The organism is Pseudomonas sp. CGJS7 (assembly GCF_036961695.1).
Genome location: NZ_JBAMDI010000022.1, coordinates 57,181 through 103,996, shown reverse-complemented (window position 1 = coordinate 103,996; position 46,816 = coordinate 57,181). Strand labels below are relative to the sequence as shown.

The following is a 46,816-nucleotide window of genomic DNA, read 5'->3' as shown; positions in this document are numbered from 1 at the left end:
CGATGCGCCACCTGCGCGAATGAATACCTACTCGGTGTGAGTGCGCACATCCAAGAAGCAAGACGCAATCGAGCAACAGCAACAGCAGCGCCGGGTGGGCACAGACAAAACCCTACAATCCGAGTAAAGTGCCGCCCCCGCCGTCTACAGCAAAAGGATCCCTTCCATGACACACCCTTTGGATATCGCCGTCGTCGGCGCCACCGGCAGCGTCGGTGAAGCCTTGGTGCAGATCCTCGAGGAACTGGCATTCCCGGTTGCCACCCTGCACCTGCTGGCCAGCATGGAATCGGCGGGCAGCAGCGTGATGTTCGCTGGCAAGAAGCTGAAGGTGCGCGAAGTCGACAGCTTCGACTTCGCCCAGGTCAAGCTGGCCTTCTTCGCCACCGGCGCCGCCGTCAGCCGCAGCTTTGCCGGCAAGGCGCTGCAGGCGGGCTGCACGGTCATCGACCTGTCCGGCGGCCTGGACGACGCCCTGGCCCTGGTGCCGGAAGCCAACGCCGAACGCCTGGCCAGCCTGTCGTTGCCAGCGCGTATCGTCAGCCCATGCTCGGCCGCAGTAGCCCTGGCCGTCGCGCTGGCGCCGCTCAAAGGCCTGCTGGACATCGAGCGGGTGCAAGTGATGGCCGCATTGGCGGTGTCTGCGCAAGGCCGTGAAGCGGTCAGCGAGCTCGCCCGGCAAACCGCCGAACTGCTCAATGCCCGCCCGCTGGAGCCGCGTTTCTTCGACCGCCAGGTGGCATTCAACCTGCTGGCCCAGGTCGGTGCTGCCGACGAGCAGGGCCATACCGCGCTGGAGCGCCGCCTGGTCAGCGAACTGCGCGTGCTGCTGGGCCTGCCTGAACTGAAGATTTCCGTGAGCTGTGTTCAAGTCCCGGTGTTTTTCGGCGATAGCTTCAGTGTGGCCGTGCAAAGCCGTCGCCCGGTAGACCTGGCAGCGGTCAACCAGGCCCTGGAGGCAGCCGACAGCATCGAACGGGTGGAAAACGATGATTATCCGACCCCGGTAGGTGACGCAGTGGGCCAAGACGTGGTCTATGTTGGACGTGTACGTCACGGTGTTGATGAAGACCAGCAACTCAACCTCTGGCTAACCACCGACAACGTGCGCAAAGGCGCCGCGCTCAATGCCGTGCAAGTGGCGCAATTGTTGATTAAACACATGCCGTAAAAGATACTGGCGAGCACTTTTGTCCTGCTCCGCATGCAGGTTCCGGGACGATTCATACAAGGGAAGAGGTCATGCTTCGAATTCGCAAACTGGTTCTGGCCATGGCTGCAGCATCCGCGCTGTCGTCTGGCATGGCGAATGCGCTGGGCCTGGGGGAGCTGACCCTGAAGTCGGCACAGAATCAGCCGCTGGACGCCGAGATCGAATTGCTCGACGTGCGCGACCTCAAAGCCGCCGAAGTGGCGCCGAGCCTGGCGCCACCGGAAGAGTTCAGCAAGGCCGGGGTGGCGTTTCCGACCTACCTCGAAGACCTGACCTTCACACCGGTGATCAACCCCAACGGCAAAAGTGTGCTGCGCGTGACCTCCAGTCAGCCGCTGCCAGGTCCGGTGGTCAAGTTCCTGGTGCAGGTGATGTGGCCGCAGGGCCGCCTGCTGCGTGACTATAGCGTGCTGCTCGACCAGGCCAAGGCACAGGGCGACCAGCCGGCGGCAGGCAATGTCACACCGGCCATCACCGGTGCCAGCAGCTACACCACCCAGCGTCGCGACACCTTGTGGCAGATTGCCGCGCGTAACACCCAGGGTGGATCGATCCAGCAGACCATGATCGCGATCCAGGCTTTGAACCCGGACGCCTTCATCGGCAACAACATCAACCAGCTGAAGGTTGGCCAGGTACTGCGCCTGCCCGACCAGCAGCAGATCCAGAGCATCGCCCAGGGCGAGGCGAACCGCGAGGTGGCCGAGCAGTATGCGGCCTGGCGTGAAGGCCGTCGCCTGGGGCCGCGTGCCCGCCAGCTGGATGCCACCCGCCGTGGCGCCGCCGAGGCTGCACCGTCGCGTATCGCCCAGGGCGACAACCTGCGCCTGGTCAGCCCGGGCAAGCAGGCCGGTGCAGGCCAGGCCAAGGCGTTGAATGACGAGCTGGCCATGGCCCAGGAAAGCCTGGACACCAGCCGTCGCGACAACGAAGAACTGAAAAGCCGCATGGCCGACCTGCAGAGCCAGCTGGACAAGCTGCAGCGCCTGATCGAGCTGAAGAACAACCAGTTGGCACGCCTGGAAGGCCAGGGCGCAGCCGCGTCGGCAGCGGCTGCCGATACCCCGGAGCAGCCCGTGGTCAATCCGGCACCTGCTGCTGCCGATACCGCACCCCAGCCTGTGCCGGACACCCAGCCAGCACCCGCCAGCCAGCCAAAGGGTGCGCTCGACTCGGTCCTGGGCAACCCCTGGCTTCTGGGGGTGATCGCCGGTTCCAGCATCCTGGTGCTGGCACTGCTGCTGTGGCTGCTGGCGCGCAAACGCAAGGCCCAGCAAGAAGCCGAGAAGCACCTGCGCATGGCGCGGGCGCTGGAAGAAGAGCAGGGCGCAGGTTTCGACAGCGATACCGAGAGCTTCGACGGCGTCGAAGCCCGGGAGCCTGGCGTAACCCTGTCGCCGGCTGTGGTTGCCGCTTCGGCTGCAGCTGCCGTCGCTGCGGAAAAAGTGGCAGAGCCGGTCGCCGAGGCAGCACCCGAGCCTGAACCACAAGCAGACCCGCACGCCGCGCTGCTGGCGCAAGTCGACCAATGCCTGGCCGAAGGCCGCCTTAATCGTGCCACCGAGCTGCTGGAGCCCGCCGTGGCCGCCGCGCCGGAGCGTGACGACCTGCGCCTGAAACTGATGGACGTGTACGCCCGTCAGGGTGACCAGAGCGCGTTCGCCGAACAGGAGCGTCAGTTGCCGGCCAGCGAGCAGAACGTTGCTGAAGTCGCCGGCCTGAAAGAGCGTTACCCCGCCATGCTCGGCCTGGCCGCTGCCGGCCTGGGTGCGGCGGCGCTGGCTGCCGAAATGGATGAGCAGTACGTGCAAGAGCTGCTGCACGATGAGCCCGAAGCGCCAGTGGTTGCCGATGTGGTGCCTGACGAGTTGTCCGGGTTCGAGCCGCAAGAGCAGGCTGAGCCAGAGGTTGTCGCGCAGGCAGCGCCTGACGCTGAGCTGGCCGCCTTCGATGATGTGCCAACGCTCGATGCAACGGACCTGGCCGAGCAGGATCTGGACAGCGCCTTCGACCTGAGCCTGGGTGAAGACCTGGCCGATCAAGACCCTCTGGCCGCGTCCGTACTGGACGAGCCGATGGCACAGGGGGGCGTACCCGACGAACTGGTAATCGCTGAGCCTGTGCTGGATGAGCCCGTACAGGAAGAAGCTCAGCCGGAAGAACAGCCCTTTGCCGTGGATGCCGAGCTGCAAGCCGACGCCGACGCCGATTTCGAGGCCATGCTGGCTCAGGCCGAGCCTCAGCCTGCCGTGGACCTGTCTGATTTCGACCTCGACGTCAGCGAGCCGGTTGCCCCGGCTGCCCCTGAGGCGCTGGAGCAAGATCCGCTGGATGTCACCGCCGAACTGGCTGCCTTCGACAGCGAACCGGAGTTTGATCCGGTCTCCGAGTTCGACTTGCCATCGGACTTCGACCTGTCCCTGTCGCTGGAAGATGATTCGCCGGCAGCCAAGAGCTTTGCCTCGGAGCTCAATGACGTCAACGCCGAGCTGGACAAGCTGTCGCAGAGCCTCGAAACGCCATCGCTGGAGCCGCACTTCACCAGCGAAGACGCGGTGGCGCAACCAGAGCCCGAGCCTTTGGACGACCTGGACTTCGACTTCTTCTCCGGCAGTGACGAAGTTGCCACCAAGCTCGACCTGGCCCGTGCCTATATCGACATGGGTGACAGCCAGGGCGCGCGCGACATCCTGGATGAAGTGGTCAAGGATGGTGACGACAGCCAGCGTCAGGAAGCCGAGGACATGCTCTCCCGGCTGGTCTGATGCAAGCAGGGCAGGCCTCTTGCCGTGCTGGCCGCGCCCACAGGATCTCCACAAATGTTCGACCTTGTGAGTGACCTGTGGGGGCGGGCGTGCCCGCGAAGAGTCCCGCAAATACAGTGCGCATCCATCGGCAGCCCTACGAGGCTGCCGTTGTCGTTATAATCCCCGCCATTCCGTACACCCCACAGGTTTCATGCTCTTGGACATCATCGACACCGCTACCGCCGAATCCGCGGCCGAAGGCTACTCCCGCATCGCCCTGGGCGTGGAATACAAAGGCGCGCGCTACCGCGGCTGGCAACGTCAGGCCAGCGGCGTGCCGAGTGTCCAGCAAGCCCTGGAGCAAGCGCTGTCCAAGGTCGCCAACGAGCCGATTTCGGTGGTCTGCGCCGGGCGTACCGACGCCGGCGTTCACGGCTGCGGGCAGGTCGTGCACTTCGATACCCGTGCCGTGCGTGACGAGCGCGCCTGGACCATGGGTACCAACTTCAACCTGCCGCACGACATCAGTGTGGTCTGGTCGCGGCCCATGCCGGCCGATTTTCATGCCCGCTTCAAGGCCTGCGCCCGGCGTTACCGCTATGTCATCTACAACGACCCGATTCGCCCGGCGCACCTGGCCGAAGAAGTGACCTGGAACCACCGTCCGCTGGACGTCGATCGCATGGCCGAGGCGGCGCAGTACCTGCTCGGTACCCACGACTTCAGCGCCTTCCGTGCCAGCCAGTGTCAGGCCAAGTCACCGATCAAGCACATCTACCACCTGCGTGTTACCCGCCATGGCCAGATGATCGTGCTGGACGTGCGTGCCACCGCCTTCCTGCACCACATGGTGCGTAACATTGCCGGTGTGCTGATGGCCATCGGCGCCGGCGAGCGTCCGGTTGCCTGGGCACGCGAGGTGCTGGAAGGGCGCAACCGCCGTGAAGGTGGGGTAACGGCCCACCCATACGGGCTTTACCTGGTGCAGGTGGAGTACCCCGAAGCGTTTGCGTTGCCCAAGCGTTACATCGGCCCACACTTTTTGAGTGGTTACGAGGCGTTGGCAGACTGACGAGCGAAAAGCCATTTGCTAACATCCGCTCTTTCGCCGCAGCAATCAGGGTTCTTGTTCCATGAGCAATGTTCGCAGCAAGATCTGCGGGATTACCCGCATCGAAGACGCACTGGCCGCTGCCGAAGCGGGGGCCGATGCCATCGGCTTCGTCTTCTATGCCAAGAGCCCGCGGGCGGTGGACGTGCGCCAGGCGCGGGCGATCATTGCCGAGTTGCCACCCTTCGTGACCACGGTCGGGTTGTTCGTCAATGCCTCGCGCTGCGAGCTGAACGAGATCCTCGAAGTGGTCCCGCTGGACCTGCTACAGTTTCACGGCGATGAAACCCCGCAGGACTGTGAAGGCTACCACCGCCCCTGGATCAAGGCCCTGCGTGTGCGCCCTGGCGATGACCTGGAGGCGGCCTGTCGGCTTTACGCGGGTGCCCGCGGCATTTTGCTGGACACCTATGTGCCGGGCGTGCCAGGGGGAACCGGCGAGGCGTTCGACTGGTCATTGGTACCGGCGCGTCTTGGCAAGCCGATCATCCTTGCGGGCGGGCTGTCGGCCGATAACGTTGGCCAGGCCATTGCCCAGGTAAAGCCTTATGCGGTGGATGTCAGCGGTGGCGTCGAACAGGCCAAGGGCATCAAGGATGCGGCGAAGATCGAGGCCTTCATGCGTGCGGTGAAACAGGCTTGATGGCAGATGTGACGGCTGGCTGCGCGCCATCGTCCATAGCTTTCGCAGCCCTGCGGGCCGCATGCCAGCACCTGTGGCGGCAAAAAAACACATTAGCGGTGGAGTGGCGCGCTGGAAGCCCCGGCGGCCGGTCCACCATCGTTTCATAAAAGATTTTGAGCTCAAGGGCAGGGCAGGGCCGGTGACGCCGTCCCCCGCCTGCCAATACTGGAGAAAGAAAGCATGAGCAACTGGTTAGTCGACAAACTGATCCCTTCGATCATGCGTTCCGAGGTGAAAAAGAGCTCGGTGCCTGAGGGCCTGTGGCACAAGTGCCCGTCCTGCGAGGCCGTGCTGTATCGTCCGGAGCTGGAAAAGACCCTGGATGTCTGCCCCAAGTGCAACCACCACATGCGCATCGGCGCACGTGCGCGCATCGACATCTTCCTTGACGCCGAAGGCCGGGCCGAACTGGGCGCTGACCTGGAGCCGGTCGACCGCCTGAAGTTCCGTGATGGCAAGAAGTACAAGGACCGCCTGACCGCTGCGCAGAAGCAGACCGGCGAAAAGGACGCGCTGATCTCCATGAGCGGCACCCTGATGGGCATGCCGATCGTGGTTAGTGCCTTCGAGTTCTCGTTCATGGGCGGCTCCATGGGTGCCATCGTCGGCGAGCGCTTCGTGCGCGCGGCCAACTATGCCCTGGAAAACCGCTGCCCAATGGTTTGCTTCTCCGCTTCGGGCGGTGCGCGCATGCAGGAAGCGCTGATCTCGCTTATGCAGATGGCCAAGACCTCTGCCGTGCTGGCGCGCCTGCGCGAAGAAGGCATCCCGTTCATCTCGGTCCTGACCGACCCGGTGTATGGCGGTGTTTCCGCCAGCCTGGCGATGCTCGGCGACGTCATCGTCGGTGAGCCGAAGGCCCTGATCGGTTTCGCCGGCCCACGCGTGATCGAGCAGACCGTACGCGAGAAGCTGCCTGAAGGCTTCCAGCGCAGCGAGTTCCTGCTGGAGCACGGTGCCATCGACCTGATCATCTCCCGGGGCGAATTGCGCCCGCGTCTGGCCCGCCTGCTGGCGCAGATGACCGGTCAGCAAACGCCGGAAGAAGCGCGTGAGGCGGCTGCCGTCGCGTGATGAAACAACGATCCCTGGGCGAATGGCTCGCCTACCTCGAGCAGTTGCACCCCTCGGCCATCGACATGGGCCTGGAGCGGTCGCAGAAGGTGCTTGCCCGCTTGGCGCTGGGCAAGCTGGCGCCGCGCGTGGTGACGGTAACCGGCACCAACGGCAAGGGTTCGACCTGCGCCTTCGTGGCGTCGTTGCTGCGTGCCCAGGGGCTCAAGGTCGGTGTGTACAGTTCGCCGCACCTGCTACGTTACAACGAGCGGGTGGTGATCGATGGCCAAGAGGCCAGCGATGAGCGCCTGTGCGAAGCCTTCGCCGCCGTCGAGGCGGCGCGGGGCGATATTTCCCTGACCTACTTCGAGATGGGGACGTTGGCCGCGTTCTGGTTGTTCTACCAGTCGCAGCTGGATGCGGTGGTGCTGGAGGTGGGCCTGGGTGGCCGCCTGGATACCGTCAACGTAGTGGATGCCGACTTCGCCCTGGTGACCAGCATCGGTGTCGACCATGTTGATTACCTGGGTGATACCCGCGAGCTGGTGGCCTTCGAGAAGGCGGGCATCTTCCGCCCGGGCAAGCCGGCCCTGTGCGGTGATCTGGATCCGCCCGGGCCGTTGCTGGACAAGGCCGCCGAACTGGCCGCGCCACTGTTCCTGCGCGGTCGGGAATTCGACCTGGCCAGCGCCGATGGCTGCTGGAGCTGGCGTGGTACTGCCGCCGATGGTGCGCAGGTCGAGCTGCATGACCTGCCTTTGCTTGACCTGCCCATGGAAAACGCCACGCTGGCCTTGCAGGCTTACCTGCTGATGGGGCTGCAGTGGGACGCGGCGCAAGTTCGCCAGGCGCTGCTGGATACCCGTATCACTGGGCGTCTCGACCTCCGTAACTTGAACTGGCACGGCAAACCGGTAGCGTTGCTGCTGGATGTCGGGCACAACCCGCATGCGGCGCAGTACCTGGCCAGGCGCCTGGCGGCCCGGCCGCTGAAGGGGCGCCGCCTCGCGGTATTTGGCCTGCTCGCCGACAAGGATCTGGAGGGCGTTATCGCGCCGCTGCAGGGCCTCATCGACGACTGGGCGGTGGCGCCGCTGGATACCCCGCGCAGTCGCCCGGCCGCAGAGCTGGCCTCGTCCTTGGCGAACCTCGGTGCCACGGTGAAGTCTTATGCCAGCGTCGACGCCGCCCTTGAAGGGCAATGTGCGCAGGCGACGGCGGATGATCAGATCCTGCTGTTCGGTTCGTTTTTCTGTGTCGCCCAGGCGCTGGAATGGCTGGAGCGGCACGCCCTGGAGGGTGGAATAGATGGCTGTGCTGGATAAAGGGATGAAACAGCGCATGGTGGGTGCGCTGGTGCTGGTGGCGCTGGCGGTTATCTTCCTGCCGATGCTGTTTACCCGCCAGGACGAGATGCGCCAGGTGCACGTTGAAGCCCCGCAGGCACCGGCCATGCCCAGCCTGCCGGAAGTGAAGGTGGAGCCGGTTGCCGTGCCGGAGCCACAGGTTATTGCGCAGGAGGCGCAGCAGGCGCCGGTGGTGATCGACGAGGCCACTGCGCCGGCGAGTACACCCAGCCAGCCAATCACCCCGTCGCCACAGACCCAGGCGCAGGTTCAGCCACCCAAGCCCCAGGCGCCCGCGCCCAAGGTGGAGGCCAAAGCCGCTGCAACACCCGCGACTGCCGCGCCATCGAAGATCGACGCCAATGGCCTGCCCGTCAGTTGGTCGATCCAGCTGGCCAGTCTGTCCAACCGCGCTGGAGCCGAAAAGCTGCAGCAAACCCTGCGTAGCCAGGGTTACAACGCCTATATCCGTACGGCGGGTGGCATGAACCGCGTGTACGTGGGGCCGTTGATCGAGCGCGCCGAGGCCGAGCGCGTGCGTGACGCCATCAACCGTCAGAACAGCCTCAAGGGCTTTGTGGTGCGCTTCCAGCCTGAGCGCAGCTGATTCCCCGGGGCGGCTAGGCCGCCCATTCGCGGGTGAGCCCGCGCCTGCAGGTGCTGTGCCGCTGCAAGGCTTACCCAGAAGCTGTCGGGGCGGGTTTGCCTGCCAAGGCCCAACACCAATCCAGCTGACATTCCGCTTACTCCCGGCCCTCTGCTCTGGTAAAATGCGCCGCCTCAAACGTCTGCAGGCAACACCGTGGCATTTACCTTGGTTGATTGGGCGATCATCGCGATCATCGCCGTCTCCACACTGATCAGTCTCAAGCGCGGCTTCGTCAAGGAGGCCTTGTCCTTGCTCATCTGGATCATTGCCGGTGCGGTTGCCTGGATGTTCGGCGGTTCGCTCTCGGTGTATCTTGAGAGCTATATCCAGACGCCATCGATGCGCATCATCGCTGGCTGCGCCATTCTTTTCGTCGCCACCTTGCTGGTGGGGGCCATGGTCAACTTCCTTGTCGGTGAGCTGATCCGCGTGACCGGGCTGTCCGGCACCGATCGTTTCCTGGGCATGGCCTTTGGCGCTGCGCGCGGGGCCTTGCTGGTAGTGGTGGCCATAGGCCTGATCAGCCTGGGGCCGGTTCAACAAGACACTTGGTGGCAGGAATCACGCCTGATACCACAATTTCTCTTGGTCGCCGACTGGTCGAAAAACCTGATTCTGGGTTTCACCGACCAATGGACGCCCAGTGGGCTGATCAGCACTCCGGCTGATCTTCCGTTCAAGGAACAGTTGCTCGGGCCGTCCAAGCCCTGAGCGCTATTCACTCAAGTTTCATCAAAGTAGGGGTTGCGTCGCATGTGTGGCATCGTCGGTATCGTCGGTAAGTCGAACGTCAATCAGGCGCTGTATGACGCGCTTACGGTCCTCCAGCACCGCGGCCAGGACGCTGCCGGTATCGTGACCAGCCATGACGGCCGGTTGTTCCTGCGCAAGGATAATGGCCTGGTGCGCGACGTGTTCCAGCAGCGCCACATGCAGCGCCTGGTTGGCAACATCGGCATCGGCCACGTGCGCTACCCGACTGCGGGCAGCTCGACCTCGGCCGAGGCCCAGCCGTTCTACGTCAACTCGCCTTACGGCATCACCCTGGCTCACAACGGCAACCTGACCAACGTCGAGCAGTTGGCCAAGGAGATCTACGAGTCCGACCTGCGCCACGTCAACACCAACTCCGACTCGGAAGTGCTGCTGAACGTGTTCGCCCATGAGCTGGCAGTGCGCGGCAAGCTGCAGCCGACCGAAGAAGACGTGTTCGCTGCGGTCTCCCATGTGCACAGCCGCTGCGTTGGCGGTTACGCTGTGGTGGCGATGATCACCGGCTACGGCATCGTCGGTTTCCGCGACCCCCATGGCATTCGCCCGGTGGTGTTCGGTCAGCGTCACACCGACGAAGGTGTGGAATACATGATCGCCTCGGAAAGCGTCGCCCTGGACGTGCTCGGCTTCACCCTGATCCGCGACCTGGCGCCGGGCGAAGCGGTGTACATCACCGAAGAAGGCCAGTTGTTCACCAAGCAGTGCGCCGAATCGCCAAAGTTGCAGCCGTGCATCTTCGAGCACGTCTACCTGGCGCGCCCGGACTCGATCATCGATGGGGTCTCGGTGTACAAGGCGCGTCTGCGCATGGGTGAAAAGCTGGCCGACAAGATCATGCGCGAGCGCCCCGATCATGATATCGACGTGGTCATCCCGATCCCGGATACCAGTCGTACTGCCGCGCTGGAACTGGCCAACCGGTTGGGCGTCAAGTTCCGCGAAGGTTTCGTCAAGAACCGTTACATCGGCCGTACCTTCATCATGCCCGGCCAGGCCGCGCGCAAGAAGTCGGTGCGTCAGAAGCTCAACGCCATCGAGCTGGAGTTCCGCGGCAAGAATGTGATGCTGGTGGACGACTCGATCGTGCGCGGCACTACCTGCAAGCAGATCATCCAGATGGCCCGCGAAGCCGGCGCGAAGAATGTCTACTTCTGCTCCGCGGCCCCTGCAGTACGCTACCCCAACGTCTACGGCATCGACATGCCGAGTGTTCACGAACTGATCGCCCACAACCGCACCACCGAACAGGTGGGTGAGTTGATTGGCGCCGATTGGCTGGTCTATCAGGACCTGCCAGACCTGATCGACTCGGTCGGCGGCGGCAAGATCAAGATCGAGCAGTTCGATTGTGCGGTGTTCAACGGCGAGTACGTCACTGGCGATATCGACGAAGCCTACCTCGACCGCATCGAGCAGGCCCGTAACGACTTGGCCAAGGTCAAGAACCAGGCCGTCAGCGCGATCATCGACCTTTACAACAACTGATTTTGGGAGCGACGGCATGACGGATCAATGGGATGCCGGGCGACTGGACAGTGACCTCGAGGGTGTCGGTTTCGACACCCTGGCGGTACGCGCTGGCCAAAACCGTACCCCGGAAGGCGAGCACAGCGAAGCGCTGTTCCTGACCTCCAGCTATGTGTTCCGCACGGCAGCCGATGCTGCTGCGCGCTTTGCCGGCGAAACGCCGGGCAACGTCTACTCGCGCTACACCAACCCGTCGGTGCGTGCCTTCGAGGAGCGCCTGGCGGCCATGGAAGGTGCCGAACAGGCCGTGGGTACGTCCACCGGCATGGCGGCGATCCTGGCCGTGGTCATGTCGCTGTGCAGCGCCGGTGACCATGTGCTGGTGTCGCAGAGCGTATTCGGCTCAACCATCAGCCTGTTCGAGAAGTACTTCAAGCGCTTTGGTGTAGAAGTGGACTACGTGCCACTGGTCGACCTCACCGGTTGGGAAAAGGCCATCAAGGCCAACACCAAGCTGCTGATCGTCGAATCGCCCTCCAACCCGCTGGCCGAGTTGGTCGATATCACCGCGCTCAGCGAAATCGCCCATGCTCAGGGTGCCATGCTGGTGGTGGACAACTGTTTCAGTACCCCGGCGTTGCAGCAGCCGCTGAAGCTGGGTGCCGACATTGTGTTCCACTCGGCCACCAAGTTCATCGATGGCCAAGGCCGCTGCATGGGCGGTGTGGTTGCCGGCCGTACCGAGCAAATGAAAGAAGTGGTGGGCTTCCTGCGAACCGCAGGTCCAACCCTCAGCCCGTTCAACGCCTGGATCTTCACCAAGGGCCTGGAAACGCTGCGCCTGCGTATGCGTGCGCACTGCGAAAGCGCTCAGGCCCTGGCCGAATGGCTGGAGCAGCAGGACGGCGTGGAGAAGGTGCATTACGCCGGCCTGCCCAGCCACCCGCAGCACGAACTGGCCAAGCGCCAGATGAGCGGTTTTGGTGCAGTGGTCAGCTTCGAGGTCAAGGGTGGCAAAGAGGGCGCGTGGCGTTTCATCGACGCTACCCGTGTGATTTCCATCACTACCAACCTGGGTGACAGCAAAACCACCATCGCGCATCCGGCGACCACCTCACACGGTCGTCTGTCGCCGCAGGAGCGTGAAGCGGCGGGTATCCGCGACAGCCTGATCCGCGTTGCCGTGGGCCTGGAAGACGTGGCCGACCTGCAGGCTGACCTGGCGCGTGGGCTGGCAGCATTGTGATCGAAATCAGCGGCAGCACCCCGGGCCACAATGGCCGGGTAGCCTTGGTCACGGGCGCCGCCCGCGGCATCGGTCTGGGCATTGCCGCATGGCTGATCTGCGAAGGCTGGCAAGTGGTGCTGAGTGATCTGGACCGCCAGCGTGGTACCAAAGTGGCCAAGGCGTTGGGCGACAACGCCTGGTTCATCACCATGGACGTTGCCGACGAGGCCCAGGTCAGTGCCGGAGTGTCCGAAGTGCTCGGGCAGTTCGGCCGGCTGGACGCGCTGGTGTGCAATGCGGCCATTGCCAACCCGCACAACCAGACGCTGGAAAGCCTGAGCCTGGCACAATGGAACCGGGTGCTGGGGGTCAACCTCAGCGGCCCCATGCTGCTGGCCAAGCATTGTGCGCCGTACCTGCGTGCGCACAATGGGGCGATCGTCAACCTGACCTCTACCCGTGCTCGGCAGTCCGAACCCGACACCGAGGCTTACGCGGCAAGCAAGGGCGGCCTGGTGGCTTTGACCCATGCCCTGGCCATGAGCCTGGGCCCGGAGATTCGCGTCAATGCGGTGAGCCCGGGCTGGATCGATGCCCGTGATCCGTCGCAGCGCCGTGCCGAGCCGTTGAGCGAAGCTGACCATGCCCAGCACCCAACGGGCAGGGTAGGGACCGTGGAAGATGTCGCGGCCATGGTTGCCTGGTTGCTGTCACGCCAGGCGGCATTTGTCACCGGCCAGGAGTTTGTGGTCGATGGCGGCATGACCCGCAAGATGATTTATACCTGAGCACCTTGTTTAAACTGCGCCGGCCTCTTCGCGGGTAAACCCGCTCCTACAACGGTTAATGTCCGACTGTAGGAGCGGGTTTACCCGCGAAGAGGCCGGCACAGGCAATCACATCACGTTGCCTTTTTGAAAAAAATTCAATGGGGCTATTGACTTAGCTTCGCCACCTGCGTAAATTTCGCGGCCTCAGCGAAGCAAACGCAACAAGCAACATCGCGAGGGTGATTAGCTCAGCCGGGAGAGCATCTGCCTTACAAGCAGAGGGTCGGCGGTTCGATCCCGTCATCACCCACCACTTCCTGAGATGTTCCTGGAGCTTCGGGTTCGCAAGAAGCCGATAGCCAGAGAGGAGCGCACTGCGCAGCGGTAGTTCAGTCGGTTAGAATACCGGCCTGTCACGCCGGGGGTCGCGGGTTCGAGTCCCGTCCGCTGCGCCATTTTTCAGTAACAGATGGGTGCCTGGCACCGGTCTGAAGCCACAAGGCACATGCCTTGGGCTGATCCCAGTTTCAATCGGGCGCAAGCCTGAACGATACGCAGCGGTAGTTCAGTCGGTTAGAATACCGGCCTGTCACGCCGGGGGTCGCGGGTTCGAGTCCCGTCCGCTGCGCCATCTTCGCTTCAAGGTCCCTAGAACACCTTGAAGCAAACACAAGAGAAGCGATCGCGTTATCGCTTTTTTTGTGCCTGCCCTGAGGCCATCGCGCCGGAAGGGTAGACCCAGGTTTCAATCGGGCGCAAGCCTGAATGATACGCAGCGGTAGTTCAGTCGGTTAGAATACCGGCCTGTCACGCCGGGGGTCGCGGGTTCGAGTCCCGTCCGCTGCGCCATCTTCGCTTCAAGGCCCCATGAACGCCTTGAAGCAACGTTAAAGCGACCTTCGGGTCGCTTTTTTCGTTAGTGCGCCTGGTAAGTGCCTGCCTTTACCCAGATTTACACCAACCTGACAGATTCTTCACCGACCAGCGGTTCCTGTGCCTGCCTGCTGTGTTGCACAATAGGCACTTTCCCGACATACCCGGAATCCGCAATGACCAGATCTTCCGTCTTTGGTGCGCTCGGGCTGGCCCTGGTGCTGGCGGGCGTGACCGGTTGTTCCTCGAAAAAAGCGGCCGTCTACGAGCACGAGAACTTCGATGACTCGGGTACCTTCTCGCGAAGCTTTCCGGTGAGCGATGCTGGCTCTTGCGAGGCCGCCCGGCGTGCTTTGCTCAGCCAGGGTTACATCATCACCAGCAGCGGCGCCAACCAGGTGGTGGGTAACAAGAGCTTTCAGCAAAACAGCGAGAACCACCTGCAGATCAGCTTCAATGTCACCTGTGCGCCGGACGTGAGCGACGATCAGCGCTCGACCATGTTCGCCAACGCCCTCCAGGACCGCTATGCGCTGAAAAAGTCCAACACCTCCGCCAGCCTGGGCGTGGGGGTGCTGGGTTCGGTGTCGATGCCGATCGGTTCCAGTGACGACTCGATGGTCAAGGTGGCCAGTGAGACGGTGACCGCGGCGCAGTTCTATGACCGTTATTTCGCCTTGGTGGAGAGCTACCTGCCCAAGCCGAAAAAAGTGAGCAAGGCCAAGGTCGAAGAGCCAGCGCCGAAGGTTGAAAAACCGGCGGCTGACCTTGGGCTTCCGGAGCAGGCTGCGGCGAACCCGGTGGCGCCGGCCCCGGCAGCTGCGCCGTTGGTTGACGCGACGCCTGCACCTGCGGGGGTAGCCCCGGCCAGGGAGGCGGCAGCGGCGCCGGTGGTGGATGACAGCCAGGGTTCGCAGCCTGTGGCCCCGCCGGCCGAAGCTGCACCCATACAGGTGCAGCAGGATGCCCAGCCGGCCGAGGCCGCCGCCCCCTCCCTTTGATGGGTCGCCTGAACCGGCCCTTTCGCCGGCAGCCCGCGAAAGGGCAGTCGAGAGAGTGCAGATCCGATTGGAGCAAGATCCGGAGAAGATGAAGGTTCGCCGGCAGACGGTGGAACATCCCTTTGGAACGCACAAATTCTGGATGGGAAGCACCCACTTCCTGACCAAAACCCTGCCGAGGGTAAGCACCGAAATGAGCCTTCACGTGCTCGCCTACAACCTCAAACGCATGATGAGCATTTTCGGCATCGCAGGGCTACTTGAGGCGATCAGGACGTAAACCCGCCGCTTGCTGGCCCGCAGACAGCTACATGGGCCACTGACGCGGCCCATGTAGCACTACAAATGTCTATTTTGCTGGGTGAGGCTATTTCCGCTCTCGCCTGATGATTCCGCAGGTAATCCGCTCGGCTCTCAGTTTTTGATGCGATTACTGCGTTTTCACACAGCCTGGATCGATAGCAGTCAGTCGTTAAGGGCTGCCAGCTACCAGAAATGATCACTCTGTGTCCTCTACCGAGCTTCCCGCTACTCAATTAACCCTTGTAATCGCTCTTCTGTGAGTCCTCCCGCGGCAACCGCTTCGGCTTCAAGGGGCACTCCATCGGTATCTGTGGCTATGAAGCGAGAGGGGTTAACCACGGGAGTCAGCTGGAGACAAGCCCTGACCACCGGTCACCAAACAGGGCGATCGCCAAGCCTCCGAGCATCACGATCGCCCCGGCCAACTTGAAACCAGACACCGGCCTCTCGACTGCCCCGAGCAGTCCGAAGTGATCGATAACTAGGGACGAAATGATCTGCCCGGCGATGGCGAGGCCAAGCAGCGCTGAAAGGCCAATTTTTGGCGCGAGTACCACGTAGCTAAGCAACGCGCCGGCACCTAGCAGGCCACCCAGAAGGCTCCACAAAGGCTGGGCAGGGATAGTCGCGATTGAAGCCACTATCCCGCCACGCATCAACGAAAAGATGCCCAGGCATAGCGCACCGGCAGTAAAAGAAAACAGTGCCGCCGCTACGGAATCTCCACCCACACCTTTAGCGAGTTGGCCATTCAGCGTGGTCTGCAGGGTGATGCCAAGCCCCGCGCAGATAGCCAGTAGGTAGTAGGCTGCATTCATTTGACGCCTCCTTACTTGGCTGACTCAAGCGGCAAGAATGCCTCGGCAAACATATCCGGCTGATAGCCAGCAGCAGCAAACAGATGCTCACGGGACTCGTCGATCGCCGCACGCAGCCTTTCGCTATTCACACCCAGAACCTTGCCACCCTGCTTGACGATACGCCCGCCGATCATGACAGTGTCGACATTGCTGCGCTCTGCCGCATGTACCACGGTGCCGAAGGCATTGCCTGACGGATAAAGGTTGATATCCTGCGCGTTGATAAGGATCAGGTCCGCCTGTTTGCCGGGAACCAGGCTGCCGACTTTGTCCTGCAAGCCAGCGCAGGTGGCGCCGTCGACAGTCGCGGCTTTGAGCAGGCCATGGGCGGGCAGGGTCACCACCGGATGATGGTCTTCGCTGCAGCAGCGCTGCTGATGCATGCCCATGACGCGCTGCAGATAGAACGCTACCCGCATCTCCATGAACATGTCGCCGCTGTAGGACGTTTCGTTATCGACGCTCAGCCCAGGGCTGATGCCATGACGCTGAGCCGCCTGCATGGCGAACATTCCATCCTCAATGCCGTAGTGGGCATCTGAACGCGGGCATACGTTGACCCGCACGCCAGCCTCGCGAAGGATCTTCCACCCGGCGTCCGGCAGCGCGGTGCAGTGGTTGAAGATGTTGTCAGAGCGCAGCAGGCCCTCGCGATGCAAGCCTTCCAATTCAGCTGCCATGTCCCCACCAAAAAACTCGGTGATGATCGGTAATCCCAGGCGCCTGGCCTCAGCCCACAGCTCAGGTTCCAGTTGCGCCATCACTGCCAGTGAGAGCAGCGGGTTGTCACCGGTCTTGATGTATTTGTCCTGCAGGCGCTCCAGGTTGCCCGGCCAGTGGGCTTTGTCCCACTCACCTGCCACCGGCGCTCCCGAAGCATGTACGGCGCGTATGCCTGCATCGAGCAGCGCCTCTACAGCGGCATCGGAGTGCGCACCGGTGCGGCTGTTATGCGAGTTGTCGACAAGGGTCGTGATACCAGCATCGATGCAGCCCAATGCACTCAGCAGGTTGCCGATATACATGTCCGCCGGACGATAATGTTTGGCGAACGAAAAGTGGGTGGCGTTGCAGTAATCCTCCAGGGTTGCGGCGTTCGGATTAATTCGCCGTAGTTGCCCCTCCCAGGAGTGACGGTGGGTATCGACCATGCCCGGCATGGCGATCATGCCGGATGCCTCAATCACAACAGCGTCGCCGGCTTCGAGATTTTCAGCGATGGCCGAGATGGTGCTGCCTTCTATGAGGATATCGCCACTCGCCAGATTGCCGATGTCGCCGTCCATGCTCAGCACAGTTGCGCCGCGGATAAGTGTGCGTACGGCCGGAGCGGCTGGGGCCTGCACAATGCTGCGGTTGTATTCAGCCATTTCAGTACACCTCTTCAAATTTCGTTGGAAGCAATGTACGCAAGGCGATACTGCGGGAAAAAGATGGTAAAACTGTTTTTATTATTCAATTTATGCGAATAATCATGCCGTCCTTTCACCGCTTCAAGGTTGTTTACCGTCATGGACCGTATTCAAGCAATGCAGGTTTTCGTCCGTGTGGCTCAGGCAGGAAGCTTTAGCCAGGCGGCGCAGACGCTCTCTCTACCGGCCTCAACAGTGACCAGCAGCGTTAAAAATCTTGAGAAGTACCTGCAGGTGCGTCTGCTGAACAGAACAACGCGGCGGGTTAGCCTGACGCCTGAGGGCGCTCAATATCTGGCGCAATGCAGGGAAATATTGGGACTGATCGAACGCATGGAGACCAGCCTGACGGATTCCGTAAAACGGCCGCAGGGGCGTTTACGCGTCGATATGCCGGGCGGCATTGCCCACTTCATCGTCATACCAAACTTGCAAGACTTTTACCGGCGCTACCCGGATATTTACCTGATGATAGGCGTCAACGATCGGCAGGTTGACCTGGTTCAGGAGGGCGTCGACTGCGTCATTCGTACAGGCGAGCTGGATGACTCAACGCTCGTTGCGCGACCACTAGGCCGTTTTCGCTGGGTGACCTGTGCATCTGCTGCCTATCTCGAAGAGAACGGTACTCCGCAAACTCCGCGAGATTTGTCTCGTCACCGGGCCATCCATTACTTCTCGGGCCGCGCAAGGCAAGCAGGTGAGATGCGCTTCGCCCGTGGCGCCGAGAAAATCTCAGTCCCGGTCAAGGGCACAGCAGCCGTCAACGAGACTGGCCTCTACATCAAAATGTGCCTTGAAGGCTTTGGGCTCGTGCAACTCGCCGAGAATGTTGTTTCCGAACATCTACGAGAAGGGCGGCTGGTCGAAGTGCTTGCTGACTGGCAGCCTGACCGGGTTCCTGTGCACTTGTTATATCCACATCAGCGGTTTCTATCACCAGCTGTGCAGGCGTTCGCTGACTGGATCGCTGGGCTAGTTCACGACGGCGGTTCGCCTGCTGGCTGATCAGGAGATGAAAGCTTCCCGCCGACGTTTCGACGCTGGTAAATGGCCTATCGGGCGATTGTGCCCCGGTGCTGCTAGCCCCTTTATGACTTGGCCTCCGTGACTACCCGTGATCTGCAATCGCCTTATCTGCGCAAGGTTTCGAATAGAAATGCCCTGAACCATCGATTGCCGGCATCAGCGTCGTAGGCACCATGCCAATGAACAGTAGACTCGACCCCCGGCATCTCCACTGGCAGCGGGTAAATCACGAAATCATCCGAATGATTCAGCGTATGTGCGACGCCTTCAGGTAGGGTGACCATCCACCCTGTATGCCTGAGTATCTGCGGCACAACTGTAAAGTGGGGTACCCTCAAAGCGATGTGTCGGTTCAGCCCACGTGAGGCCAGGGTGTCCTCGATGGCTACGTGGCTGCTGTCAGTGGAGGTGACACTGACATGGGAGAGGGCAAGAAAATCCTCCACGCTGATTTTCCCGGCCGGAAGTCCATCACGCTTGCGAGTCATGCAGGCGTATTGCTCACGGAACAGGGATTGGTACCGGGTGGTGGTTTTCAGTGTGGGCAGGTTACCAATTGCGAAGTCCAGTTGCCCCATACGCATTCGTTCGACCACCATGGCGACGGGTACCAGCTCTGACGAGAGCTTAATGGCCGGCGCAAGCGTTTGAAGCCGTTCACAAAGCGACGGCAGGAACACCTGTTCGCCGATGTCTGACATACACAAACGGAACTCCCGGTCGCTAGTACCAGGATCGAACGGTTCGGTTTCATTCAGAGCATCGCGTATTGCCGTGAGTGCCCGTCCGATCGGTAAGGCAATCCGCTCGGCGGTCTGGGTCGGCATCATGCCTTCTGGCGTGCGTACGAATAGCGCATCATCAAAAAGCTTGCGAAGTCGACCCAAGGCGTAACTTACAGCAGGTTGTGTAATCGCCAAGCGTCCAGCCGCGAGTGTCAAGCTGCGTTCCTCCATTATGGCCTGAAAAACCCTAAGCAAATTTAGATCGACATCATTCAAGTTACGCATTCGTATAAATACCGTTTATCAATTATATAATTGTCATGAATTTGACTTATAGGGTACAGGTTCATAGACTTCGGAACAATAGCGAGGCGATACAACAATCTGAGGCTTTGAGTGATGGACACAGGTTTTTGCAAACAACAAGCAGTTGGCGGGGCATTAACACTTCCGGTGCTGCTGTCGAAACGTATTGAACGTAGCCCTGAAACGGCGCTTTTTTCCGACCGAAGCTGCACTTGGACTGCTGCGCAACTTGTCGACGTAATAGGACGGCGTGCCACAACACTCGCGGAATATGGGATACAGCGTGGAGATCGGGTTGGATTGATGTGCGCCAACCGCGCCGAGTTCCTTGAAGTGCTGTTGGCATGTGGTTGGCTGGGCGCGGTTGCGGTGCCTATTAATACCGCCTGTCGCGGCATGCAGTTGAATCATGTGCTGGCTAATAGTGGGGCGCGCTTGTTGGTCAGTGAAGAGGTCAATCTGGATGTGCTCGCGGCACTTGATTACTCTACGCTTGCTGTCGAAGCCCTGTGGGTCCTCTCGCCGCAAGGCGATGTCAACGCGGTTTGGCAGGAGCGGTTAAGGGTGCGGTCGATGCCCCCTCGCAGTGCGTCCATGGCCCCACCTGCAGTGCTCGAGGATGGCGACCCGCTGGTTATCCTTTACACCTCCGGGACTTCCGGGTTGTCCAAGGGCGTGATCTGCCCTCACGCCCAATTCTTTTGGTGGGGGCTGAATACCGGTGGCGACCTACAGGTGCGCCCCGGGGATGTGCTATACACATGCCTGCCGTTGTTCCATACCAATGCATTGAACGCCTTTTTCCAGGCCTTGCTGCACGACGCACAGCTGGTGGTAGACAAACGTTTTTCCGCTAGCGGCTTCTACCAGGCGCTGGCGGAAACCGGGGCCACAGTGACGTATCTGCTGGGAGCCATGGTGCCTATCCTTCTCAGCCGTCCGCACAATGAGCTCGAACGCGCGCATAACGTGCGTGTCGCACTAGCCCCAGGCGTCCCTGAACAGTTCCACGCCCCGTTTATTCAACGCACAGGTATCGGCCTCATCGATGGTTATGGGGCTACCGAAACCAATGCCGTGATTGGAGGAACTCTGGAGAACCAGCGGCCTGGTTTCATGGGCCGATTGGCCAAAGGCTTCAGTGCCCGGGTGGTAGACAGCCAGGATCAGCCGGTAGCGGATGGCGAACCAGGAGAGCTTGTATTGCGCGCTGAGCAGCCCTTCGCTTTCGCCTGCGGTTACTTTGGTATGCCGGAAAAGACTGTCGAAGCCTGGCGCAACTTGTGGTATCACACCGGCGACCGGGTTGTGCGCGATAGCGACGGCTATTTCCGCTTTGTTGACCGCTTGAAGGACACGATCCGTCGCCGAGGAGAGAACATCTCGTCTTTTGAGGTAGAGCAGGTTCTGTCGAGCCACCCCGCGGTGGAGCTCGTGGCGGTGTATGCGGTGAAATCGGAACTGGCCGAAGATGAAGTCATGGCATCTATCGTCATCAAGGAGGGGGCTAAGCTCGATCCATTGGAGCTGACGCAATATTGTGAGTCACGGTTGGCGTATTTCGCCGTGCCGCGTTACTTAGACTTTGTTATCGAGTTGCCGAAAACCGAAAACGGCAAAGTTCAGAAATATAAATTGAGAGCGCTCGGCGTTACCGCCACTACATGGGATCTCGAGTGCTCCGGCTACAGGCTTAAACGCGCCTAATTATTTAGCTTTGACTGCCGTGCAATAAAAAAACGATGCAACAACAATAAAAATAGCGTTCATAATTATTCAGTCATTGACGGAGACGGCCATGACGGGCACGCATTCGCTTGAACTATCAGATAACCAGTCGGAACACAGTCATGTTCCCGCTGCGGTTGATAACCGAGTACCGATCGACAGCAAGACCTTTCGCAAGATCGTCTTGGCTTCTGTCACTGGCACGGCGTTGGAGTGGTACGACTTCTTTCTCTACAGCACAGCGGCGGCGCTCATATTCGGGGAATTGTTTTTCCCCAAGGGCACCGATCCACTGGTGGGTACGATCGCGGCACTGGCCGGGTTCGCGTTGGGTTTTCTCGCGCGGCCTTTCGGTGGGGTGATATTTGGCCATATCGGGGACAAGTACGGTCGCAAAAAAGCCTTGGTATGGACGCTCTCTATCATGGGCGGGGCAACTTTCTTGATCGGATTGTTGCCCACCTACGCTCAAGCGGGCATGTGGGCGCCCGCGTTGCTACTGCTGTTACGTATTCTGCAGGGCATCGCGGCAGGAGGCGAGTGGGGCGGTGGCGTGCTGATGATCACCGAGTCGGCCCCACCTGAGCGCCGCGGCTTCTACGCTTCGATCAGTCAGATCGGAGTGGGCGGTGGGTTCGTCTTGTCCGCAGCGGTGTTTTATCTAGTCCAGTTGTTGCCGGAGCGGGATTTCCACAGCTGGGGTTGGCGCATTCCGTTCCTTATCTCGATCGTCATATTCCTCCTGGGGGTCTACATTCGCCGGACATTGCCAGAGAGTCAGGATTTCCAGCGAGCTGAGGCAACCGGCAAGACGGCGCACATGCCCGTGCTGGACGTGTTGCGCAGATATCCGCGGGAGGTGCTGATGGCCATGGGGCTGCGGGTGGCTGAAAACGGCGGCTCCTACATCATGCTGGCGTTCGCTCTGGTCTACGGCAAGTTTTTGGGTGTGCCCAGTAGTGTGATGCTGGCGGGAGTCACGTTCTCCACGTGCGTGGAGTTGGTGGCCATGCTGTTCTGGGGGCGTTTGTCGGACCGCATAGGTCGCAAGCCGGTATATATGGTGGGTGCCTTAGGGATGGTGCTAATGGCATTTCCATTCTTCTGGTTACTCGAAACCCGAGAGCCTGCCTGGATCTGGCTCGCCTTCCTCATTGGCAATGCCATCTGCCACGGGGCCATGATTGGTACGCAGCCTAGCCTTATGGGCGAACTGTTCAGCACTGAGGTCCGCTATTCCGGAATGGCTCTCGGGCACGAAGTCGCCTCGGTATTCTCCGGCGGCCTGACGCCGATGATCGCTACCGCCTTGCTGGCGCATTACCAGGCTAGTTGGCCAGTTTCCCTGATGATGATGGGTCTGGGTCTGGTCACGGTCATCTCGCTGTGTTTCACCAAGGAGACCCGCGTGCGGGCCAAGGGAGGACGGTCATGAGCCGGTCAGCAAGCAATGACGCCGTGGCGCTGATCGCTGGAGCACTCGAGGTGCCTTACAGCCGACGCGGTACGGGCGAGTCGACGTCGCAGTTGCTCGGTAGGGCGGTGCAGCAATTGCTGCGCGAGGCAGGTGTGGCCCCGCATGAGGTGGACGGCCTGGGCGTGGCGTCCTTCACCCACAGACCAGACAATGCCATCGATCTGGCCTGGCGCCTCGGGCTGACCCTGACCTGGTGCATGGATGACCGTAATGGCGGGGCGAGTGCGATCAATATGCTGCAGCACGCCGTGCGTGCCATCCAGCACGGTGATGCCAACGTGATCGTGCTGGTGGCGGGCGATACGTTCACCCCCGAGGCGTTCAGGACCCTGGTCGACCATTACAACCGCACCACGGAGGACTACCTGAAACCGCTCCAGCACGGCGGGCCTAATGGGGTGTTCGCGATGCTCACTCAGCGTCACGCGCAACGCACCGGCCTTGGCCGCGAAGACTATGCACAACTGTGCATCGCTCAGCGAGCCTGGGCGCAGCGCAACCCGCTGGCGGTTTACCGCGAGCCGCTGACGATGGAGCAGTACCTTGACGCGCCCATGGTGGCCGACCCGCTTTGCCGGTATGACTGCGTACCGGTGGTCAACGGTGCCAACGCGATCCTGCTGACACGAGCCGACCTTGCCCGGAGCAGTGTCAACGTAGCGGTCCGCGCGGTGAAGGCGCTTCACAACGATGACCACCAGGCTGGCGATGGCCTGCAGACGCCTCTGGCAAAGATCGCCGACACGCTATGGGACCGCGCCAATACAGGGCCTGAGGCTATGGACCTGGCTTGTGTGTATGACGACTACCCCGTCATGGCCCTTATCCAGCTCGCAGACTTGGGCTTTGTCCCTGACGACGACTACCGGGGCGCACTCCGGCGCATAAGCCGTTTCGAATTGCCGGTGAATACATCTGGCGGCCAGCTCTCGGCCGGCCAGGCGGGAGCGGCGGGGGGCATGCATGGGCTGGTCGAAGCCATTACCCAGCTGCTTGGCCAAGCCGGTCAACGCCAGGTTAGCGATGCTCGCCTGGCAGTGGTGACCGGTTATGGCATGGTCCAGTACCGCTATGGCATGTGCGCCAACGCGGTGGTGCTCGAACGGTGGCAAGGAGGTGTGGCATGGCGTTCATGATCCAGCAGTGTGTAGGTTGCGGCCTGGCAAGCTTCCCGCCGCGTTATTGCTGCCCGCAATGTGGCAAGGCGCAATGGCAGGAAGTCTCTGCCGGGGTCGCCCGGATTGCCCAGGCTACTGTGGTGCGCGCGCGGATCGGCATCGCTGCCGCAGAGCTCCTGCATCTGGCCAGTGTCGAGCTGCGCGATGGGCCAGTGGTCATTGCCCAGACCGCAGAGCCTTTGCCTCCCGGCACCTTGGTAGAGCTCGCCATAGATGAACATCGGCGAATCGTAGCCCACCCGGCCGACCGCGACTTGTAATCAACAACTGTTCGAGCCGACCTCGATCGCCGAAGCGTGCGTCGTCGGCCGACCCCCAGCTAGTCATTCCCTGACCATGCATGGCCTCAAGGCCTTGCGCGTGGTGCACGTGAGTACCCAGGAGTGCGGTTATGCCTGCAGTGATCGATTACCGGCTAGTGTCTGGCTTAGGGCTGGCGCTGGCTTGCCAACAGGCCTTGGCAGATGAACTATGGGCCGATGTTTCAACATATTTTCAGCAGGGAAGCTTGTCCGGTTTAACCCGGAACTTTTATCTCAACCGCGACTTCCGCAACGGTGGTGCCAACCGCCGATCAGGCACCGTCAACGGTTATCGTGCGGAGTGGGCCCAAGGCTTGACTCTGGACTACATCTCCCCGTTCACGCCTGGTGTTGTCGGCTTGGGATTCGACGCGCATCTGTATGCGGGATTGAAGCTTGACAGTGGTCGTGGCAAGACCGGCACCAACTTGCTTCACGTCAACAACGACGGTGATGTGGCGAATGAGTACAGCGTGGGCGGCGGTGCGCTCAAGCTCAAGTACCGTGAAACGGTGCTCAAGTACGGCTCTATGGAATTGCGCACCTCCCCGGTGTTCCTCACCGATGGTGGCTCTGGGCGCCTGTTGCCGCAAACGGTGACAGCATGGCAGCTCACCAGTCGCGATCTGCAGCCGCTGACCTTCGATACCGCCCACATCACCGCCGGCAAGGCGCCTTCGGAGAACCGCAACGACAGCACGCTACGTTCCCTGTATGGCGCCACGGAGACGAATACGGTCGATTATCTGAGCCTGAATTATGAGCAGGGCGCAGTCAAAGGCTACCTCAGCACTCAACGTGCCGAAGATCTTTGGCGCCAGGATTACCTGGGCTTTCGCTACTTGCCTGCCCTGGTCGAGGGGCTGACCCCAACCTTGAATTTCAGCATGTACCGAACAGTCGACATCGGTGCCGCCCATGGCGGACCCATCGACAACTTAACCTGGTCCTTTGCGCCGGGCGTCAAGTTCGGTGCCCATTCCATCATGCTTGCATACCAGAAGGTGCAGGGCGACACGCCCTTCGATTATATGGCGTTCCGAGACGGGCAAACCACCGTGGCACAGCTGGCTAACAATGTGCAGCTCAGTGACTTCAACGCGCCCAACGATCGGTCCTGGCAGGTTCGCTACGACTATGACTTCAGTGCGCGTGGCGTACCTGGCCTGAGGTTCATGATTCGCTACATGCAGGGACAGGGTGGCAAAGGCTCCGATATCGAGCCGGACAGTTCCTACTATCCCCTCGGCTTTCGAGATGGGGGGCGCCACTGGGAACGCAATATCGAGATGCAATATGTCGTGCAAGGCGGGCCGGCAAAAAACCTCAGCTTGAGAGCGCGGTACGGCGTGCACCGCGGTAATTCGGCCGAGCCACGCGGTGACATGGATGAGATTCGCCTGATCACCGAATTCCCTTTCAAGCTGCTGTAGATGGCGCCGTTGGCAATGCTTCATCAAAGCTGCTTCGCCAAGAGTTCATGTAGAGCAATATCTGTCCGCTTACCGTAGAAGGAGTAATGAGATGAGCAAATACATCGATATTCAGGCACGAGACCAGGCTGGAAGTTTCAAGGGATATCTGGCGCTGCCGCCTGAAGGCAAGGGGCCAGGCATCGTGTTGGGCCAGGAAATATTTGGCGTGAACGCCAACATGCGCGAGGTGGCGCAGATGTATGCCGAGGAAGGTTATGTGGTTCTGGTGCCCGACTTGTTCTGGCGTCTACAGCCGGGTATCGACCTGGGCTACACCCCGGCAGATTTCGACAAGGCTTTGAGCCTCTACACCGCACTGGACCTGGACAAGGCCGTAGACGACATCGCCGCGGCCTTCGACACGCTGCGGGATCTGGACGAGGTCACCGGGCCCGCCCTGGGCTTCGTGGGCTATTGCCTGGGAGGCAAACTGGCCTACCTCACCGCCACCCGTACCGATGTCGCGGTTGCGGTGGGCTACTACGGCATGGGTATTGAGCAATACCTGGATGAGGCCGATGGCCTGAGCGGTGGGCTGGTGCTGCATCACGGCGAACTGGACGGGCTGTGTGACGCCACGACCCGTGCGCGTATCGCCGAGGTGCTGCGTGGCCGCCCAGGCGTAGAGCTGTATACCTACGAAGGTGCTGACCATGCCTTTGCCCGCCTGGGCAGCGATCACTTTCACAAACCCTCGGCCCTCATGGCTCATGGGCGCACCATTGGCGCATTGAAGAAGTACATCGGGCCGGCCTACAACCTTTCAGACCTGTGGGACGAGCACATCCACCATGAGTTCGTTACCCGAGACGTGCCGGCCACCCTGAAGACCATGGTCGCCGAGCCTTACGTGAACCACATTCCGACGCTGACCGGCGGGGTGGGCAGCAAGCAACTCGGACGCTTCTATCAGCATCACTTTGTCCACGCCAACCCCGAGGACACCAAGATGATTCCGGTTTCTCGCACGGTCGGCGCCTACCAGGTCGTCGATGAATTCATCATGTCTTTCACCCACACCTGCGAAATGGACTACATGCTGCCCGGGATAGCACCCACCGGCAAATACGTGGAAGTACCCATGGTGGCGGTGGTCAACTTCCGCGGCAACAAGCTATACCACGAGCATATCTACTGGGACCAGGCCTCTGTGCTGGTACAGATCGGCCTGCTCGATCCAGAAGGGCTTCCGGTGGCGGGCATCGAAACGGCCAAGAAATTGCTCGATGAATCGCTGCCTTCGAACACGCTGATGGCCCGCTGGGCCAAAAGTGAGCACCTGTGAGCGCCATCACGACTGTGGGCAAGGAGGTCCTGATCACCGGCGCCAACGGCGGGTTGGGCCTTGCCTTGATCGAAGCGTTTTTGGCTGCGGGGGCAAGTCGTGTCTACGCCGCTTGCCGTAACCCTGAGCGTCTGTTGTTCGATCATCCGCAGGTAGAGGCGGTGGATCTGGACGTCACCGACCCGCAGCAAGTAGCGCAGGTGGCGAGCAGGGTAGGGATCGATATCCTGGTGAACAATGCTGGCCTCAATCGGCAGCAGCGGTTGCTGGGCACCGAGGACCCCGGAGCCGCTGCCCAGGAAATGGCCGTTAACTACTTCGCCACGCTCGCGATGATGCGTGCCTTTGCGCCGACGCTTGTCGAGCGAACTGGCGCCATCGTCAACGTGCTGTCGATTCTGGCGCGGGTGGCGTTGCCAGCCATGGGGTCGTTGTGTGCGTCCAAGGCGGCCGCGTTGCGCCTGACCGAGGCCGCTCGGGCCGAGCTGGCCGGCCAGGTGCAGGTGATGGCGGTGCTCCCCGGTGCGATCGATACCGCGATGAGCCGTGACGTTGCGGGTGCCAAGGCCAGTCCTCGGGACGTGGCCGACGCGATCGTAGCGGGGTTGGCCAGCGGTGCCACCGAGGTCTATCCCGACCCCATGGCACTGGACGTTGCGCACAAGCTCGCGGCCAACCGGGCAAGTACGCAGGCCTACTTCGCCCGGTACCTTTAAAAGGGCCGCAGCGGGAGTGCTGCTCAAGCGTGCAGCACCACCGCAAGCGATGCTGCACGCTCGGGCTGACTGTAACGCGCTGGCCTGCTGGCTGAGATGAAAAGTCGCGGCGGCTTGAGCACTACCTGCAGGCTTACAAGCAAACCCCGAAGTTGTTTGGGTGGCACAAGTAAGTTGTGCGCATCGTTAACATGGAAGTTGCAGTGAATTACTGAAGCGCATTCACATCCATGGCGTTGCCTGGAATTCATGTATTCCGAGTTCTAATACATGAAGACGATATTTCTATTATTAATTTATATATGACCTCCCTAGACTCATTGAAAACATCCTGCTCAGGAGGGCGCTGTGTCCAAACATTTGCTACGTCACTATATCGCTGGGACTTTCGTCGAGAGCAGCCGCAGGTTCGACAACATCTCTCCTGTCAATGGGAGCCTATTGGGCCAGGTATGTGAGGCTGGTGAAAATGAAGTGAATGCTGCCGTCGAAGCGGCGGCAGGCGCTCAATCGGGGCCGTGGGCTGGATTCAGCACTGCCCAGCGGGCTGATCTGCTAGAGCGGATCGCCGATGGCGTCGAGCGTCGATTTGAAGACTTCGTGGCTGCCGAAGTCGCTGACACCGGTCGGCCCGTGCATCAGGCGCGCAGCCTGGATGTTGCACGGGGCGTGCAGAACTTCCGTACCTTCGCTGATTTAGTGCGACAAGGCGGTAGCGAGCTTTTTGAAATGCGCACCGGCGATGGCACGGATGTGTTCAGTTATACCGTGCGTAAGCCGCACGGTGTGGTGGCCATCATCTCGCCGTGGAACCTACCGCTGTTGCTGCTTACCTGGAAAGTCGCGCCAGCGTTGGCCTGTGGTAATTCTGTGGTGGTCAAGCCGTCGGAAGATACGCCTTCCAGTGCCACGCTGTTGGCCGAGGTCATGCACGAGGCCGGTGTGCCCGCGGGTGTATTCAATCTTGTGCATGGCTTTGGCCCTGATTCTGCCGGTGAGTTTCTTACCCGCCACCCTGACGTCGATGCCATCACCTTTACCGGTGAGTCGCGCACCGGCTCGACCATCATGCGCGCTGCTGCCGAGGGCGTACGTGAGGTGTCTTTCGAATTGGGTGGCAAGAATGCCGCAGTCGTTTTTGCAGATTGCGATTTTGATGCGGCAGTTGCCGGTGTGCTGCGTTCCAGTTTCACCAACTCTGGCCAGGTCTGCCTATGCACGGAGCGGGTCTACGTCGAGCGGTCGATCTACGAGCACTTTGTCGCGGCGCTCAAAGCAGGCGCTGAGAAGCTGAAGATCGGCTATCCCGACGAAGACGGCGTGAACATGGGGTCGCTGATTTCCCACAAACACCGCGACAAGGTGTTGGGCTACTTCCAGTTGGCTGTGACAGAGGGCGCGACAGTGGTCAGTGGCGGCGGTGTGCCGACATTTGGCGACGAGCGCGACCAGGGCGCTTTTATCCAGCCGACTATCTGGACCGGCCTTGCCGATGACGCTCGCTGCATTCGCGAAGAAGTGTTCGGTCCGGTCTGTCATATCGCGCCCTTCGATAGCGACGAGGAAGTGCTGAAACGCGTCAATGATTCGGCCTACGGCCTGGCTGCTTCTCTGTGGACTCGCGACCTGAAGCGGGCCCACCGTCTCTCTCGACGTATCCATGTCGGCATGGTGTGGGTCAATACCTGGTTCCTGCGCGATCTGCGTACGCCCTTTGGTGGCGCACGCTTGTCTGGGCTTGGCCGCGAAGGAGGGCGCCACTCGCTGGATTTCTATTCCGAGCTCACCACCATTTGTGTCAATCCGTAAGGACAGGAGAACTCCATGCATCCAGCAATCGCTGAAGTAGCAGCGTGTTTGCGCCAGGCTCGAGAACAGGGCAGGCCCTGTGCGCCAGTACGCGATCTCATCGAGCGTGCGGCTGCCGAGGAAGATGAACCCGCGCTAAAGCTGGCTTACGCCGTGCAGCAGTACAACAACGCCGCCGACATTGCCGCAGGCTGGAACCCGGTAGGTCACAAGATCGGCTTGACCTCCAGTGTTGTCCAGCGCCAGTTGGGGGTTGACCAACCGGACTTTGGTCGGCTGTTCGCCCAAATGGCCCGAGGTGACGGCCAGCCTATCAGCTGGACTGACTGCCAGCAGCCTAAGGTAGAGGCAGAGATCGCCCTGGTTCTGGAGCGCGATCTGTGCAATGAGCGCCACACCCTGGCCGACATTATCCGTGCCACTGCCTTCGCCCTGCCGGCCATCGAAATCGTCGGCAGTCGAATCGCCAACTGGGACATCAGTTTGCTCGACACGGTCGCCGACAACGCTTCGTCCGGGCTGTTTGTCCTGGGCAGTCAGCCGGTATCCCTGGGGCAATTGGACCTGGTCAATTGTGGCATGCGCCTGAGTTTGCGCGGCGAACCGGTATCGGTCGGAGCCGGCGCAGCGTGCTTGGAAAACCCACTGAATGCGGCGGTGTGGCTGGCCAATACCATGGTCCGTCTCGGCGAGCCATTGCGTGCCGGTGACGTGGTGTTGACTGGCGCTCTGGGACCGATGGTGCCAGTGAGCCCGGGCGATGTGTTTACCGCTGAGATCCAGGGCTTGGGCCGCGTCACTGCGTCCTTTGCTCAAGCCGAGTAAGGGGCCCTAAATGAGCCAGAAACGCAAAGTAGCCATCATCGGTTCCGGCAACATCGGCACCGATCTGATGATCAAGATCCTGCGCAACGCCAAGCACCTGGAGATGGCCGCGATGGTCGGCATCGACCCGGCCTCCGACGGCCTGGCCCGGGCCGCCCGCCTGGGCGTGACCACCACCCATGAAGGCGTGCAGGGCCTGACGCGCTTGCCGGTGTTCAAGGACATCGATTTCGTCTTCGACGCCACTAGCGCCGGTGCCCACCTGATGAACGACGCCTTGCTGCGCCAGCACAAGGCCGCGCTGCACATGATCGACCTGACCCCGGCGGCCATCGGCCCGTACTGCGTGCCGGTGGTCAACCTTGAGCAGCACCTGCAGGTGACCAACGTCAACATGGTCACCTGCGGTGGCCAGGCGACCATCCCAATGGTCGCGGCGGTATCGCGGGTGGCCAAGGTGCACTACGCCGAGATCGTTGCCTCGATTGCCAGCAAGTCCGCCGGCCCCGGCACCCGCGCCAATATCGACGAGTTCACCGAGACCACCAGCAAGGCCATCGAAGTGATAGGCGGCGCGACCAAGGGCAAGGCGATCATCATCATGAACCCCGCGGAACCACCTCTGATGATGCGCGACACGGTGTACGTGCTGAGCGAAGCCGCCGACCAACAGCGAATTGCGGCGAGCATCGAGGAAATGGCCGCCGCAGTGCAGGCCTACGTGCCGGGCTACCGCCTCAAACAGCAGGTGCAGTTCGAACCCGTGTGCGGCCTGAGGTTGCCTGGGCAGGGCACCTTCACCGGCCTCAAGACCTCGGTGTTCCTTGAAGTGGAAGGCGCCGCCCATTACCTGCCGGCTTACGCCGGCAATCTCGACATTATGACCTCCGCCGCGCTGGCCACCGCCGAGCGCATGGCACAAGCAATGGGGGCGTCGGCATGAACGGCAAGAAGCTCTATATCAGTGACGTAACCCTGCGCGACGGCATGCACGCCATCCGTCACCAGTATTCGCTGGATGACGTGCGTGCCATCGCCACGGCGCTGGATCGCGCCAAGGTCGACTCCATCGAAGTCGCCCATGGCGATGGCCTGCAGGGTTCCAGCTTCAACTACGGTTTCGGTGCCCACACCGACCTCGAATGGATCGAAGCAGCGGCCGACGCGGTCAACCACGCCAAGATCGCCACGCTACTGCTGCCAGGGATTGGCACCCTCCATGACCTGAAGAACGCCTATGACGCCGGTGCCCGCATTGTCCGCGTGGCCACTCACTGCACCGAGGCAGATGTTTCGCGCCAGCACATCGAATATGCCCGTGAACTGGGCATGGACACCGTTGGCTTCCTGATGATGAGCCATATGCAGACACCCGAAGGGCTCGCGCAGCAGGCCAAATTAATGGAGGGCTACGGCGCCACCTGTATCTATGTGGTGGACTCGGGCGGGGCGATGAACATGGACGACATCCGTGCGCGCTTCCGTGCGGTCAAGGCCGTGCTCGACCCAGCGACGTCGACCGGTATCCATGCCCACCACAACCTCAGTCTGGGCGTGGCTAACTCCATCGCCGCCGTGGAGGAGGGCTGCGACCGCATCGACGCCAGCCTCGCCGGCATGGGCGCCGGCGCCGGCAACGCACCGCTGGAAGTGTTCATCGCCGCTGCCGACAAGCTCGGCTGGCAGCACGGTACCGACCTGTACGCGCTGATGGATGCCGCCGACGACCTGGTGCGCCCGCTGCAGGACCGCCCGGTACGGGTGGACCGTGAAACGCTGGCCCTGGGTTACGCCGGGGTCTATTCGAGCTTCCTGCGCCATGCCGAAGTGGCCGCTGCCCGCTATGGCATCAAGGCCGTGGATATCCTCGTCGAGCTGGGCAAGCGGCGGATGGTCGGTGGCCAGGAAGACATGATAGTTGACGTCGCACTCGACCTATTGAAGCCATCGCTGGAGAAGCGTGCATGAATACCGATATTGCTCGTATCGCCGAAGCCCTTGACCGGGCGGCGCGAAGTGCCGAACCACTGGCACAGATCAGTAGCAGCACCGCCTTTTCCCTGGATGACGCCTACCGGATCCAGCGCGCCTCCATGCAGCGTCGTTATGCCGATGGTGAGCACAGCATCGGCATCAAGCTGGGCTTCACCAGCCGCGCGAAGATGATGCAAATGGGGGTCGATAGCCTGATCTGGGGGTGGCTCAGCAACACCATGGTGGAAGAGGACGGCGGCGTGGTCGACTTGGCGCGCTACATTCATCCGCGTGTCGAGCCGGAGGTCTGCTTTCTCACGCGCCGTGCGATCGATCGCCCGCTGACCCTGCTGGAAGCGGCCAATCATGTCGAGGCCGTGGCGCCGGCGCTGGAGATCATCGATTCACGCTACCAGGCGTTCAAGTTCAGCCTGGAGGATGTGGTGGCGGACAACTGCTCCTCGGCCGGCCTCACCATTGGCCCATGGTCGCGCAACTTCTCTGGGCTGGACAACGCCGGCGTAGTGCTGCGCCTGGAGGGCCGTGTGGCTCAGGTCGGCTCCACGGCTGCAATCCTCGGCAATCCCCTGCGTAGCTTGGTGCACGCCTCACGCCTGCTGCACGCCGCCGAACTCGAATTGCCCGCAGGTAGCCTGGTGATGGCAGGCGCCGCCTGCGCTGCGGTGGCGTTGTACCCAGGCGTGTATGTCAGTGTCGATGTCCAGGGCGTCGGGCAGAGCAGTTTCAGCGTCCGCGGTGACCACGGAGGCATCAGCCATGAGTGACCTCAACGCCACTGTCGTTGCTGGCAAGGCCACACCGCGTGGGCGCTTCCCGCATATCAAGCGTGCGGGTGACTTCCTGTTCGTCTCCGGTACCAGCTCACGGCGCCCGGACAACAGTCTTGTCGGCGTCGAGGTGGATGCCATGGGCACCACCCAGCTGGACATTCGGGCGCAGACCCGCGCAGTGATCGAGAACATGCGCGACATCCTCGCCTCTGCAGGTGCAAGCCTTGCAGACGTGGTGGAGATCAGCAGCTTCCTCGTCGATATGAACGACTTCGGCGGATACAACGACGTCTACGCCGAATACTTTGACGAAAGCGGCCCGACCCGCACCACCGTAGCCGTACACCAATTGCCACACCCCCATCTACGTATCGAGATTAAGGCCATAGCGTACGCGCCGCGTCGTCGCTGAACCGTTGGGAGAAAACAACCATGGACAAGCATCACTTCAGCGCCCCTTTCAACTTCAACCGCTGGATCGACGAGCACGCGCACCTGCTCAAGCCGCCGGTGAACAACCAGCAGATATGGCAGGACAGCGATTACATGGTCACCGTGGTGGGTGGGCCTAATCAGCGCACCGACTTCCATGACGATCCGGTGGAGGAGTTTTTCTACCAGTTCAAGGGCAATGCCTACTTGAACGTCTGGGACCGAGGTCGCTACGAGCGTGTCGACCTCAAGGAAGGCGACATCTACCTGATGGCCCCCCACGTTATCCATTCGCCGCAGCGTCCTGAGCCCGGCAGTCTGTGCCTGGTGGTGGAGCATCGCCGCCCGGAAGGGCAGTCCGACGCCTTGCAGTGGTCCTGTGCGCACTGCGGCACCGTGGTCCGGCGCTATGAGTTGAGGCTCAAGAGCATCGTTGCCGATCTTCCACCGGTATACGACCAGTTCTATACCACCACCGATGAAGAGCGTCGTTGCCCTGGTTGCGGCGAAATCCACCCAGGCCGCGATTGGCAGACCTGGCACAAGACGCTGCGTGAGGTCCACGGCTTATGAAAATCGATATCCATTCGCACTTTTTTCCCCGCATTACTCAAGCCGAGGCCGCCCGCCTGAGCCCTCAGCGTGGCCCTTGGCTGCATACCGAGGGGCGTCAGGGGCAGATCATGCTGGGCGATAAACCGTTCCGTCCGGTACATGATGTGCTGTGGGATCCGCAGCGCCGCATCGAACACCTGGATGAGCAGGGCTTGGACGTGCAAGTGATGTGCGCAACGCCGGTGATGTTCGGCTACGACCAACCTATCGCGCAGGCGCTGCCGTGGGCACAGATGATGAACGATCGGGCCCTGGAGATGACGGCCCTGACACCCGATCGCCTCAAGGTGCTGGCCCAGGTACCCCTGCAAGATATCGAGGCGGCCTGCCTTGAGGCCAGCCGGGCCAAGGCCTGTGGCCATGTCGGCGTGCAAATCGGCAATCACGTGGGCAACTACGATCTGGACGAAGCGGGCCTGATCACCTTCCTGCACCACTGTGCGGTGGAAAATATCCCGTTGCTGGTGCACCCGTGGGACATGATGGGCGGCGAGCGCATGAAGAAATGGATGTTGCCTTGGCTGGTCGCGATGCCGGCGGAAACACAGCTGGGTATCCTGTCGCTGATCCTGTCTGGCGCTTTCGAACGCTTGCCGGCGTCCCTGCGCATCTGTTTCGCCCATGGCGGCGGCGGCTTCGCCTTCCTCCTGGGACGGGTAGATAACGCCTGGCGCCATAGAGATATTGTCCGAGAGGATTGCCCGGAACTGCCGTCTAGCTATGTCAAACGTTTCTTCGTCGACTCGGCGGTCTTCGACCCTCGTGCGCTGCGTTTGCTGGTGGACGTGATGGGGGCAGACCGCGTCATGCTCGGCTCCGACTCTCCCTTCCCGCTAGGCGAACAGGCCATTGGCGCTGGTGTACTGGAGCATCCGCAGTTGAGCAAGCAGGACAAGGCGCGTATCTGCGCCGAGAACGCCCGGGGATTCTTCGGCATCTGATTGGCCATCGCGAACGAGCGGCAACCTGATCGGAAAAAAGTCGTGGTTGTCGAGGAACGTCATGAAATCGAGCGTACTCACGGTTTCGCGCAAGCTGAAGTTCTACCAACTGGTGGTATTCGACCAGGTCGTGCAGAGCGGCTCACTACTGCGTGCCGCTCAGATATTGAACATGACTCAACCTGCCGTCACCAAGGTTATTCATGAGATCGAGTCGTACTTCACCGCGCCGTTGCTGGTACGTAGCAATCGAGGCGTGCGCCTGACGGAGCTGGGCGAGGTCGTGCTGCGCAGAGCCCGGGCAATGCTGGCAGAGCTTAGGGCGCTAACTGATGAAGTGCAGGCTCATCACGAGGGGGTGTCAGGCCATGTGGTGGTAGGCACGCTAATTTCAGCCTCGGCATCGTTGTTGCCGCTCGCGCTACGGCTGCTCAAGGAGCGCGCCCCGCAGGTGCTGGTGTCGGTGCGGATCGGGCAATTCGATCAACTGTTCCCCGCCTTGATAGTGGGTGAGGTGGACCTGGTGATCGGGAGGATCCCTGACGACTGGCGGGGGCGGGAAGAGAGCCGGACGTTGGGCGTTGACTCGCTTTACGAGGAGTCTTTGGCGATCGTTGCCGGAAGCCGACACCCGCTACACGATCAGGCCGTATCGAGCTTGGCCGATTTGCAGGCCTATCCGTGGATTTTGCCGCCACCCGGCTCGTTACTACGTCGTACCGTCAATGCGCTTTTTGCCGAGGCTGATTTACCGCTGCCAGCCAATGTAATCGAGTCGCTGTCGGTGCTTACCAACGTAGCGTTGATGCAGGACCAGAAGACTGTGGGTTTGCTGCCGATGGAGACGGCTCGGCAATTGTCTGGTCAGGGCGGGATTCGAAGCTTCACCTTCGGCACGCCCTTGCGTTTCGGCGGGATCGGCTGTTTTTATGCCCATAACCGTGACCCCGGGCCTGCCGCCAAGCTTTTTAGGGAATGCACCCGACTTGCCTGCGAGCGGCATGTCATCAGCGACTGACGGTCGCCCCCCGGTAGAACCAGTGATGGTTATTGCGCCAAAAGGCGAGGGCGGCCAGTCAGGGCTGACCGCTATCGGTTCAACGCCAGCGCAGGATATTCAACCGCATCAAGACGTGGGCCGCGAGCCGGATCCAGCTTTGGCTCGTTCTTCGCTGTCGCCTCGGGCCATGCTGGAGAAAACACCGTCTCTTGGTACCCAGGCATGCATCAATGCGGCGCCCAGATGTCCCAGGATGATCGCGAACAGCAGCCATGCCAGAGCGCCATGTGCCAGCCGAAGCCATGCGTAGAGCACCGGGTTTTCCGGAACCAGCGCAGGCAAGCTTCAGTCGCCCAGAAGGATGACGGGCCAGTTGCCTGCCGAACGCACCGCCCAGCCGAGCACTGGCAACCCCACCATCAATAGGTAGAGCAAACCGTGTGACAGGTGGGCGGCTACGGCTTGCCAGCGGGGTATACTTGCGGGCAGTGCCGGCACCGGCTGGCAGAAGCGATTGGTCAGGCGCACCAGTGCGAGGAAAAGGATTGCGATGCCCAACGGCTGATGCACGTCGATCAACACGGGACGAAGGGCTAATGAGCTCATCATGGCTACACCGATGAACAGCATGGCCATGATGGCAATCGCCATTGCCCAGTGCAGGAACCTGGCGGTCAGGTTGAAGTGCCGAGGGCTGCGCGTACGGGGGATTGGTACGTCTTGCATCACTTGTGCTCCTGCTCGCCAAGGGCGTCGGTGGCCATGCCGAACGCGATTTCACGTAGACGTGCATTGTAAGAGAGCGAGTAAATACCCGCGCGCGCTGCCAGCACAGGATCGTTCGACAGCGCGATACCGGGCGGCACCAAGGTGGGGGCGAAATTGATATCGCGACAGTGTTGCATAGGTGTGGCGCAACATGTGCGTGTGAACCTTTACTCCTGCTCGCTTGCCAATCTCTACAATAATCCTATTGAGGCCTTTTCCGTCGTCGCCATAAGGCTCGCCCATCTGGTTAATAAGAAGTGTTTTACTATTTTTGTTTGGATTTTCCCTTTCTCCGCGGATCTTTGAAATAAATGGTGAAGGGCGGTCATGGTCTTGCGGCTGACAAAAATTTCGCGTGCTTTGCTACCCTTGGTTTGCATTCCGCTGCCATCAGTAGGGTCCAGTCGAATGCGAAAATTGCGTTCAGTTCGTCCTGCCTCGTCCGGATCGAACACATACAGCAGCGGGAATGTCGAAAGTTCGTTGCGGCGGAGGCCTGTATGTAGAGCTAGCTGAATCATCATTCGGTGATGGTGGTTGTCTGCTGCGGATAGTAGAGATTTTATTTCGGAAATTCTTAAATACTTGGGGAGGGACTTGTGGTTACGCGGCATCGCATCATCAACTCGTGCCTTGCCACCACTTGCGTTGATATGCTCAAGTAAACTTGTTCCACGCCTCGTGCTGCGTTCTTCAAGGTTGTACGGAAGGCGCTTTACCCAGTCTTGTTTCAGTGCGAAATTGTAGAAAGCGCAGATGTATGACAGGCGTTGGCGTATGGTGTTAACCGAAAGTCCGCAAGTGTCTTTGCAATGTTTCCGATAAGAGGCTACGAGGCTCATGGCCTCACCTCGATCTACATCTCGACAATCAAGCTCATGCGCTTGCAAAAAACTAAAGAAGTCAAATAGTACTCGCCCAGTATTAGGCCAAGAATTCTTGGGGCCTATGCCGCCGCGAAGTAGGTAAGGTCGGAAAACTGATTGACCTCTTCACCACTGACCATCGAATCCCAAAGCAGAATGGGAAAACCTGGGTAGGGGCGCCCAGCGATCAACAAATCCTCGGTGCTCCACAAAAGCTCCATCCGCCACCCTCCATCAATGAGTCAGCTAGCGCCCCTACAAGCATGAATCGTGTTCGGGCTAGCGCTGGCGCCTACTGCACCCACCTAAGAAACGTCTACTATGCAAATAGCACAGAAAACTAACAGTCGCGACGCACCAGATCATAAGCTTGTCATCATCCCTTCATCCCACCTGCTTAGGCTGAAGGCGATACCTACAAAGGCAAAATGAGCAAAGAGGACGCAGGGCAATGGATGAATACCAGGAAGAACTACTCGAAACCCAGGCTTACGAACTGGACACCCCGGAACCGGCCGACGACGCCACCGAACTCTAGCCCGGCTGCCGCTGGCTGCGGCGGAACTCCCCCGGCGTGAGGCCCGTCCAGCGCTTGAATGCGCGCTGGAAGGCCTCGGCTGAAGCAAACCCCAACAGATAGGCAATCTCGCCAAAGGCCAGCGCCGTGTCACGGATGTAGGTCTCGGCCAGGTCGCGCCGGGTTTCGTTGAGCAGGTCGCGAAAGCGCGTGCCTTCCTCGGCGAGCTTGCGGCGCAAGGTCCAGCTTGGTAGCTGCAAGTGCAGCGCCACTTCTTCCAGGTCCGGTTCACGGCCGCCATTGAGCAGCGGGCCCAGCAGGTGGGTGATGCGCTCACCCAGGCTGCGCACCCGCGTGCGCTGCAGCAGCTCTGCTTCGCACAACTGCAACAGGTGCTGCCAGGTGCTCGGGCAATGCCCGGGGTTGGCCAGTTGCAAGGTAGCGCGGCTCAGACGCAGCTGATTGCCGTCGGCGGCGAACTGCACAGGTGTGCTGCAAAGCGGTTGATAGCGCGCGGCATAGGAGGGCGCGGCAAACTCGATCTCCAGGCGTTCGGCCTGCACCGGGGTGCCGGCAAGGTCGGCCAACTGGGCCAGCCAGCCGGCCAGCAGTGAGTCGACCACAAAGCGGTTGTAGTCGTTGTAGGGGCTGATGGAGTAGAAGCGCAGCCAGGCGCCCTGGGCATCTTCCTCAAAGCTGGAATGGCCGCGGTAGTTGGCCGCGTAAAGCGGCTCGAAACGCAGCAGGGTACGCGCGGCCTCACCCAGGGTGGGGGCCTGGGCCGCAGTGACCCCGGCCAGGCCCGTATGCGCCAGCCGGCTGAGGCGCCCCATACGCAGACCTAAAGCGGCCTCACCACTCATTTCGATGGCTGCGTGGCCCAGGTGCATGTAGCGGGGTATGGACAGGCGTGCGCCGGCTTCGCCCAGGCGGGGCGCGTCCAGGCCGTAGCGGCGCAGCAATGGTTCAGGGTCGTGGCCCAGCTCGCGCAGGGCTTGGCTCAAAGGCTGGACAAAACCTACCGACAGTTCGCCCAGGCGCACGCGGGGGCGGGCCATGGGCTTACAACCACACATTCAACAGGCGGGCGCCTGGGCTGGGGGGGCCGGCGAGCAACGCGCCCGACTGGCGGGCAAAGCCCTGGCCATCGCTGCCCTGTTCCCAGAACTGCCCGCGCATGAATACGCTCATGCTGCTGATGTCGGTTCCGGCCACTTCGGTCAGGCGTTGCCAAGCCGTCTGTTCACTGACTTCGCCGCGCTGCAAGGCTAGCCCGGCGCTGGCATCCTGATGGCGATTTCCCCGCCAGGGTGCTTGCCAGCTGCCCTTGCCACTGAGAAACGCCGGGTTGGCGACCAGTTGTACGGCTTGTTCAGTCAGTTGCTGGTGGTTTTCCGGGTACCAGCTGTCACTGCCCACCAGTATCCCGAGGCGCCCGGCCGGGGTCTGCACGACCTGCAGCGGGTGCTGGCGGCCGTGGTGGACGTAGCGGCGCATTTCACTGTCGGGATATTGCTGGCGCTGGGGCTGCCCCAGTAGCGAGCCGTCTCCGGCAAACACCACACTGCTGTTGAACAGCGGGCCACGGCCGGTATGCAGTACGCCTTGTTTCACATAAGGTTCGGGCAGCACGATCGAACCGGCCACCAAGGTCACGCCAAATTCCTTGGCCAGGCCGCCGAACAGCTGCTGGTAGTCTGCGGCCATCTGCTCGGCCTTCATGCGCAAGTGCGCATCGGCGCGCCAGTCGTCGCCGTCAGCGCCAAGAACCGCGAGGCCATAACGCAGCGGGTTGCTCAGTTCCAGCCATTGTTGGGCTTCGTGGCTCTGGGTGACTTGATACAGCTCGTTCTTCTCTCCGCGCGCCCACAGCCAGGTACCGATGTGTTCCGGCAGCACCACCACCGTGCGCGGGTTCACCAGGCCTTGGGCGCGGGCTTGCTCCAGGTAGGCTGCGAGCTTGCGGTGCAGGCGTTGCAGGTTCTGATAGTCGCCCGGGTACAGCAGTGGTTCGACACCGAGCAGGTTGCCGTGCTCGCCCGGCACGCCATGGTTAAGCGCCAGCTCGATGCGCAGGTCGGACAGGTAGTGGCCTTCCGGGCGCTGTTGGGTCCAGAAGCCATAGCCGCAGAGGGCGGCGATCATCACCAGCGCCAGGGCGCTTGCCAGGAGTTTTCGCATCAAGCGTGGGTATTCGCTAAAAGTGGAGTGGCCATACGGAGCGATGCAGCCGCAATCTCGCGCCTTGTGATCGGTTTGAGCAGCGCACTGCATGGATCCATGCACAATCGACTTTTGATCATACCAAAGGAATGGCGATGGGCGTGCAACGAACCCCGGGCGTTGAGCCCGGGGTTGTGTTGGCAGGGTCAGGCGGCCAGCGTCGCCAGGGCGAGACGTTTGTCCTGGATGCAGAATTTCTCGAGCAACTTCAGCGAGCCACCGAATATCAGCGCACCGGAGTAGGTGATGTCGGTCAGGACAAAGGCATCCGGTTCACTGAATGGCCATTTGACCTGGTTCGCCGCCACTTTGACCATGGGCGCTATGGACGGAATGTTGTTGGTTACCCCACCCGCCACCACGCGCTCGATGATCACGTGGATGACGATGCTGACAATGGCCACCACCAACGCTGCGATGATGCCGACGATCAACGCCATCACCTTGCCGCCCACGCCACCAGCCACCGCGGTGGCTACGGCGGCAATCGCGCCCAGAATGGCTTCGGTGACGATCACCCAGGTGGCGATGTCTGTCGTGTTCTGGACATCCGGGTCTCCGACCATGGCATATACCATCACCTGTTCGCCCTTGTCGTTGACGCCCAGTTGCAGCGTCTGCTTGGTGACGATACGGGTATAGGCCACGATACCTGGTGAAATATCGGTGCGTACCTTGCATTCGGTGCGGATATAGGACTCGTCGAAGTTGATATCGAACTTTTCGGCCACGGGATGATAGGTGATGGCTCCAAACTTGACGCTGTCGAGCTTCAGGTCGTTGGCAGTGATGGATGTGCCCGCTGCATCCAGGGTGAAGTTGGCCGCGGTGGTACCCTCGAAGATGAACGGCAATGCCGCCAGCAACTGGTACTTGACGAAGATCTCCCGGCTGATGAGGAAGTTGGCATTGTTGTCCGCAGCCAGCATCACGGCAGGCAACTGGTTCGGCAAACCCGTGGAGTCACGCTCGTTGGTCATGGCCAGCACCCCGAAGATGCTGCTTTCCTCACTGTTCTTGTCGGTATAGGCATAGCTCATGGAGGTGGCCCGCAGCCATTTGAATTCCTCGCTTTCCTTGCCCATGTTGTTGATCAGTACGGTACTGAACAGGGTGTCGAACTTCTTCAGGTTCTCGGGCTGGTTCAGCCAGTCTTCGAGTACGCCGCGCATCACGCTCTGGTCAATGCCGCTCAAGACGTTGTTCGGGTCCCTCAGGGCAATCACCGCAGCGATCGGGTCATCCGGGTTCGTTGCCTGGGTGTTGACTTGCAGTTCATACGTGCCGTCTGAAGCCGATACTGGATTGGGTGCCGGGAAGTAGCTGAGCTTGACGTAGACATCCGCAGACATTCCCTGGACCTGGTAGGTTTTGCCGTTCAGGCCCTTGTATGTCCCTGAGCCGAAGGGGATGCGTACCTTGACGTTGCGTCCGTCGCCGCCGGTGGTAATCGACCAGGCGTCGAAGTCGGCCTTGAGCGAGAAGCTGTCGACCCCGGCGTCTATGCTGGCGGGGTAGGTTTTTTCCAGGGCGATGCGCTGGTTTAGCGCAGAGACCCGGCAGATGCTCACGGTATCCCAGCCATTGGTCGTGACCGTACTGGCCAGTGTTCCGGCATTGGTCAGTAGTTGCGCGGCGCGCAAGGTGTCTTCGGAACTGTGTACAAGCGCCGCGTTGCGGTACAGGGGCGATTCGCGCAGGGTCTGGCGCGCGGTTTCATTGAGGTGATCGAGGCGCAGCGAGATGGGTTGGGCAAACCCGGACAGCATGACCTTGCTTTCATTGCTCATGATACGGCTCCTTGTGTTGGTGGGGTCACACGTAGTTGATGACAAGGGCCTCGGCGAGGTAGCTCGACGAAGCGGTATGCGTGTCGTTGCTCCAGGACACGCAATCGATGGTGTCGGCCTTGACCGAGCCGCCACGCGCGGCGATGGCGCTGATCAGGTCATCGGAGATCACAGCGGCGACGATGTGGGTGATCAGGCTGACGATGGGCGATAGCCAGGCCAGGTACCAGGGAATATGCACTTCCTTTCTGAAGTCGGACGATTGCTTGACGAAGTTGATGGTGTTGCCATCGAGCACCAGCTTCATCCTCAGCCAGCCGTTCCACTTCATGTCGATACCTGCGTGCAGGTCACAGTCGCCCTTATAGTCGACGGTGATGAAGTCACCGAGCATTCGTGCAGGGTTGCAACCGGCGAAGACAACGGGGGTGTACCAGATCGCCCCTGATTTGATGGCCTTCATGCGCAAGGTCGGTATGTTGACCATTTGCGTATTGTCGAAGCGGTAGTCCTGCGCCGTGGCGCCCTGGTAAAGCTGAAGCAGCCCGGGCAGTACCAGATGCTCCAGGACCATGCGTGGAGACAGCACGTAGCTCGACTGTCCACCCTGGCTGATACCCGACACATCGATATCCAGTGGCAGCCCACTGATGTCGCGTTCGGTACATACGGCCATGATCGCCAGGAAACCTGAATCGAGGTACGCATAGGTACATTTTCGCGGTCTGGCCCATTCCGGGGCAGTGGCTTTGCTGAAGTTGATGGTCGCGAAGGTATGGGTGAACTGTAGGGGATGCTCGACCAGGTAGGTGCAGATACAGTCCAGCACCACGGAGGCGAAAGGACCTAGCGAACCGTCGGGGTCTTGCAGGGTGATACCGCGCAGCCAGCCGCCTTCGTCGCCCAGCAGGGGTTGAGTGGCTCCGGCCTTGTGCAGGAAGGCCGACTTCAACTGCACCTGGCCGTTGCCTTGTGGCAACAGCGACAGGGTGACCTCGATGATGGCAACCGCGCCGGCCAGCGAGCGGCTGGTACCACTGGCCTCGAAAAAACCTGAGCGTATAGGCATGCGCAGGCGCAGCAAGCGACCGCCGCCACCGTTGATGACCGACCAGCAGTCGAACACCCCGTGGCAGGCGTAGCCTTCATCCGAGGTGTAGGAAAATTCGTGGTCGAGGCTGTTCCAGCTGGCTGCCAGGTCACTGTTCACGCTGTCCTGGCGAACGATGCTGATGGTGTCCCATCCTTTTGTCAGCATGAGCGAACCCTCCGGGCGCACTGAGTAGGCGCCGCGTTCCATGGGTGGATGATCAAACGTGCTTGAAGAGTCTGGCAGAGCCGCGTTGTCTGGCAAATGCGCGGGGAGACTGTTTGGCGATCAAGCCAGGCGAACCTTATAGCGCTGAAGTTCTGGAGCCTTCCCGACAGTCGCTGCCTCTGCTGTTCATTGCGATCATTAACTTGTCAGTTTTGATCATTGAGGCAATTCAAACGGCTGTTTAATGTCGCAGGCAGACAAACGACGGGGCCCGCCACCCAGTGAGGTGCCCGCAATCCGTGATCACGCCATCAGGGGACCTTTCCATGGCCGCCGACCGCTACCCGCACCTGCTTGCTCCGCTGGACCTGGGCTTTACCACCTTGCGCAACCGCACCCTGATGGGCTCGATGCACACCGGCCTCGAAGAGCGCCCCGGCGGCTTCGAGCGCATGGCAGCTTACTTTGCCGAGCGCGCCCGCGGTGGCGTTGGCCTGATGGTCACGGGCGGCATCGCGCCCAATGATGAAGGCGGGGTGTATTCCGGTGCAGTCAAGCTCAGTACCGAGGAAGAGGCCGAAAAGCATCGTATCGTCACCGAGGCGGTGCACGCCGCCGGTGGCAAGATCTGCCTGCAGATCCTGCACGCCGGGCGCTACGCCTACAGCCCACGGCAGGTGGCACCTAGCGCGATCCAGGCGCCGATCAACCCGTTCAAGCCCAAAGAGCTGGATGAGGCGGGCATCGAGAAGCAGATCGCCGACTTCGTCAACTGCGCGCTACTGGCTCAGCGTGCCGGTTACGACGGCGTCGAAATCATGGGTTCGGAAGGTTACTTCATCAACCAGTTCCTCGCCGCGCACACCAACCACCGCACCGACCGCTGGGGCGGCAGTTATGAAAACCGCATGCGCCTGGCAGTGGAAATCGTCAGCCGGGTACGCGGTGCGGTAGGGCCTAACTTCATCATCATCTTCCGCCTGTCGATGCTCGACCTGGTCGAGGGGGGCAGCACCTGGGACGAGATCGAGCTGCTGGCCAAGGCCATCGAGCAGGCCGGCGCGACCTTGATCAACACCGGAATCGGTTGGCACGAGGCGCGTATTCCGACCATCGCCACCAAAGTGCCGCGTGCGGCCTTCAGCAAAGTCACCGCCAAGTTGCGCGGCGTGGTGAGCATTCCGCTGATCACCACCAACCGCATCAACACCCCGGAAGTGGCCGAGGCGGTGCTGGCCGAGGGCGATGCGGACATGGTCTCGATGGCCCGACCGTTTCTCGCCGACCCGGACTTCGTCAACAAGGCCGCTGCCGGTCGCGCGGATGAAATCAACACCTGCATCGGCTGCAACCAGGCCTGCCTGGATCATACCTTCGGCGGCAAGCTGACCAGCTGCCTGGTCAACCCGCGTGCCTGCCACGAGACCGAACTCAACTACTTGCCTGTACGTACGGTGAAGCGCATTGCCGTGGTCGGCGCCGGCCCGGCTGGCCTGGCCGCGGCCACCGTGGCGGCCGAGCGAGGCCACGCGGTGACCCTGTTTGACGCCGCCAGCGAGATCGGTGGCCAGTTCAACGTGGCCAAGCGGGTGCCGGGCAAGGAAGAATTCTTCGAAACGCTGCGTTACTTCCGCAACAAGGTCAAAAGCACGGGCGTCGACCTGCGCCTGAATACCCGTGTGGATGTGCAGGCACTGGTGGGCGGCGGCTTTGATGAAATCATCCTGGCTACCGGCATCGCCCCGCGTACCCCGGCCATTGCGGGCGTGGAGCACGCCAAGGTGCTCAGCTACCTGGACGTACTGCTCGAGCGCAAGCCTGTGGGCAAGTCGGTGGCCGTGATTGGCGCGGGAGGTATCGGCTTCGATGTGTCCGAGTACCTGGTACATGAGGGCGTGGCCACCAGCCAGGACCGAGCGGCATTCTGGAAAGAGTGGGGCATCGATACCCACCTTCAGGCGCGAGGTGGTGTGGCCGGGATCAAGGCCGAGCCGCATGCCCCGGCGCGGCAGGTGTACCTGTTGCAGCGCAAGAAATCCAAGGTGGGTGACGGGCTCGGCAAGACGACCGGCTGGATTCACCGCACCGGGTTGAAGAACAAGGGGGTGCAGATGCTCAACAGCGTGGAGTATCTGGCTATCGACGATGCCGGCCTGCACATTCGTGTGGACGGCGGCGAACCGCAAGTGCTGGCGGTGGATAACGTGGTGATCTGTGCCGGGCAAGATCCGCTGCGCGAGCTGCAGGAAGGGCTGGTGGCGGCGGGGCAGTCGGTGCACCTGATTGGTGGCGCGGATGTGGCGGCCGAGCTGGATGCCAAGCGGGCGATCAACCAAGGCTCGCGGTTGGCGGCTGAACTCTGAGGGCGTCGGGGCTGCGTGAGCCCGATACCTGCACGGTAACCGGAGGGAGCGGGCATGCCCGCGAATTCGATGGCGGTGGCAACGGTGAACGGCGGGTGGAATTTGGCCAGCAGGCCCGGCCCTTTCGCGGGTGAACCCGCTCCTACGACGGTCTATACCGGGCCGTCGATGCCTGTGTCGAACCACTGATGCGCGTCCACCCTGGCACTGTGATGCCTCGGCGGGGGCGACTCATCGATTACAAGCGCTTGCGGGATTACCCTGTAAACTGCGATCCATGCATGTATTCGACCTCCCCCCAGCCCCCCTGCAGTTTCTGGACTTGCCCTGGCTGGAACAAGCCCAGGTCCAGGCCGCCATTCTGCGCCTGGACCTGATCGACCCGCTGATCAGCGGCAACAAGTGGTTCAAACTACGCCACCACCTGCAACAGGCCGGCGCCAGCAATGCTCCAGGCCTGATCAGCCTCGGCGGTAACCATTCCAACCATCTGCACGCCTTGGCCGCTGCCGGCAAGCGTTTCGGCTTCGCCACCGTCGGCCTGCTACGCGGCCATGCCCAGGACACGCCAACCGTGCGTGACCTGCAGGCGCTGGGCATGGAACTGCATTGGCTAGGCTACGGCGGCTACCGTGCGCGCAACGAGCCAGGATTCTGGGCCCCCTGGCAGGCCCGCTACCCAGGCTGGCACTGTATCCCCGAAGGGGGCGGCGGGCTGGCCGGTGCGCAGGGCTGCGCGCTGATCATGCAGCAGGCGCGCGCGCAGATCGCGGGATTGGGCTGGTCGGACCATGACGCCTGGTGGCTGGCTGCCGGAACGGGGACTACCTTGGCCGGCCTTGTACTGGCCGAGGCGGGTGCACATGCCGTACATGGCGCGCTGGCAGTGCCCAGGGATCATGGGGTGCCGGAGACGGTGGCAGCACTG

At 61.3% G+C, this 46,816-nt stretch carries 40 protein-coding genes, 4 tRNA genes and 2 pseudogenes (1 of these 46 cut by a window edge); 36 read left to right on the top strand and 10 right to left on the bottom strand.

Annotation, left to right across the window (positions count from 1 at the left end):
- Nucleotides 1-166: 166 nt before the first annotated feature.
- The 17 genes and pseudogenes from V7787_RS15995 to V7787_RS15915 form a co-directional block, all read left to right on the top strand.
- Nucleotides 167-1,171, top strand: coding sequence for an aspartate-semialdehyde dehydrogenase (locus V7787_RS15995; protein ID WP_010953006.1), 1,005 nt, complete (start codon nucleotides 167-169; stop codon nucleotides 1,169-1,171).
- 71 nt (nucleotides 1,172-1,242) lie between these two features.
- A complete protein-coding gene (locus V7787_RS15990) occupies nucleotides 1,243-3,978 on the top strand; it encodes a FimV/HubP family polar landmark protein (protein ID WP_064490911.1) in 2,736 nt (911 codons plus the stop codon).
- Between the two features lie 193 nt (nucleotides 3,979-4,171).
- Nucleotides 4,172-5,032, top strand: a complete 861-nt coding sequence (truA, locus tag V7787_RS15985) for a tRNA pseudouridine(38-40) synthase TruA (protein ID WP_014754042.1) — start codon at nucleotides 4,172-4,174, stop codon at nucleotides 5,030-5,032.
- 61 nt (nucleotides 5,033-5,093) lie between these two features.
- Entirely contained in the window at nucleotides 5,094-5,714 is a 621-nt protein-coding gene (locus V7787_RS15980; RefSeq protein ID WP_010953008.1) for a phosphoribosylanthranilate isomerase, read from the top strand.
- Between the two features lie 222 nt (nucleotides 5,715-5,936).
- Entirely contained in the window at nucleotides 5,937-6,830 is an 894-nt protein-coding gene (accD, locus tag V7787_RS15975) for an acetyl-CoA carboxylase, carboxyltransferase subunit beta (protein WP_004574892.1), read from the top strand.
- Nucleotides 6,830-8,137 carry a bifunctional tetrahydrofolate synthase/dihydrofolate synthase gene (gene folC, locus V7787_RS15970; RefSeq protein WP_064490910.1) on the top strand — a complete coding sequence of 436 codons (1,308 nt, stop codon included), beginning with the start codon at nucleotides 6,830-6,832 and terminating at the stop codon, nucleotides 8,135-8,137. The genes accD and folC overlap by 1 nt, the downstream gene beginning before the upstream one ends.
- On the top strand, nucleotides 8,121-8,765 hold the full coding sequence (locus V7787_RS15965) for an SPOR domain-containing protein (protein WP_064490909.1): 645 nt from the start codon (nucleotides 8,121-8,123) through the stop codon (nucleotides 8,763-8,765). Before folC ends, V7787_RS15965 begins: the two co-directional genes overlap by 17 nt.
- A 195-nt stretch (nucleotides 8,766-8,960) precedes the next feature.
- Nucleotides 8,961-9,518: a CvpA family protein gene (locus tag V7787_RS15960; RefSeq protein ID WP_010953011.1), complete on the top strand. Its 558-nt coding sequence runs from the start codon at nucleotides 8,961-8,963 to the stop codon at nucleotides 9,516-9,518.
- Nucleotides 9,519-9,560: 42 nt separating this feature from the next.
- On the top strand, nucleotides 9,561-11,066 hold the full coding sequence (purF, locus tag V7787_RS15955; RefSeq protein WP_003247207.1) for an amidophosphoribosyltransferase: 1,506 nt from the start codon (nucleotides 9,561-9,563) through the stop codon (nucleotides 11,064-11,066).
- Between the two features lie 16 nt (nucleotides 11,067-11,082).
- Nucleotides 11,083-12,294: an O-succinylhomoserine sulfhydrylase gene (locus V7787_RS15950; protein ID WP_010953012.1), complete on the top strand. Its 1,212-nt coding sequence runs from the start codon at nucleotides 11,083-11,085 to the stop codon at nucleotides 12,292-12,294.
- On the top strand, nucleotides 12,291-13,064 hold the full coding sequence (locus V7787_RS15945; RefSeq protein ID WP_010953013.1) for an SDR family oxidoreductase: 774 nt from the start codon (nucleotides 12,291-12,293) through the stop codon (nucleotides 13,062-13,064). The genes V7787_RS15950 and V7787_RS15945 overlap by 4 nt, the downstream gene beginning before the upstream one ends.
- A gap of 219 nt (nucleotides 13,065-13,283) precedes the next feature.
- Nucleotides 13,284-13,359, top strand: a tRNA-Val gene (locus tag V7787_RS15940).
- Between the two features lie 65 nt (nucleotides 13,360-13,424).
- Nucleotides 13,425-13,501, top strand: a tRNA-Asp gene (locus V7787_RS15935).
- Nucleotides 13,502-13,600: 99 nt separating this feature from the next.
- Nucleotides 13,601-13,677 (top strand) — tRNA-Asp (locus V7787_RS15930).
- A gap of 141 nt (nucleotides 13,678-13,818) precedes the next feature.
- Nucleotides 13,819-13,895, top strand: a tRNA-Asp gene (locus tag V7787_RS15925).
- Between the two features lie 200 nt (nucleotides 13,896-14,095).
- Entirely contained in the window at nucleotides 14,096-14,920 is an 825-nt protein-coding gene (locus V7787_RS15920; protein WP_064491288.1) for a DUF2242 domain-containing protein, read from the top strand.
- Between the two features lie 55 nt (nucleotides 14,921-14,975).
- Nucleotides 14,976-15,200 (top strand): annotated as a pseudogene (locus V7787_RS15915) (transposase); the annotation flags it as partial.
- A gap of 367 nt (nucleotides 15,201-15,567) precedes the next feature.
- Here V7787_RS15915 and V7787_RS15910 read toward each other — a convergent pair.
- Entirely contained in the window at nucleotides 15,568-16,041 is a 474-nt protein-coding gene (locus V7787_RS15910) for a DMT family transporter (protein ID WP_064491290.1), read from the bottom strand.
- Between the two features lie 11 nt (nucleotides 16,042-16,052).
- The gene (locus V7787_RS15905; protein ID WP_064491291.1) at nucleotides 16,053-17,453 is read right to left on the bottom strand and encodes an amidohydrolase family protein; all 1,401 of its coding nucleotides are present in this window, start codon (nucleotides 17,451-17,453) and stop codon (nucleotides 16,053-16,055) included.
- A 141-nt stretch (nucleotides 17,454-17,594) separates the two neighbouring features.
- On the opposite strand from V7787_RS15905, the gene V7787_RS15900 reads away from it, so the two are divergent.
- Complete coding sequence (locus tag V7787_RS15900; protein ID WP_064491292.1) at nucleotides 17,595-18,503, top strand: LysR family transcriptional regulator; 909 nt, start codon at nucleotides 17,595-17,597, stop codon at nucleotides 18,501-18,503.
- Between the two features lie 125 nt (nucleotides 18,504-18,628).
- Here the strand turns inward: V7787_RS15900 and V7787_RS15895 are convergent, their stop codons facing one another.
- Nucleotides 18,629-19,525, bottom strand: coding sequence for a LysR family transcriptional regulator (locus V7787_RS15895; RefSeq protein WP_336088591.1), 897 nt, complete (start codon nucleotides 19,523-19,525; stop codon nucleotides 18,629-18,631).
- 123 nt (nucleotides 19,526-19,648) lie between these two features.
- Between V7787_RS15895 and V7787_RS15890 the strand changes: the two genes are divergently transcribed.
- The 16 genes from V7787_RS15890 (at nucleotide 19,649) to V7787_RS15815 (ending at nucleotide 36,121) form a co-directional block, all read left to right on the top strand.
- Nucleotides 19,649-21,262: an ATP-dependent acyl-CoA ligase gene (locus tag V7787_RS15890; protein WP_064491294.1), complete on the top strand. Its 1,614-nt coding sequence runs from the start codon at nucleotides 19,649-19,651 to the stop codon at nucleotides 21,260-21,262.
- A 91-nt stretch (nucleotides 21,263-21,353) separates the two neighbouring features.
- The gene (locus V7787_RS15885; RefSeq protein WP_081273162.1) at nucleotides 21,354-22,718 is read left to right on the top strand and encodes an MFS transporter; all 1,365 of its coding nucleotides are present in this window, start codon (nucleotides 21,354-21,356) and stop codon (nucleotides 22,716-22,718) included.
- On the top strand, nucleotides 22,715-23,896 hold the full coding sequence (locus V7787_RS15880) for a thiolase family protein (protein WP_064491295.1): 1,182 nt from the start codon (nucleotides 22,715-22,717) through the stop codon (nucleotides 23,894-23,896). The genes V7787_RS15885 and V7787_RS15880 overlap by 4 nt, the downstream gene beginning before the upstream one ends.
- Nucleotides 23,884-24,198 carry a Zn-ribbon domain-containing OB-fold protein gene (locus tag V7787_RS15875; RefSeq protein ID WP_064491296.1) on the top strand — a complete coding sequence of 105 codons (315 nt, stop codon included), beginning with the start codon at nucleotides 23,884-23,886 and terminating at the stop codon, nucleotides 24,196-24,198. Before V7787_RS15880 ends, V7787_RS15875 begins: the two co-directional genes overlap by 13 nt.
- 131 nt (nucleotides 24,199-24,329) lie before the next feature.
- Nucleotides 24,330-25,673, top strand: coding sequence for an OprD family outer membrane porin (locus V7787_RS15870; RefSeq protein ID WP_081273163.1), 1,344 nt, complete (start codon nucleotides 24,330-24,332; stop codon nucleotides 25,671-25,673).
- Between the two features lie 91 nt (nucleotides 25,674-25,764).
- Nucleotides 25,765-27,000 carry a dienelactone hydrolase family protein gene (locus V7787_RS15865; RefSeq protein ID WP_064491297.1) on the top strand — a complete coding sequence of 412 codons (1,236 nt, stop codon included), beginning with the start codon at nucleotides 25,765-25,767 and terminating at the stop codon, nucleotides 26,998-27,000.
- On the top strand, nucleotides 26,997-27,716 hold the full coding sequence (locus V7787_RS15860; protein WP_196766177.1) for an SDR family NAD(P)-dependent oxidoreductase: 720 nt from the start codon (nucleotides 26,997-26,999) through the stop codon (nucleotides 27,714-27,716). The genes V7787_RS15865 and V7787_RS15860 overlap by 4 nt, the downstream gene beginning before the upstream one ends.
- Nucleotides 27,717-28,064: 348 nt before the next feature.
- Nucleotides 28,065-29,525 (top strand): 2-hydroxymuconic semialdehyde dehydrogenase, encoded by a 1,461-nt coding sequence (locus tag V7787_RS15855; RefSeq protein WP_064491298.1) that lies wholly within the window; start codon nucleotides 28,065-28,067, stop codon nucleotides 29,523-29,525.
- Between the two features lie 15 nt (nucleotides 29,526-29,540).
- Nucleotides 29,541-30,350, top strand: coding sequence for a 2-keto-4-pentenoate hydratase (locus tag V7787_RS15850; RefSeq protein ID WP_064491299.1), 810 nt, complete (start codon nucleotides 29,541-29,543; stop codon nucleotides 30,348-30,350).
- A 10-nt stretch (nucleotides 30,351-30,360) separates the two neighbouring features.
- Nucleotides 30,361-31,293, top strand: a complete 933-nt coding sequence (locus V7787_RS15845) for an acetaldehyde dehydrogenase (acetylating) (protein ID WP_064491300.1) — start codon at nucleotides 30,361-30,363, stop codon at nucleotides 31,291-31,293.
- Complete coding sequence (mhpE, locus tag V7787_RS15840) at nucleotides 31,290-32,318, top strand: 4-hydroxy-2-oxovalerate aldolase (protein ID WP_064491301.1); 1,029 nt, start codon at nucleotides 31,290-31,292, stop codon at nucleotides 32,316-32,318. Before V7787_RS15845 ends, mhpE begins: the two co-directional genes overlap by 4 nt.
- Nucleotides 32,315-33,109, top strand: coding sequence for a 2-keto-4-pentenoate hydratase (locus V7787_RS15835; protein ID WP_064491302.1), 795 nt, complete (start codon nucleotides 32,315-32,317; stop codon nucleotides 33,107-33,109). The genes mhpE and V7787_RS15835 overlap by 4 nt, the downstream gene beginning before the upstream one ends.
- The gene (locus V7787_RS15830; protein WP_064491303.1) at nucleotides 33,102-33,527 is read left to right on the top strand and encodes a RidA family protein; all 426 of its coding nucleotides are present in this window, start codon (nucleotides 33,102-33,104) and stop codon (nucleotides 33,525-33,527) included. Before V7787_RS15835 ends, V7787_RS15830 begins: the two co-directional genes overlap by 8 nt.
- Before the next feature lie 20 nt (nucleotides 33,528-33,547).
- Nucleotides 33,548-34,120 carry a 3-hydroxyanthranilate 3,4-dioxygenase gene (locus V7787_RS15825; protein ID WP_064491304.1) on the top strand — a complete coding sequence of 191 codons (573 nt, stop codon included), beginning with the start codon at nucleotides 33,548-33,550 and terminating at the stop codon, nucleotides 34,118-34,120.
- On the top strand, nucleotides 34,117-35,103 hold the full coding sequence (locus V7787_RS15820; protein ID WP_064491305.1) for an amidohydrolase family protein: 987 nt from the start codon (nucleotides 34,117-34,119) through the stop codon (nucleotides 35,101-35,103). Before V7787_RS15825 ends, V7787_RS15820 begins: the two co-directional genes overlap by 4 nt.
- Nucleotides 35,104-35,164: 61 nt before the next feature.
- Nucleotides 35,165-36,121: a LysR family transcriptional regulator gene (locus V7787_RS15815; protein WP_064491306.1), complete on the top strand. Its 957-nt coding sequence runs from the start codon at nucleotides 35,165-35,167 to the stop codon at nucleotides 36,119-36,121.
- Nucleotides 36,122-36,229: 108 nt separating this feature from the next.
- Here the strand turns inward: V7787_RS15815 and V7787_RS15810 are convergent.
- From V7787_RS15810 to V7787_RS15780, 7 genes and pseudogenes are all read right to left on the bottom strand, one after another.
- Nucleotides 36,230-36,829 (bottom strand): annotated as a pseudogene (locus V7787_RS15810) (cytochrome b).
- Nucleotides 36,829-37,008, bottom strand: coding sequence for a hypothetical protein (locus tag V7787_RS15805; protein ID WP_231114233.1), 180 nt, complete (start codon nucleotides 37,006-37,008; stop codon nucleotides 36,829-36,831). Before V7787_RS15805 ends, V7787_RS15810 begins: the two are co-directional and overlap by 1 nt.
- Nucleotides 37,009-37,062: 54 nt before the next feature.
- A complete protein-coding gene (locus tag V7787_RS15800) occupies nucleotides 37,063-37,761 on the bottom strand; it encodes a phage integrase SAM-like domain-containing protein (protein WP_231114234.1) in 699 nt (232 codons plus the stop codon).
- 510 nt (nucleotides 37,762-38,271) lie between these two features.
- Nucleotides 38,272-39,312: an AraC family transcriptional regulator gene (locus tag V7787_RS15795; protein WP_064491307.1), complete on the bottom strand. Its 1,041-nt coding sequence runs from the start codon at nucleotides 39,310-39,312 to the stop codon at nucleotides 38,272-38,274.
- Between the two features lie 4 nt (nucleotides 39,313-39,316).
- On the bottom strand, nucleotides 39,317-40,435 hold the full coding sequence (locus tag V7787_RS15790) for a nitrilase-related carbon-nitrogen hydrolase (RefSeq protein WP_064491308.1): 1,119 nt from the start codon (nucleotides 40,433-40,435) through the stop codon (nucleotides 39,317-39,319).
- 188 nt (nucleotides 40,436-40,623) lie between these two features.
- Nucleotides 40,624-42,267, bottom strand: a complete 1,644-nt coding sequence (locus V7787_RS15785; RefSeq protein WP_064491309.1) for a TULIP family P47-like protein — start codon at nucleotides 42,265-42,267, stop codon at nucleotides 40,624-40,626.
- A gap of 25 nt (nucleotides 42,268-42,292) precedes the next feature.
- Nucleotides 42,293-43,525: a TULIP family P47-like protein gene (locus tag V7787_RS15780; RefSeq protein WP_231114235.1), complete on the bottom strand. Its 1,233-nt coding sequence runs from the start codon at nucleotides 43,523-43,525 to the stop codon at nucleotides 42,293-42,295.
- Between the two features lie 326 nt (nucleotides 43,526-43,851).
- On the opposite strand from V7787_RS15780, the gene V7787_RS15775 reads away from it, so the two are divergent.
- Complete coding sequence (locus V7787_RS15775) at nucleotides 43,852-45,888, top strand: NADPH-dependent 2,4-dienoyl-CoA reductase (protein WP_064491311.1); 2,037 nt, start codon at nucleotides 43,852-43,854, stop codon at nucleotides 45,886-45,888.
- A gap of 277 nt (nucleotides 45,889-46,165) precedes the next feature.
- Nucleotides 46,166-46,816, top strand: partial view of a 1-aminocyclopropane-1-carboxylate deaminase/D-cysteine desulfhydrase gene (locus tag V7787_RS15770; RefSeq protein ID WP_064491312.1) — the 5' portion only. The gene runs 243 nt beyond the window's last position; the window shows 651 of its 894 coding nt (coding positions 1-651); it begins with the start codon at nucleotides 46,166-46,168; its stop codon lies beyond the right edge, outside the window.

Coding starts and splice junctions, on each gene's coding strand:
- V7787_RS15835 (WP_064491302.1), top strand. CDS start 32,315: ATGAATACCGATATTGCTCGTATCGCCGAAGCCCTTGACCGGGCGGCG.
- V7787_RS15850 (WP_064491299.1), top strand. CDS start 29,541: ATGCATCCAGCAATCGCTGAAGTAGCAGCGTGTTTGCGCCAGGCTCGA.
- V7787_RS15815 (WP_064491306.1), top strand. CDS start 35,165: ATGAAATCGAGCGTACTCACGGTTTCGCGCAAGCTGAAGTTCTACCAA.
- purF (WP_003247207.1), top strand. CDS start 9,561: ATGTGTGGCATCGTCGGTATCGTCGGTAAGTCGAACGTCAATCAGGCG.
- V7787_RS15875 (WP_064491296.1), top strand. CDS start 23,884: ATGGCGTTCATGATCCAGCAGTGTGTAGGTTGCGGCCTGGCAAGCTTC.
- V7787_RS15870 (WP_081273163.1), top strand. CDS start 24,330: ATGCCTGCAGTGATCGATTACCGGCTAGTGTCTGGCTTAGGGCTGGCG.
- V7787_RS15825 (WP_064491304.1), top strand. CDS start 33,548: ATGGACAAGCATCACTTCAGCGCCCCTTTCAACTTCAACCGCTGGATC.
- V7787_RS15910 (WP_064491290.1), bottom strand. CDS start 16,041: ATGAATGCAGCCTACTACCTACTGGCTATCTGCGCGGGGCTTGGCATC.
- V7787_RS15890 (WP_064491294.1), top strand. CDS start 19,649: ATGGACACAGGTTTTTGCAAACAACAAGCAGTTGGCGGGGCATTAACA.
- V7787_RS15965 (WP_064490909.1), top strand. CDS start 8,121: ATGGCTGTGCTGGATAAAGGGATGAAACAGCGCATGGTGGGTGCGCTG.
- V7787_RS15920 (WP_064491288.1), top strand. CDS start 14,096: ATGACCAGATCTTCCGTCTTTGGTGCGCTCGGGCTGGCCCTGGTGCTG.
- V7787_RS15865 (WP_064491297.1), top strand. CDS start 25,765: ATGAGCAAATACATCGATATTCAGGCACGAGACCAGGCTGGAAGTTTC.
- V7787_RS15845 (WP_064491300.1), top strand. CDS start 30,361: ATGAGCCAGAAACGCAAAGTAGCCATCATCGGTTCCGGCAACATCGGC.
- truA (WP_014754042.1), top strand. CDS start 4,172: ATGCTCTTGGACATCATCGACACCGCTACCGCCGAATCCGCGGCCGAA.
- V7787_RS15775 (WP_064491311.1), top strand. CDS start 43,852: ATGGCCGCCGACCGCTACCCGCACCTGCTTGCTCCGCTGGACCTGGGC.
- V7787_RS15900 (WP_064491292.1), top strand. CDS start 17,595: ATGGACCGTATTCAAGCAATGCAGGTTTTCGTCCGTGTGGCTCAGGCA.
- V7787_RS15795 (WP_064491307.1), bottom strand. CDS start 39,312: ATGGCCCGCCCCCGCGTGCGCCTGGGCGAACTGTCGGTAGGTTTTGTC.
- V7787_RS15905 (WP_064491291.1), bottom strand. CDS start 17,453: ATGGCTGAATACAACCGCAGCATTGTGCAGGCCCCAGCCGCTCCGGCC.
- V7787_RS15820 (WP_064491305.1), top strand. CDS start 34,117: ATGAAAATCGATATCCATTCGCACTTTTTTCCCCGCATTACTCAAGCC.
- V7787_RS15950 (WP_010953012.1), top strand. CDS start 11,083: ATGACGGATCAATGGGATGCCGGGCGACTGGACAGTGACCTCGAGGGT.
- V7787_RS15980 (WP_010953008.1), top strand. CDS start 5,094: ATGAGCAATGTTCGCAGCAAGATCTGCGGGATTACCCGCATCGAAGAC.
- mhpE (WP_064491301.1), top strand. CDS start 31,290: ATGAACGGCAAGAAGCTCTATATCAGTGACGTAACCCTGCGCGACGGC.
- V7787_RS15995 (WP_010953006.1), top strand. CDS start 167: ATGACACACCCTTTGGATATCGCCGTCGTCGGCGCCACCGGCAGCGTC.
- accD (WP_004574892.1), top strand. CDS start 5,937: ATGAGCAACTGGTTAGTCGACAAACTGATCCCTTCGATCATGCGTTCC.
- V7787_RS15885 (WP_081273162.1), top strand. CDS start 21,354: ATGACGGGCACGCATTCGCTTGAACTATCAGATAACCAGTCGGAACAC.
- V7787_RS15785 (WP_064491309.1), bottom strand. CDS start 42,267: ATGAGCAATGAAAGCAAGGTCATGCTGTCCGGGTTTGCCCAACCCATC.
- V7787_RS15790 (WP_064491308.1), bottom strand. CDS start 40,435: ATGCGAAAACTCCTGGCAAGCGCCCTGGCGCTGGTGATGATCGCCGCC.
- V7787_RS15805 (WP_231114233.1), bottom strand. CDS start 37,008: ATGCAACACTGTCGCGATATCAATTTCGCCCCCACCTTGGTGCCGCCC.
- V7787_RS15780 (WP_231114235.1), bottom strand. CDS start 43,525: ATGCTGACAAAAGGATGGGACACCATCAGCATCGTTCGCCAGGACAGC.
- V7787_RS15990 (WP_064490911.1), top strand. CDS start 1,243: ATGCTTCGAATTCGCAAACTGGTTCTGGCCATGGCTGCAGCATCCGCG.
- folC (WP_064490910.1), top strand. CDS start 6,830: ATGAAACAACGATCCCTGGGCGAATGGCTCGCCTACCTCGAGCAGTTG.
- V7787_RS15880 (WP_064491295.1), top strand. CDS start 22,715: ATGAGCCGGTCAGCAAGCAATGACGCCGTGGCGCTGATCGCTGGAGCA.
- V7787_RS15830 (WP_064491303.1), top strand. CDS start 33,102: ATGAGTGACCTCAACGCCACTGTCGTTGCTGGCAAGGCCACACCGCGT.